The 57,671-nt window shown below is 72.6% G+C and carries 44 protein-coding genes (1 of these 44 running past the window's edge); 20 read left to right on the forward strand and 24 right to left on the reverse strand.

What is annotated here, in order from left to right; all coding sequences use genetic code 11:
- Window positions 1-237: 237 nt before the first annotated feature.
- A complete protein-coding gene (locus ACWCP2_RS26730) occupies window positions 238-645 on the reverse strand; it encodes a cobalamin B12-binding domain-containing protein (protein ID WP_356516175.1) in 408 nt (135 codons plus the stop codon).
- A 224-nt stretch (window positions 646-869) separates the two neighbouring features.
- Here ACWCP2_RS26730 and ACWCP2_RS26735 point away from each other — a divergent pair, with 224 nt between their 5' ends.
- Window positions 870-1,637 carry an esterase/lipase family protein gene (locus ACWCP2_RS26735; protein ID WP_450911129.1) on the forward strand — a complete coding sequence of 256 codons (768 nt, stop codon included), beginning with the start codon at window positions 870-872 and terminating at the stop codon, window positions 1,635-1,637.
- A 115-nt stretch (window positions 1,638-1,752) separates the two neighbouring features.
- Window positions 1,753-3,495 carry a M23 family metallopeptidase gene (locus ACWCP2_RS26740; protein ID WP_450911130.1) on the forward strand — a complete coding sequence of 581 codons (1,743 nt, stop codon included), beginning with the start codon at window positions 1,753-1,755 and terminating at the stop codon, window positions 3,493-3,495.
- Between the two features lie 147 nt (window positions 3,496-3,642).
- Here ACWCP2_RS26740 and pcrA read toward each other — a convergent pair whose 3' ends face one another.
- Window positions 3,643-6,171, reverse strand: a complete 2,529-nt coding sequence (gene pcrA / locus ACWCP2_RS26745; protein WP_450911131.1) for a DNA helicase PcrA — start codon at window positions 6,169-6,171, stop codon at window positions 3,643-3,645.
- A gap of 169 nt (window positions 6,172-6,340) precedes the next feature.
- On the opposite strand from pcrA, the gene ACWCP2_RS26750 reads away from it, so the two are divergent.
- Both ACWCP2_RS26750 and ACWCP2_RS26755 read left to right on the forward strand, forming a co-directional pair.
- Window positions 6,341-7,405, forward strand: a complete 1,065-nt coding sequence (locus ACWCP2_RS26750; protein ID WP_450911132.1) for an NlpC/P60 family protein — start codon at window positions 6,341-6,343, stop codon at window positions 7,403-7,405.
- A 291-nt stretch (window positions 7,406-7,696) separates the two neighbouring features.
- Entirely contained in the window at window positions 7,697-8,764 is a 1,068-nt protein-coding gene (locus ACWCP2_RS26755; protein WP_450911133.1) for an NlpC/P60 family protein, read from the forward strand.
- 55 nt (window positions 8,765-8,819) lie between these two features.
- On the opposite strand, the gene ACWCP2_RS26760 is transcribed toward ACWCP2_RS26755, so the two are convergent.
- Together ACWCP2_RS26760 and ACWCP2_RS26765 are read right to left on the reverse strand one after the other, a co-directional pair.
- On the reverse strand, window positions 8,820-9,515 hold the full coding sequence (locus ACWCP2_RS26760) for a LuxR C-terminal-related transcriptional regulator (RefSeq protein WP_450911134.1): 696 nt from the start codon (window positions 9,513-9,515) through the stop codon (window positions 8,820-8,822).
- Window positions 9,512-10,807 (reverse strand): ATP-binding protein, encoded by a 1,296-nt coding sequence (locus ACWCP2_RS26765; RefSeq protein WP_450911135.1) that lies wholly within the window; start codon window positions 10,805-10,807, stop codon window positions 9,512-9,514. Before ACWCP2_RS26765 ends, ACWCP2_RS26760 begins: the two co-directional genes overlap by 4 nt.
- A gap of 131 nt (window positions 10,808-10,938) precedes the next feature.
- Here ACWCP2_RS26765 and ACWCP2_RS26770 point away from each other — a divergent pair, with 131 nt between their 5' ends.
- Complete coding sequence (locus ACWCP2_RS26770) at window positions 10,939-12,327, forward strand: PspC domain-containing protein (RefSeq protein WP_450911136.1); 1,389 nt, start codon at window positions 10,939-10,941, stop codon at window positions 12,325-12,327.
- Window positions 12,314-12,538, forward strand: coding sequence for a hypothetical protein (locus tag ACWCP2_RS26775; protein ID WP_450911137.1), 225 nt, complete (start codon window positions 12,314-12,316; stop codon window positions 12,536-12,538). Before ACWCP2_RS26770 ends, ACWCP2_RS26775 begins: the two co-directional genes overlap by 14 nt.
- Here the strand turns inward: ACWCP2_RS26775 and ACWCP2_RS26780 are convergent.
- The 4 genes from ACWCP2_RS26780 to guaA form a co-directional block, all read right to left on the reverse strand.
- On the reverse strand, window positions 12,484-13,005 hold the full coding sequence (locus ACWCP2_RS26780) for a DoxX family membrane protein (protein WP_450911138.1): 522 nt from the start codon (window positions 13,003-13,005) through the stop codon (window positions 12,484-12,486). The genes ACWCP2_RS26775 and ACWCP2_RS26780 overlap by 55 nt on opposite strands.
- 18 nt (window positions 13,006-13,023) lie before the next feature.
- A complete protein-coding gene (locus tag ACWCP2_RS26785; RefSeq protein WP_450911139.1) occupies window positions 13,024-14,280 on the reverse strand; it encodes a hypothetical protein in 1,257 nt (418 codons plus the stop codon).
- Between the two features lie 102 nt (window positions 14,281-14,382).
- Window positions 14,383-15,162, reverse strand: coding sequence for a class II aldolase/adducin family protein (locus ACWCP2_RS26790; protein ID WP_450911140.1), 780 nt, complete (start codon window positions 15,160-15,162; stop codon window positions 14,383-14,385).
- 180 nt (window positions 15,163-15,342) lie between these two features.
- The gene (guaA, locus tag ACWCP2_RS26795; protein WP_250744099.1) at window positions 15,343-16,929 is read right to left on the reverse strand and encodes a glutamine-hydrolyzing GMP synthase; all 1,587 of its coding nucleotides are present in this window, start codon (window positions 16,927-16,929) and stop codon (window positions 15,343-15,345) included.
- Window positions 16,930-17,223: 294 nt separating this feature from the next.
- Here guaA and ACWCP2_RS26800 point away from each other — a divergent pair, with 294 nt between their 5' ends.
- Window positions 17,224-17,514 carry a chorismate mutase gene (locus ACWCP2_RS26800; protein WP_450911141.1) on the forward strand — a complete coding sequence of 97 codons (291 nt, stop codon included), beginning with the start codon at window positions 17,224-17,226 and terminating at the stop codon, window positions 17,512-17,514.
- A gap of 275 nt (window positions 17,515-17,789) precedes the next feature.
- On the opposite strand, the gene ACWCP2_RS26805 is transcribed toward ACWCP2_RS26800, so the two are convergent.
- From ACWCP2_RS26805 to ACWCP2_RS26835, 7 genes are all read right to left on the reverse strand, one after another.
- Entirely contained in the window at window positions 17,790-19,448 is a 1,659-nt protein-coding gene (locus ACWCP2_RS26805; protein ID WP_450911142.1) for an LPXTG cell wall anchor domain-containing protein, read from the reverse strand.
- Between the two features lie 197 nt (window positions 19,449-19,645).
- The gene (locus ACWCP2_RS26810) at window positions 19,646-21,445 is read right to left on the reverse strand and encodes a GMC oxidoreductase (RefSeq protein WP_450911143.1); all 1,800 of its coding nucleotides are present in this window, start codon (window positions 21,443-21,445) and stop codon (window positions 19,646-19,648) included.
- A gap of 35 nt (window positions 21,446-21,480) precedes the next feature.
- Window positions 21,481-23,109, reverse strand: a complete 1,629-nt coding sequence (locus tag ACWCP2_RS26815) for a succinic semialdehyde dehydrogenase (RefSeq protein ID WP_450911144.1) — start codon at window positions 23,107-23,109, stop codon at window positions 21,481-21,483.
- A gap of 264 nt (window positions 23,110-23,373) precedes the next feature.
- Window positions 23,374-25,080, reverse strand: a complete 1,707-nt coding sequence (locus tag ACWCP2_RS26820; protein ID WP_450911145.1) for a serine/threonine-protein kinase — start codon at window positions 25,078-25,080, stop codon at window positions 23,374-23,376.
- A gap of 117 nt (window positions 25,081-25,197) precedes the next feature.
- Complete coding sequence (locus tag ACWCP2_RS26825) at window positions 25,198-29,151, reverse strand: protein kinase (RefSeq protein WP_450911146.1); 3,954 nt, start codon at window positions 29,149-29,151, stop codon at window positions 25,198-25,200.
- 117 nt (window positions 29,152-29,268) lie between these two features.
- A complete protein-coding gene (locus tag ACWCP2_RS26830) occupies window positions 29,269-32,181 on the reverse strand; it encodes a protein kinase domain-containing protein (protein ID WP_450911147.1) in 2,913 nt (970 codons plus the stop codon).
- A 150-nt stretch (window positions 32,182-32,331) separates the two neighbouring features.
- Window positions 32,332-33,987: a glycerol-3-phosphate dehydrogenase/oxidase gene (locus ACWCP2_RS26835; protein WP_450911180.1), complete on the reverse strand. Its 1,656-nt coding sequence runs from the start codon at window positions 33,985-33,987 to the stop codon at window positions 32,332-32,334.
- A 420-nt stretch (window positions 33,988-34,407) separates the two neighbouring features.
- Between ACWCP2_RS26835 and ACWCP2_RS26840 the strand changes: the two genes are divergently transcribed.
- The 4 genes from ACWCP2_RS26840 (at window position 34,408) to ACWCP2_RS26855 (ending at window position 39,263) form a co-directional block, all read left to right on the forward strand.
- A complete protein-coding gene (locus ACWCP2_RS26840; protein WP_250744114.1) occupies window positions 34,408-35,637 on the forward strand; it encodes a nucleotide sugar dehydrogenase in 1,230 nt (409 codons plus the stop codon).
- Window positions 35,638-35,774: 137 nt separating this feature from the next.
- Window positions 35,775-36,341, forward strand: a complete 567-nt coding sequence (locus ACWCP2_RS26845) for a hypothetical protein (protein WP_450911148.1) — start codon at window positions 35,775-35,777, stop codon at window positions 36,339-36,341.
- 241 nt (window positions 36,342-36,582) lie between these two features.
- Window positions 36,583-37,578 carry a hypothetical protein gene (locus tag ACWCP2_RS26850; protein ID WP_450911149.1) on the forward strand — a complete coding sequence of 332 codons (996 nt, stop codon included), beginning with the start codon at window positions 36,583-36,585 and terminating at the stop codon, window positions 37,576-37,578.
- Window positions 37,579-37,586: 8 nt separating this feature from the next.
- Window positions 37,587-39,263: a M16 family metallopeptidase gene (locus ACWCP2_RS26855; protein WP_450911150.1), complete on the forward strand. Its 1,677-nt coding sequence runs from the start codon at window positions 37,587-37,589 to the stop codon at window positions 39,261-39,263.
- Between the two features lie 122 nt (window positions 39,264-39,385).
- Here ACWCP2_RS26855 and ACWCP2_RS26860 read toward each other — a convergent pair whose 3' ends face one another.
- From ACWCP2_RS26860 to ACWCP2_RS26875, 4 genes are all read right to left on the reverse strand, one after another.
- Window positions 39,386-40,510, reverse strand: coding sequence for a GuaB3 family IMP dehydrogenase-related protein (locus tag ACWCP2_RS26860; RefSeq protein ID WP_450911151.1), 1,125 nt, complete (start codon window positions 40,508-40,510; stop codon window positions 39,386-39,388).
- Between the two features lie 156 nt (window positions 40,511-40,666).
- Complete coding sequence (gene guaB / locus ACWCP2_RS26865) at window positions 40,667-42,172, reverse strand: IMP dehydrogenase (protein ID WP_450911152.1); 1,506 nt, start codon at window positions 42,170-42,172, stop codon at window positions 40,667-40,669.
- A 157-nt stretch (window positions 42,173-42,329) separates the two neighbouring features.
- The gene (locus tag ACWCP2_RS26870) at window positions 42,330-42,959 is read right to left on the reverse strand and encodes a sigma-70 family RNA polymerase sigma factor (RefSeq protein ID WP_266880655.1); all 630 of its coding nucleotides are present in this window, start codon (window positions 42,957-42,959) and stop codon (window positions 42,330-42,332) included.
- A 380-nt stretch (window positions 42,960-43,339) separates the two neighbouring features.
- Window positions 43,340-43,951, reverse strand: a complete 612-nt coding sequence (locus ACWCP2_RS26875; RefSeq protein WP_003948568.1) for a response regulator transcription factor — start codon at window positions 43,949-43,951, stop codon at window positions 43,340-43,342.
- Window positions 43,952-44,331: 380 nt separating this feature from the next.
- Between ACWCP2_RS26875 and ACWCP2_RS26880 the strand changes: the two genes are divergently transcribed.
- On the forward strand, window positions 44,332-44,667 hold the full coding sequence (locus ACWCP2_RS26880; protein ID WP_250744119.1) for a WhiB family transcriptional regulator: 336 nt from the start codon (window positions 44,332-44,334) through the stop codon (window positions 44,665-44,667).
- 145 nt (window positions 44,668-44,812) lie between these two features.
- Here the strand turns inward: ACWCP2_RS26880 and ACWCP2_RS26885 are convergent, their stop codons facing one another.
- Window positions 44,813-45,721 carry a LysR family transcriptional regulator gene (locus ACWCP2_RS26885; protein ID WP_450911153.1) on the reverse strand — a complete coding sequence of 303 codons (909 nt, stop codon included), beginning with the start codon at window positions 45,719-45,721 and terminating at the stop codon, window positions 44,813-44,815.
- A gap of 79 nt (window positions 45,722-45,800) precedes the next feature.
- Here ACWCP2_RS26885 and ACWCP2_RS26890 point away from each other — a divergent pair, with 79 nt between their 5' ends.
- The 3 genes from ACWCP2_RS26890 to ACWCP2_RS26900 all read left to right on the forward strand — a co-directional run bounded on the left by ACWCP2_RS26890 (window position 45,801) and on the right by ACWCP2_RS26900 (window position 48,062).
- The gene (locus ACWCP2_RS26890; RefSeq protein WP_450911154.1) at window positions 45,801-46,478 is read left to right on the forward strand and encodes an MOSC domain-containing protein; all 678 of its coding nucleotides are present in this window, start codon (window positions 45,801-45,803) and stop codon (window positions 46,476-46,478) included.
- A gap of 9 nt (window positions 46,479-46,487) precedes the next feature.
- On the forward strand, window positions 46,488-47,261 hold the full coding sequence (locus ACWCP2_RS26895; RefSeq protein ID WP_450911155.1) for an SDR family NAD(P)-dependent oxidoreductase: 774 nt from the start codon (window positions 46,488-46,490) through the stop codon (window positions 47,259-47,261).
- 102 nt (window positions 47,262-47,363) lie between these two features.
- On the forward strand, window positions 47,364-48,062 hold the full coding sequence (locus ACWCP2_RS26900) for an ester cyclase (RefSeq protein WP_450911156.1): 699 nt from the start codon (window positions 47,364-47,366) through the stop codon (window positions 48,060-48,062).
- An 88-nt stretch (window positions 48,063-48,150) separates the two neighbouring features.
- On the opposite strand, the gene groL is transcribed toward ACWCP2_RS26900, so the two are convergent.
- Both groL and groES read right to left on the reverse strand, forming a co-directional pair.
- On the reverse strand, window positions 48,151-49,773 hold the full coding sequence (gene groL, locus ACWCP2_RS26905) for a chaperonin GroEL (protein ID WP_450911157.1): 1,623 nt from the start codon (window positions 49,771-49,773) through the stop codon (window positions 48,151-48,153).
- 136 nt (window positions 49,774-49,909) lie between these two features.
- A complete protein-coding gene (gene groES, locus ACWCP2_RS26910) occupies window positions 49,910-50,218 on the reverse strand; it encodes a co-chaperone GroES (protein ID WP_008739621.1) in 309 nt (102 codons plus the stop codon).
- Window positions 50,219-50,830: 612 nt separating this feature from the next.
- Here groES and ACWCP2_RS26915 point away from each other — a divergent pair.
- Genes ACWCP2_RS26915 through ACWCP2_RS26930 form a run of 4 tightly spaced genes read left to right on the forward strand, consistent with a single transcriptional unit; the run spans window position 50,831 to window position 55,618 of the window.
- Window positions 50,831-51,526 (forward strand): response regulator transcription factor, encoded by a 696-nt coding sequence (locus tag ACWCP2_RS26915; RefSeq protein WP_450911158.1) that lies wholly within the window; start codon window positions 50,831-50,833, stop codon window positions 51,524-51,526.
- Entirely contained in the window at window positions 51,519-52,901 is a 1,383-nt protein-coding gene (locus ACWCP2_RS26920; protein ID WP_450911159.1) for a sensor histidine kinase, read from the forward strand. Before ACWCP2_RS26915 ends, ACWCP2_RS26920 begins: the two co-directional genes overlap by 8 nt.
- Before the next feature lie 57 nt (window positions 52,902-52,958).
- Window positions 52,959-54,215 (forward strand): LCP family protein, encoded by a 1,257-nt coding sequence (locus ACWCP2_RS26925; protein WP_450911160.1) that lies wholly within the window; start codon window positions 52,959-52,961, stop codon window positions 54,213-54,215.
- Window positions 54,203-55,618: an FtsW/RodA/SpoVE family cell cycle protein gene (locus tag ACWCP2_RS26930; RefSeq protein WP_450911161.1), complete on the forward strand. Its 1,416-nt coding sequence runs from the start codon at window positions 54,203-54,205 to the stop codon at window positions 55,616-55,618. Before ACWCP2_RS26925 ends, ACWCP2_RS26930 begins: the two co-directional genes overlap by 13 nt.
- On the opposite strand, the gene ACWCP2_RS26935 is transcribed toward ACWCP2_RS26930, so the two are convergent.
- Both ACWCP2_RS26935 and ACWCP2_RS26940 read right to left on the reverse strand, forming a co-directional pair.
- Window positions 55,615-56,517 (reverse strand): polysaccharide deacetylase family protein, encoded by a 903-nt coding sequence (locus ACWCP2_RS26935; protein ID WP_450911162.1) that lies wholly within the window; start codon window positions 56,515-56,517, stop codon window positions 55,615-55,617. The two genes, ACWCP2_RS26930 and ACWCP2_RS26935, sit on opposite strands and share 4 nt — an antisense overlap.
- Window positions 56,514-57,479, reverse strand: a complete 966-nt coding sequence (locus ACWCP2_RS26940; RefSeq protein ID WP_450911163.1) for a polysaccharide deacetylase family protein — start codon at window positions 57,477-57,479, stop codon at window positions 56,514-56,516. Before ACWCP2_RS26940 ends, ACWCP2_RS26935 begins: the two co-directional genes overlap by 4 nt.
- Before the next feature lie 100 nt (window positions 57,480-57,579).
- Here ACWCP2_RS26940 and ACWCP2_RS26945 point away from each other — a divergent pair, with 100 nt between their 5' ends.
- Window positions 57,580-57,671, forward strand: partial view of a class I SAM-dependent methyltransferase gene (locus ACWCP2_RS26945; RefSeq protein WP_450911164.1) — the 5' portion only. The gene runs 1,087 nt beyond the window's last position; 92 of the gene's 1,179 nt are visible here — the first part of the coding sequence; its start codon is at window positions 57,580-57,582; its stop codon lies beyond the right edge, outside the window.

The raw sequence follows: 57,671 nt of genomic DNA on the forward strand, positions 1-57,671 counted from the left end.
GCCTCAAACGCCGGCGGGGCTGAAATGGCGCCGGAGGCTGCGGTGTGCGGGCCGGGGACGGGGGCGGGGTGGGGTGTTGGCCGGGACGTAAAGCGTGATTTGTGGCGCGTCGGAAAGCCACAACTGTCGAACGTTGGGGGCAGGGCGCCTAAATCATGCAGTCCAGGCCGACACCCCACCCCGCCCCCGGCACCGGCCCCCACCCGCAGCCAGCACAGCCCAGCGCAGCGCCCCGCGCTACGCCGGCTGGCGGACGTGCGCGCGGACCCAGTCCACGATGGCCGTGGTCGTCGCCCCGGGCGTGAAGATCTCGGCCACGCCCTTCTCCTTCAGCGGAGCGATGTCCGCCTCCGGAATGATGCCGCCACCGAACACCTTGATGTCAGCCGCATCGCGCTCCGCGAGGAGTTCCAGCACGCGCGCGAACAGCGTGTTGTGCGCCCCCGACAGGATCGAGAGACCGATCGCGTCGGCGTCCTCCTGGATCGCCGTGTCGACGATCTGCTCGGGAGTCTGGTGGAGGCCGGTGTAGATGACCTCCATGCCCGCGTCCCGAAGGGCCCGCGCGATCACCTTGGCGCCTCGGTCGTGGCCGTCGAGGCCCGGCTTGGCCACCACCACACGGATCGGACCGGTCACACCCATCGCACTGCCTCCCGAGTGAACGAACGTTAAGTACAGCATTGCGCACACCCCCGTTTCGCGGTCAACCACGAGGGGGAAATCACACGTGGGATGGCGTACCACCGCTCCGCGCCGACAGCCGCACGGCACGGGGCGGTCGGGCGCCCCGGTCCCGAGCAGCCGATCAGCCGATCAGCCGAGTAGTCGAGCAGCCGAGTAGCACCAGGACCTACGGGGGGCCGTCCATGGGGCTGACCATGTCCGGTGCCGCACTGCGGGCCGCACTGCTGGAAGCGATCGTGCTCGGCGGACACATCCTGCTGTATCCCACCGGAGTCCTGCCGGAACGACCCGCCGCCCCCGCCCACGAGCGCCCGCGCCCGCCGGTGGTGCTGCTCCACGGGTTCACCGACAACCGCTCCGTCTTCGTCCTGCTGCGCCGCGCCCTCGAGGCCGGCGGCCGGCGGCAGGTGGAGGCGTACAACTACTCCCCCTTCACCTGCGACCTGCGCGTCACGGCCCGGCACCTCGCCCGACGCGTGGAGGAGCTGTGCGAGCGCACCGGTCAGGACCGGGTGGACCTGGTGGGGCACAGTCTCGGCGGACTGGTCGGGCGGTACTACGTCCAGCGCCTCGGCGGCGACGCGCGCGTCCGCACGCTCGTCACGCTCGGCACCCCGCACTCCGGCACCCGCGTGGCGCCCTTCATGGACGCGCACCCCCTGGTCCGGCAGATGCGCCCGGATTCCGAGGTGCTCGCCGAACTGCGCGCACCCGCGCCCGGCTGCCGGACCCGGTGCGTGGCGTTCTGGAGCGAGTTCGACGAGCTGATGGACCCGACCGGGACGGCCCGTATCGAACACCCGGACCTGCTCGTGGAAAACGTGCAGGTCACCGGCATCGGGCATCTCGCCCTGCCCGCGCACCCGGCCGTCATCGCGGCGGTCCGGCGCGCACTCGACGGGCCCAGGCCGGCCGCCCTCCCGCATCCCGGCGCCAGTTCCGTCGCCTGACCGGCCGGCCGGCCCCGTTCCCGCCTCGACCGCGGGAGCGACATGCGACCTCCAGTCGAACGTTTTTCGAACTCAAGGCCAAGGGTGGGTCTTCAGCCGACCGAAAGGCGGCCGAATGCCCGGTTCCGCCGAGCACAAATCCCTCCGAAGATTGTCGTTGCGTGTAACCGCCGGGTACAGTCACGCCACTGCTCTCCTCCGAGGACCCCACATTCCTCGGCCACCCAGGCCCCCCGCTGCCGAGGCGAAAGAGAAGTTGGTGAACGACCGCCCCTCGTCGGGCCAGTACCCCGATTTTGGGTACGACGGCCTTTCCACCACCACTTTCGCTGGCGATTCAGCGTTTGCGTCCTATGAAACACAGGGTCAGGGCTACAACTACGGCGCCACCTACGGTTCCTACGACACCAGCTCGTACGACACCACGGCATGGACCGCCCCCCAGAACGGCTACGCGCAGCAGTCCGCCGACGGCTACGGCGGGTACGCCGGCCACGACGGCTACCTCTCGACCGTCCCCACGCAGGGCGGCGTCTCCCTGGACTACCAGTCCACGGCCTTCGGCTACGACCCGTCCGCCGAGCAGACCGGCCACTGGTCGGTCCCCGGCTACGGGACCGAGACCGGCACCTACGACGCCACCGCCTGGAACACGGCCCCCGAGCAGCCCTACGGCTACACCGGCTACGAACAGCCGCAGCAGCAGCCGCACGTCCCGGACCCCGCACAGGATCAGGCCTACGCCCACCCCCAGGCCCCTGAGCAGCAGTACGCCTACGACTACGGGTACGAGGCCTACGCCACTCCCGGATCCGCTCCCTCACACGAGGCCGAGACGGCCTACACCGAGACCGCCGTCTTCGAGTTCCTCCCCGCGGATGCCCCCATCGAGCCCGATGATGCGGACATGAACGCGATGGACGCGATGGACGCGATGGACGCGGACGCGGACCTGCACGCGAACGCCCAGGTGCACGATCTCCCCACCCAGACCATGCCCGCCACCCCGGCCGCGCCCGCCGAGCCGCGCCCCTCGCGCCGCGCCGGTTCCAAGCCCGCCTCGAAGCCGGTCTCCAAGGGCAGCACCAAGACCGCTACCGCCAAGGCCGGTGCCAGCAACCGCCGTCGTACCCCGGCCAAGCGTTCCGCGCTGCTGACCGTGGCCGTTCCCTCGGCCTGCGTGATGGGTGTCGCGGGTGTGGCCGCCGCCTCCGTGGGCGGCCTCACCGGTACGGAGAAGCCGTCCGAGGAGACCACCACCCTGGCCGCGCCCGACCCGGCCTCCATCAAGCCGGTCGCGGCGAACAGCAAGCTCGACACGCAGCTCACCGCTCTCAGCGCCGACGCCGGCGACTTCGCGGACCGTGCGAGCCGCACCCAGGAACGCATCGACCTGCGCCTGCGCCAGGACGAGGAGAAGAAGCGCAAGGCGGAGGAGGCGGCGGCCAGGGAAGCGGCCCGCCCCAAGTTCGTGCTCCCCGTCGCCCGGCACGGCCTCAGCGCGGGCTTCGGCCAGGCGGGCGTCAACTGGATGTCCGTGCACACCGGCATCGACTTCCCGGTGTCCTACGGGACTTCGGTCATGGCGGCCACCGACGGCACCGTGCGCAGCCAGTGGAATTCGGCTTACGGCAACATGGTGATACTCACCGCCCCCGACGGCACCGAGACCTGGTACTGCCACCTCAGCAGCGCCAAGATCCGCTCCGGCAAGGTCAAGGCCGGCGACGTGATCGCGTACTCGGGCAACTCCGGCAACTCCACCGGCCCGCACCTCCACTTCGAGGTGAGGCCGGGCGGCGGTTCCCCGGTCGACCCGCAGGCATGGCTGCGCGCCAAGGGCCTGAACCCGAACTAGGACGGCCACTCCGTCCCGGGACGGCCACTCCGTCCCCGGACGCCTACTCCGTCCCAGGACGCCTACTCCGTCCCAGGACGCCCACGACGTGGAAAGGGCCCGCCCCCCGAGGGGCGGGCCCTTTCCAGGTTCCGAACAGCCGGAGCGCTAGAGCTTCTGCACCGGCGCGTACCGCAGCAGCAGCCGCTTCGGCTTCTCGTCACCGAAGTCGATGGTGGCCTGCGCGTCCGCGCCCGCTCCCCTGACCTCCATGACGGTGCCGAGACCGAACTGGTCGTGCGTGACCCGGTCCCCGACCACCAGCGCGATGACCGGCTTGTCGGTGGCCCGGCGCGTCGCGAACCCCGACGGGCCCGACTTCGTACGCGACGAGGACAGGAAGGCCTCCGGCGAGGTGCCGAACGAGGCCTTCGATCCGCCGCCGCCCGAGCCCGAGGACCCGTACCCCGAGCTGCGCATCGGACCCGCCGGCTTCTGCGCCGCGCCCGTCCGCTTCCACTGCAGGTACTCGGCCGGGATCTCCTCCAGGAACCGCGAGGGCGGGTTGTAGGAGGGGGTGCCCCAGGCGCTGCGCATGCTCGACCGCGTCAGGTACAGCCGCTCGCGCGCCCGGGTGATGCCGACGTAGGCGAGGCGGCGCTCCTCCTCCAGTTCCTTGGTCTGGCCCAGCGCGCGCATGTGCGGGAAGACCCCGTCCTCCATGCCGGTCAGGAAGACCACCGGGAACTCGAGGCCCTTGGCGGTGTGCAGGGTCATGAGGGTGATGACCCCGTTGCCGTCGGTGTCCTCGTCCGGGATCTGGTCGGAGTCGGCGACCAGCGCGACCTGTTCCAGGAACTCGGCCAGCGTGCCGGGGCCCACCGGCGGGGCGCCGTTCTCGGCGGCCTCGGCCGCCGCCGCTTCCCGTGCCTGCTCGAATTCGAGGGCCACGGCGGCGAGTTCCTGGAGGTTCTCGATGCGCGTCTCGTCCTGCGGGTCGGTCGAGGCCTGGAGTTCGGCGAGGTAACCCGTACGCTCCAGGACCGCTTCCAGGACCACCGCGGGGCCGGCGCCCGAGTCGACGATCGTACGGAGCTCCTCCATCAGCACGTTGAAGCGCTTGACGGCATTGGTCGAGCGGGCGGCCATGCCGAAGGCCTCGTCGACCCGGCGCAGTGCCTGCGGGAAGGTGATCTTCTCGCGCATCGCGAGCGCGTCGATCATCGCCTCGGCGCGCTCGCCGATCCCGCGCTTGGGCACGTTCAGGATCCGGCGGAGCGGGACGTTGTCCTCGGGATTCGACAGGACGCGCAGGTACGCGAGGACGTCGCGGACCTCCTTGCGCTCGTAGAACCGGACGCCGCCGACGACCTTGTAGGGCAGTCCGACGCGGATGAAGATCTCCTCGAACACGCGGGACTGCGCGTTGGTCCGGTAGAAGATCGCGACGTCGCCGGCCTTCGCGTCGCCCGCGTCCGTCAGCCGGTCGATCTCGTCGGCGATGAACTGCGCCTCGTCGTGCTCGGTGTCCGCGACGTAGCCGGTGATGACGGCGCCGCTGCCGGCCTCGGTCCACAGGTTCTTCGCGCGGCGGTTCTCGTTGCGCTCGATGACCGCGTTGGCGGCGGACAGGATCGTCTGGGTGGAGCGGTAGTTCTGCTCCAGCAGGATCGTGGTCGCGTCCGCGTAGTCCTCTTCGAACTGCAGGATGTTGCGGATGGTCGCACCGCGGAAGGCGTAGATCGACTGGTCGGCGTCACCCACCACGCACAGCTCGGCGGGCGGCAGGTCCGGGTAGCCGGTGCCGACCAGCTCGCGCACGAGGGTGTACTGGGCGTGGTTGGTGTCCTGGTACTCGTCGACCAGCACGTGCCGGAAGCGGCGCCGGTAGTGCTCGGCGACGTCCGGGAAGGCCTGGAGCAGGTGGACGGTGGTCATGATGATGTCGTCGAAGTCGAGCGCGTTGGCCTCGCCGAGGCGCCCCTGGTACATCGCGTACGCCTGGGCGAGGGTCTTCTCGAAGCCGTCCGCGGCCTGCCCGGCGAAGGCGTCCGCGTCGATCAGCTCGTTCTTGAGGTTCGAGATCTTGGCGCTGAAGGCCTTCGGGGGGAACTTCTTCGGGTCCAGGTCCAGGTCGCGGCAGACGAGCGCCATCAGGCGCTTCGAGTCGGCCGCGTCGTAGATCGAGAAGGAGGACGTGAAACCCAGCCGCTTGGACTCGCGGCGCAGGATGCGGACGCACGCGCTGTGGAAGGTGGAGACCCACATGGCGTTCGCGCGCGGGCCGACCAGGCCCTCGACGCGCTCCTTCATCTCACCGGCGGCCTTGTTGGTGAAGGTGATCGCCAGGATCTGGCCGGGGTGGACCCCGCGCGCGCCCAGCAGGTGGCCGATGCGGTGCGTCAGCACGCGCGTCTTGCCGGAGCCGGCGCCGGCCACGATGAGCAGCGGGGAGCCCGCGTGCACCACGGCGGCGCGCTGCTCCGCGTTCAGCCCCTCCAGGAGGGCCGCCGGGTCGATGACGGGCCTGGGGGCGCCGTCCCGGTAGTACGCGTCTCCGTGGAGGGGCGCGTCGAACCGGCCCCCGAAGAGATCGTCCGCGCCCGTCTCCGGGGCGGCGTGGTCTTCGGGCGGCGGGGGGACCTCTTCGGAGGGGGAGAGGTCGGCCAGGAAGCTGTCGTCAAAGAGGCTGCTCATCGCCTTCCGAGTTTAGGGGGCGGGACCGACAGCCGGTCCCGCCCCCGGAAAATCCGGTCCCTTACCCGGAAAATTGGGCGGCATATGCCCTGCGGACCGCTCCTGCCCCCTTCCGGGGAGGCGCCCGCGCCGCTAGCGTGCTCCGCCAACCGGAAGGAGGTGCCGGCCCGTGTACACGTACGGATTCCCCTCGTCCCATCCCTCCCCCCACCACCGCAAGCCGCGCACCCGAAGACATCCGAACGCCCCCACCGCGGTCGTCACGACCGCGGCCCTTTCCTCCTTGGGGCTGCTCCTCCCCCACCAGGCCGCGGCGGCGCCGGCGCCCCGCCCCTCGGTGGAGGAGGTACGGACCCGCGTGGACGAGCTGCACCGGCAGGCGGGCACGGCCACCCAGGCCTACGACGCGGCGGCCGGACGGACCGAGGAGCAGCGGGCCCTGCTGTCGGCGCTCATGGACCAGGTGGCCGCCACCACGCAGAAGCTGAACGAGGCCCGGCGGCTGCTCGGCAGCTACGCCGCCGACCGGTACCGCGGGGCCGGCGGGATCGGCGGGACCGCGGCCCTGCTGCTCAGCGAAGATCCGCAGGCCTTCTTCGCCCAGACGCACCTGGTGAACCGGCTCGGCGGCCGCGAGGACGCGCTGCTCACCCGGTACACCCGGGCCAGGGCGGAGACGGCCGGCAAGCGCCGGGAGGCGGCCGTCGTGGTCGCGGAGCTGGAGCGGGCGCAGGAGCAGTTGCGCGGGCGCAAGCAGGAGGTGCAGGCCCGGCTCTCGGAGGCGAACGCGCTGCTCGCACGGCTCACCGCGCCGGAGCGGGCCCGGGCCCTGGCCCCCGGGGCCCCGGGTGGCTCCGGACCGCGACCCGCCGACGGCCCCGCGTCGGCGGCCGGCGCCAGGGCGGTGGCCTTCGCCCGGGCCCAGCTGGGAAAGCCGTACGTCTGGGGCGCGACCGGCCCGCGCTCGTACGACTGCTCGGGCCTGACCCAGGCCGCCTGGCGGGCGGCGGGGATCACGCTGCCGCGCACCACCTGGGACCAGGTGAAGGCGGCTCCGCGGATCGCGACGAAGGATCTGCGCCCGGGGGACCTGGTGTTCTTCTACGCGGACATCAGCCACGTCGGGATCTACATCGGCGGCGGCCGCATGATCCACGCCCCGCGGCCGGGGTCGTCGGTCCGCGAGGACTCGGTCTACTACCAGCCGATCTACGGGAGCGTCCGGCCGGGGTGAGCACGGTGGCGCGCCGGGGCGTTGGCGCGCCGGGTCCATCGGGAGTTCGCACGTCGGCGTGTCCGTCACTCGGCGCCGTCATGTGGCGGGCGAAGAAGGAGGGTTACGACGGCGACGTGGTCGTCTTCGCCCGCCTGACGGAGATCCGCGGAGAGAGCCAGCCCTCATACGGACACCGGCCGGCCAGGTCCGGTCGCGTGCGGCCACTTCCGATCATGTCGTCATCTGCCCGTTACCTTCGGGTCTAGCGTCCTCCCCCAAGCACCGACGGAGGAAGGACGTGAGGCCCTCGTGGCCAGTCATCGAAAGCCCAGGCAGCGCCCGCTCAACGGCGGCACGGCACGGAGCACCGTACGCACCACCGCCGCCACCCTCGCCCTCGCGGGCGCTGCCACCGCCACCGCGTTCGAAGGCGTCTCCCACGCCGATCCGCAGCCGACGCCCTCGCAGGTCAAGGCGGAGATGGACCGGCTCTACGAGGAGGCCGAGGCCGCGACGGACCAGTACAACGGGGCGAAGGAGAAGGCCGACGAGGCGCAGCGCGCGCTCGACGGACTGCGGGAGCGCACCGCCCGCACGACCGACCGGCTCAACACGGCCCGCGACGCCCTCGGTTCACTGGCCGCGACCCAGTACCGCAGCGGCACGCTGGGCGCCGCCGTACAGCTCGCGCTGTCCGACGATCCGCAGGAGTACCTGGACCGGGCCGCGCTCATCACCCGCGCCGGGAACCGCAACGCGGCCGAGGTCGCGGCCGTGCGGCGGGGGCTCGACGAGGTCGGGAAGCTCAAGGAACAGGCCGCCGGACGCCTCGCCGAGCTGCGGGCCCGGCAAGGCGAACTCGCGGGCCACAAGGCCGAGATCGAGGAGAAGCTGACCGCCGCGCAGCGGCTGCTGGCCAAGCTGACGGCCGAGGAGCGCGCGGCCTACGAGGCCCGCTCGGCCGGCCCCGCCCCGGGCGCCTCCGCCTCGAGCGGCCCCGCCACCCAGGCTCCGCCGCCCTCCGACGGCTCCCGCGCGGCCCGCGCGGTGGCGTTCGCGTACGGGGCGATCGGCAAACCGTACGTGTGGGGGGCGACGGGCCCGGGGTCCTTCGACTGCTCCGGCCTGACGCAGGCCGCCTGGCGCGCGGCCGGGGTGTCGCTGCCGCGCACCACCTACACGCAGATCAACGCGGGCCGCCGGGTCTCGCGCGACGCGCTGGCCCCCGGCGACCTGGTGTTCTTCTACTCCGGCGTCACGCACGTCGGCCTGTACATCGGCAACGGCCAGATGATCCACGCCCCGCGCCCCGGCTCCACGGTCCGCGTCGCGCCGGTGGACTCGATGCCCTGGGCCGGAGCCTCGCGGCCGGCCTGAGCTCCGGCACGGGGCGGGCCGGGGCGAGCGGGGGCGGGCCGGGGCAGGGGCGGGCTCAGATCAGCCGGCGGGCCGTCGCCCAGCGGGTCAGCTCGTGGCGGTTGGAGAGCTGGAGCTTGCGCAGGACCGCCGAGACGTGGGACTCCACCGTCTTGACCGAGATGAACAGCTGCTTGGCGATCTCCTTGTACGCGTACCCGCGCGCGATCAGCCGCAGCACCTCGCGCTCGCGCTGGGTGAGGCGGTCCAGGTCCTCGTCGACCGGCGGGGCGTCCGTCGAGGCGAACGCGTCGAGCACGAAGCCCGCGAGGCGCGGCGAGAACACTGCGTCCCCGTCCTGCACGCGGAAGACCGAGTCCACCAGGTCGGTGCCGGTGATGGTCTTGGTGACGTAGCCGCGGGCGCCGCCGCGGATGACCCCGATGACGTCCTCGGCGGCGTCCGACACCGACAGCGCCAGGAACCGCACCGGGTCCTCGACGGCGCCCATCAGCGGGGCGCAGCGGCGCAGCACCTCGACGCCGCCGCCACCGGGCAGGTGCACGTCGAGGAGCACCACCTCGGGGCGGGTGGCGGTGATGACGGTGACGGCCTGGTCCACGTCGGCGGCCTCGCCGACGACCTCGACCCCGGTCCGCCCGGTCTCGCCGATCTCGGCCTGGACCCCGGTGCGGAACATCCGGTGGTCGTCGACGAGCACCACCCGGACCCTCCTGGTCACGCCGCCGGTGCTCGCGCTGTCCTCGGTCATGCTGCCTTCGCCGCCCTCTCCATCTCCAGCTCGACTTCCGTGCCGCCGTCGGGCGCGGACCGCAGTCGTGCGGTCCCGCCGTTGCGCTGCATCCGGCCGATGATCGATTCTCGTACGCCCATGCGGTCGTCCGGTACCGCGTCCATGTCGAAGCCGGGTCCGCGGTCGCGCACGGACACGAACACCGTCTGGCCCTCCACCTCGGCGTACACCTGGACGGGGCCGCCGTCGCCACCGTACTTGGCGGCATTGACCATCGCCTCGCGCGCGGCCTGCATCTGTGCGGCCAGCTTCTCGTCGAGGGGGCAGTCGCCGACGACGACCACCTCGATCTGCACCCCGTGGTGGTCCTCCACCTCGGCGGCGGTCTTCTTCACGGCCTCGGCCAGGGTCGTCGGCTCCTCGCCCTCGTCCTTGCCGGTGCCCTCGGGCTTGTACAGCCAGTTGCGCAGCTCCCGCTCCTGGGCCCGGGCGAGGCGGCGCACCTCGCCGACGTCCTCGGCGTTGCGCTGGATCAGGGTGAGGGTGTGCAGCACCGAGTCGTGGACGTGGGCGGCGACCTCGGCGCGCTCCTGGGCGCGGATGCGCATCAGGCGCTCCTCGGAGAGGTCCTGGGTCATCCGGATCAGCCAGGGGCCCGCCAGGAGGGCGACGCCGACGAGGACGGCCAGGGTGGCGGTCAGGACGTTGCCCAGCTGGGCGGCGGAGCCGCGGACCACGATGAAGACGGTCAGGCCCACGCCGACCAGGGCGACGCCGGCGAGCGCGCGGGCGGTCTGCAGCAGCCGGCCGTGCCGGCCGGCGGCCGCGTTCCAGTGGGCGCGGCGGGCGTTGTCGGCCTGGCGCCAGACGAGGACCACACCGGCTCCGACGAGCAGGGTCGGCCACACGTACCGTCCGGAGCTGCCGCCGACCTGGACCTTGGAGATGAAGATGCCCGCGCCGACGCACAGCGCGATGAGCGCGGTGATCTGGCCGCGCTCGGGCTTGCGCAGCCGCCGGGTGCCGTCGGGGAGGGTGTCGAAGTAGGAGCGGTGGCCGCTGCGGCCGCCGACGCCGAGCGGTACGAACACCCAGAACGCGGCGTAGAGCAGTACGCCGAGTCCGTCGCCCCACATGAACAGGCCGAGGAAGGCGAGCCGGACCCAGACGACGGGCAGGCCCAGGTGCCCGGCGAGGCCGCGCGCGACGCCGCCGAGCATCCGGCCGTCGGCGCTGCGGTAGAGCTTGCGCTGCGGCGTCTCGTCGGATTCCGGTGCGTACGGCGGGCGGGGGGCGGCTGCTACGGGCATGTCACCGATGGTCACACGCGCGCGGTGCCCGTGACATCAGGGCAGCCCCCCAGTTCTCTCGGGGGGATATCAGGGTTGCGCCAGGGTAGATCCGGATGCCCGCGGCGACGGCGGACCGTCACCATGTACGCATGACCGAAGTACACGATTCCCCGCCGCCGGACGCAGGAGCCGGCGCGAGCGCGGCCGGCCAGGGCGCCGGCTCCGCTGCGCCGCTCTCCGAGCGCCCTCCCCTGCGCCGCGGCAAGCGCGACAAGGTGCTCGCGGGTGTGTGCGGCGGCCTGGGCCGGTACTTCGATCTCGACCCGGTGATCTTCCGGATCGTGCTCGGCGTCCTCGCCGTCACCGGCGGGGTCGGTCTGATCTTCTACGGCTTCGCGTGGCTGCTGCTGCCCCAGGAGGGCGAGGAGGACAGCGAGGCGAAGAAACTGCTGACCGGCCGGGTCGAGGGCTCGACGCTGGCGGCGGTGTTCGCCGCGCTGGTGGGCTGCGCCCTGTTCCTGTCGATGCTGGACAACGGCGGGCTGGCCGTGTTCTCCGTCCTGGCCGTCCTCGCCCTGGGCGGCGCCGCGTACTGGTCGCAGCGCCGGCGGAGCGGGCCGGGCGCGGCTCCCGAGGAGAAGGCCGCGCCGGGCGCCGAGTTCGTGTACCCGGCGGCGACCCGCACGGGGCACCGCACCGCGCACAGTCCGGCGCCGCCCGAGACCCAGGCGCCGCCCGCGCCCGGCGGCCCGTCCTGGTGGCGGGATCCGCTGGTCAAGGACGGCACCACGGGGCCGGTCGGCTCGACCGGGTACCTGTGGGGTCCCGAGGACTCGGCCGGTGCCGTCCCCGGCGCGGGCCCGGCGCAGGCTCCGCCGTCCAGCGAGCGCCTCCCGTGGGAGGCCCGCGGCGGCATCGGCGGCCGGGTGTTCGTGCTGGCCGCGCTGGCGGGGAGCACCGCCACCGCCGCGGTCTGGGAGGGCAGCACCCTGAGCCACGCCCTGCAGGTCGGGCTGGCCGCCGGACTCGCCGTCTTCGGCCTGGGGCTCGCGGTGAGTTCGGTCAGGGGACGCACGGGCTTCGGCACCATCCTCCTCTCGGTGATCACGGCCGTCCTGCTGGCCGGGGCGGTCGCGCTGCCCAAGGACATCAGTACCGACTGGCGCGTCGTGGACTGGCATCCGACCGCGGTGGGCGAGGTCGCCCCGGTGTACGAGGCGGGTACCGGGCTCGCCACCCTGGACCTCAGCCACGTGGACGTGCCCGAGGGCACCACCGTGCCCGTCCGCGCCTCCCTCGACGCGGGCCGGCTGCGGGTGATCCTCCCGAGGGAGGTCACCGCGAAGGCGGAGGCGACGATCAGGCTGGGCGACATCCAGATGCCGGGCGACACCAGCGAGGACATACGCGTGCGCGACCGCACCGAGACCCGGACGCAGACCCTGCCCCCCGAATCGGGCACCAAGGCCGGCGGCACGATCGAGCTGCACCTGAGTGCGGGTGTGGGACAGGTGGAGGTGACCCGTGCGGCGTCATGAGTTCCAGCCGGGACGGCTGATCGCGGGACTGGTCCTGATGGCGGCCGGGGTGCTCTATCTCCTCGGCGCGGCCGGCGAGGCCGATCCGCCCTGGTTCTTCGTCCTCATGATGACGGCGGGCGGTCTCGCCTTCGCCGCCGTCGTGGGGCTGGTGACCTACGCGGTGCGCCGCGACCGGCGCGAGCGGATCAGCGAGTCCAGCGAGAGGTAGGGCGCCCCGGCGAGGATCAGCGGGGTCCAGGCCATCAGGTAGATCAGGTCGTTGCCGTAGTAGTACGGGGTCACCGCCCAGGAGACGGTGAGCCACAGGCTGAGCGAGATCAGGGCTCCGCCGACGGCGGCGATCCGGGTCAGCAGCCCGGCCAGGACCCCCAGGCCGACCAGGAGCTCCCCGATGGCCAGGGCCACGGCGAAGCCGACGGGCGCCTTCAGGGCCAGGTCCACCATGGCCGGGATCGCCGAGGTGTCGCGCACCCCGTGCATCAGCTCGCCGATGGAGCCGCTGCCGGTGGCGGAGAGGAAGGCGGAGTCGGTCAGCTTGTCCAGGCCCGCGTAGACGAAGGTCACGCCGAGGAAGATCCGCAGGGGCAGGAGCGCGTGGCGGGCGGCGAGCGCGCGCAGGCCGCTCGGTCCGGTGGGTGCGTCAGGGGCGCCGGAGGGGACGTCAGTTCGGGTCACGCGCTATGTGTACCCGCTTCACTCCGCCACGTCGATGGTGCACCGGTTGGATTCCACCCCCGCGGCGGTGACGACCTGGATCTCGATCCGCCCCGGCTCCACCTCCGCCGGGACCGGCACGGTCAGTACGGCGTCGGACGGGTTGGTGAAACCGCCCGCCACCGGGACCAGCGGTACGTGCACATGGACCGCACCCACCCGGACCACCAGCCGGGCCAGCATCTCCGGTGTCTGCGCCCCCGGCGGGACGAAGCCCACTCCGCGGATCTCGATGTCGTCCCCGGGGCGGATCGCCGCGTCCAGGTCCCCCGGCTCGCGTCTGCGCACCACCGACAGGACCAGCGGGCGGCTGCCCTCCGCGTACTTCGCCGCCAGGTACACGGCCGCCGACAGGGCCACCAGCAGCGCCAGCGCCCACGGCAGCGCCGGCAGCCGGTCCGGGAACCGGGCCAGCGAGACCGCGGCGAAGGCCAGCACCACCGTGGAGACCAGCACGTACTGGGCGTCCGGGAAGGAACCCCGGCCCGCGTCGTCCGTCAGCAGGTCCGCCCCGGTGGGGCGGTCCGCCGGCAGCTTCTGCAGCCGCTGCCCCATGATCCGTACGGAGACCACCCGGCGCACCAGCACCGCGACCCCCGAGGTCAGCCCGAGCACCGACAGCAGCGGCAGCGCCCGGTCGAACGCGAGCCCCTCGTACAGGGCCTGGCGCTCAGGTCCCGGCGAGGAGGCCGCGAGCCGCAGCGCGGGCAGCAGCGTCGCGAAGGCGGTGAGCACCAGCCAGGCGCTCGGCACCGCCTTCGAGGTGGACAGCCGGTTGTCCTCGCCGACGAGCGGCGCCAGCAGGCCGCCGCGGCGGGGCTGCGCGCGGGCCGCGGCCGTCAGCAGCGCGGCCAGCACGAGCGCGGCCAGCAGCCCGGCGGTGCGCGTCGTGGACCAGCCGGTGCCGAGCGCGGTGCCGACCTGGACCAGGAGCAGCACCCCGGCGGCGATCCACACGGCGAGGACGGCCCTGCGGGAGAACAGGTGGAGCCAGGAGCTGCCCGCCTCCCGGCCCCGGTCGGCGACGTTGCGGGCCGACAGGGTCAGCTCGTCGGAGACCCACTGGCGGGAGGCCCCGAGGGAGTGGGCCACGGCGGCGGGCACCCCCTGCCCGGAGGCGAACTCGTCGCGCTTCTCCATGAACGCGGCGACCGCGCGGCGGTGCCCCTCCCGGGTGCAGTCTTCGCAGGCACAGGCCGCGGTATGGGTGTTTCTGGACATCTCTTGGACAGCCACGAACGTGCCGCCTCTCTGAACTCCGGTGCGATGCCAGCGAATTGTGCACCACTGGGGCAGTGTTCCGGATTGCGCACGATGTCAGAGCAGGTGATTAACCGTTCATGATGTTGACGCACCCGCTCCGGGGGCCTCCAGCAGCGGCTGGCAGTTCACCCAGGCCGCCAGATCGGACCCGAACCGTTCCCGGGTCGCGAGTGCGCTGTGGTGGCTGATGAGCACGGCCTTTCCGGCCGCCCGCGCGATCAGCTGGACCTGCGCGGCCCGCTCCGCCGCGATGAACCACCACGCGGCGGCCTCCACCGAGTCGCCGACCGTCAGCAGCCCGAGGTTGCGCAGGACCAGCGCCTTGTAGGGGCCGAGGGCGCCCGCGATCCGCTCGGCGTCCCCGCCGCCGGCGTACTCGTCCAGCAGCGCGTGGTCCTCGTAGAAGGCGCAGGCCTCCTGGGTGACGGGGGCGAGCAGTTCGCCGAGCGCGGCGAGCGCCCTGCCGTACGGGGCCTGCGTGCGGACGACGGCCACCACGGCGGGCCGGGCCCGGTGGACGGCCGCGTGCACGGCGAAGGCCAGCTGGTTGACCCTGCGCTCCCCCTGGCGGACCCGTCCCTCCCCGTCGACGAGCAGCAGGTCCTCGGGGCCGAGCGCGCCGAAGGCCCGGCCGAAGGGGTTCACCCAGTAGCAGTCCTCGAACTCCGGGTCGCGGGCACTGACGTGCCCGCCCACCCCGTCCTCGTACCCGAGCCGCCCCAGCAGCCGCAGCACCCCGGCGAGCCGCTCCTTGCGGTGTGCGCGCTCCTCGCCGGCGGTGGCGAACACCGGCGGCATCTCGAAGCCCAGCCGCTCGACGGGCACGGGTCCGGGTGCGGGCAGTGGCTCGGTCATGGCCCCTCCTTCAAGGTCGCGGCGCAAAGTACCGGCGACCGCCCGAAGAGGCCATAGAGGAGACCGTGGAAGAGGCCTTGCACACGGCCGGACACGCGGCGAGGCCGCCGCTCCCTGCGCGGGAGCGGCGGCCTCGTCACGTCTTTGCCGGAACTGCGTCCGGCGGGGCGAACGGGAGGACTACTCCCACTCGATGGTGCCCGGGGGCTTGCTCGTGCAGTCCAGGACCACGCGGTTCACGTCCGGCACCTCGTTGGTGATGCGGGTGGAGATCCGCGCGAGCACCTCGTACGGCATGCGCGTCCAGTCCGCGGTCATCGCGTCCTCGGAGGAGACGGGGCGCAGCACGATCGGGTGGCCGTAGGTACGGCCGTCGCCCTGGACGCCGACGCTGCGGACGTCCGCGAGCAGCACGACCGGGCACTGCCAGATCTCGCGGTCCAGGCCGGCCGCCGTGAGCTCGTGGCGGGCGATGGCGTCGGCCTCGCGGAGCAGGTCCAGACGCTCCTTGGTGACCTCGCCGACGATGCGGATGCCCAGGCCGGGGCCGGGGAACGGCTGGCGCTGGACGATCTCGGCGGGCAGGCCGAGCTCCTGGCCGACCATCCGGACCTCGTCCTTGAACAGCTGGCGCAGCGGCTCGACGAGCTCGAACTCGATGTCCTCGGGGAGACCGCCCACGTTGTGGTGGGACTTGATGTTGGCGGTGCCGGTGCCGCCGCCGGACTCGACGACGTCCGGGTACAGGGTGCCCTGGACCAGGAAGGCCACCGCCGGGCCGTCCTCCTGGAGGATCTCCAGCTGGGCCTGCTCGAAGACGCGGATGAACTCACGGCCGATGATCTTGCGCTTGGTCTCCGGGTCGGAGACGCCGGCCAGCGCGTTCAGGAACCGCTCCTGGGCGTCGACGACCTTCAGCTGCACGCCGGTCGCGGCGACGAAGTCCTTCTCGACCTGCTCGGTCTCGCCCTTGCGCATCAGACCGTGGTCCACGTACACGCAGGTGAGCTGCGAGCCGATGGCCTTCTGCACGAGGGCCGCGGCGACCGCGGAGTCCACGCCGCCGGAGAGGCCGCAGATGGCGCGCTTGTCGCCGACCTGCTCGCGGATGAGGGCGACCTGCTCCTCGACGATGTTGCCGGGGGTCCAGGTGGGCTGGAGGCCCGCACCGCGGTAGAGGAAGTGCTCCAGGATCTGCTGGCCGTGCGTGGAGTGCATCACCTCGGGGTGGTACTGCACGCCGTAGAGCTTCTTCTCGTCGTTCTCGAAGGCCGCGACCGGGACGACGTCGGTCGACGCGGTGACGGTGAAGCCCTCGGGAGCCGCGGAGCAGGCGTCGCCGTGGGACATCCACACCGACTGGTTCTCGGGGGTGCCCTCGAAGAGGGTGGATCCGGCCTTGGAGACGGCCAGCGGAGTACGGCCGTACTCGCGCGAGCCGGTGTTGTCGACGGTGCCGCCGAGGGTGACCGCCATGAGCTGGAAGCCGTAGCACATGCCGAAGACGGGGACGCCGGCCTCGAAGATCGCGCCGTCGAGCTGGGGGGCGCCCTCCTCGTACACGGAGGACGGGCCACCGGACAGGATGATCGCCTTCGGGTTCTTGGCGAGCATCTCGGCCACGGGCATCGTGCTGGGCACGACCTCGGAGTAGACCCGTGCCTCGCGGACGCGGCGGGCGATCAGCTGCGCGTACTGGGCGCCGAAGTCGACGACGAGAACCGTGTCCGGGGCGCTGTCGTGGGTGGCGAAGGTGGCTTCTGGCACGGGGCAGGCCTTCCGGCGGAAGAGGGGGTTGTTTTGTCGATTCTAACGGGGGACGGATACCCCTCTTCGTCTCAGTGTCCGAACCGGCTTGGCACGGAGCGGGACAGAGGGTAATAATCCCTCCATGCGCAAGCAGCTGAGCTTCCTCTTTACCTATGGCACCGGCCGGTCCGGTCGCCATGGGTCATCGTGATGCTCGCTTGAGCCACTGACTTCCCAGAGCGCCCCGGTCCGACAGGACCGGGGCGCTCCGCGTTTCCGCTCCCGTCGGCCCTCACCCCCAGGAGACCGACCATGACCACAATGACCACCGCCACCGCCCCCGCCACCGCCGCCACGACCCCCGAGCAGCTGATCGCCGGCTCCCGCGAGCGGATCGACGCCATCGACGACCGGATCATCGGCCTGATCCAGGAACGGATGGCCGTCTCGACCGTCATCCAGGAGGCCCGGATCGGCTCGGGCGGGCGCCGGGTGCACCTGTCGCGCGAGATGGAGGTCCTGACCCACTGGAGCGACGCCCTCGGCAAGCCCGGCACCGCGCTCGCGATGACCCTGCTGGAGCTGTGCCGCGGCCGGGTCTGAGGACCGCCGCGGTGGCCGTGACGCCTGTTCGTCACCCGTCCGGACCGTGACCGCCCCCGGGGACCTTCGTTGATGCGGATGACCGTGCCAGCCAGGTGCGGGACCGCAGCACCACGCGTGGCTCCGCTGGAGCGATGAGACGCACCCCCCTTGCGGGGCGTGCGTCGTGGGACCTCGCTCCTTCATGTGACCGGACGGCAGGGGACAGCAGCCCGGTCACCACACGGAGAACGGCCGGCCCGGGGGACGCCCCGGACCGGCCGTTCTTCTGTTTCCTACGCGCGGCCCGTGGACCGGCGGCGGAACGTCAGGAACACCGCGCCGCCCGCGGCCACGAGCACCGCGCCGGCGATCAGGATCGGCCCGGCGGTGGCGCCGGTCTCGGCGAGGCCGCCGTTCGGCGTCTTGCCGTTGCCGGTGGCGCCCGGGCTCGGAGTGGCGCTCGCGCTCGGCGTGGCCGTCGGGCTCGTGGACGACGTCGGCTTCGGGCCGGGAGTGGTCGGGGGCGGCGTCGGCGTGGGCACGACCTGCTTGCCGTTGATCACGAAGGCGGCCTTGTCGTTGGCGTGCTTCGGGTCCCAGCTGACCGGCGAGGCACCCTCGGGGGACCAGGTGCCGACCGTGACGGACCCGGTGGCCTCCGCGATGACCTTCTCGATCTTCAGCTCGAACGGGAAGGCGAACTTCTCCTTCTCCCCGATGACGTGCGTGGTCCCGCAGAAGTAGCGCGGGGCGCCCAGCCGCTGCTCGCGGTAGCCCCCCGAGGCCGTGACGGCCCTGCAGGACTTCGGCGCCTCGGTGACCTTCGCGCCCGCCGGGATCACGATGTCCGCCATGGCGACCTGCTCGCCCGAGCGGAGGTAGGCGACCCACGCGGGCCCGTCGTTGCGGAAGCCGAGCTCGGCCTTGACCGTCTCGCCCGCCTTGCCCTTCACGGAGACGGGGGTCGCCACGAGGTCGGCGGTGTTCTTCACCTGGAAGCCGAACTCGTGCTGGTTGTTCCACGGGTCCAGGTCCGCCGCGCGCGGCAGGGCCTTGGCCGCGCGCGTCCTGAGGCCCAGCTTCTTGCCCGTGCGGGGCGTGCTGAGCTTCTGCGCGGACTTCGGCTCGGAGCCGGCCTCGTGCACCCCGTAGATCAGTTCGTCGATGAAGGCGTGCGGAGCGGCCTCGAGGGTCAGCGCTCCGGCGATCTCCCAGACCTCGCCCGGCTTGATCTCGTTGTCGAAGGTGCAGACCGTCCTGCCCCAGCCCACGTTCCAGGGCTGGCTCTCGCTGTCGTCCTGGCTGTAGGCGCAGTTGTCGTACTGCTCGACCAGGTCCATGCCGTGCGTGGTGAGCATCTCCAGCGCCACGCCCTTGACGGACTCGGTGCCCGCGTTGGCGAACACGATCGGGAGGGGCTGGGTCTCGCCCGGAACGAGCTTCGACTTCAGCTTGGCCTCTTCCAGCACCAGGTCCGGGCCGCCGACCCTGACCTTCGTGGTGGTGGGCTTGAAGGTGGCGCCCTGCGCCGCACCGGTCATCGTCAGGTCGACGACCGTGCCGTTCTTGCTGCCCTTGGCGGCGGTGAGGTCCAGGGACACGACCTCGCTGCCGAACGTCCAGACCGACCAGTCCTCGCAGGTGACCTTCGTCGCCGTGAGGGTGCAGTCGTCGGCCCGCTCCGGGGTGAGCTTCACGTCGGCGACGCCCTTGAGGGGGGTCAGGTCGATCGTGTAGGTGCTGTGCTCGCCGAAGTCCTTGCCGGTCTCGTTGTCGACGCCGAAGCCGACCGTGGTCGTCTGCGGCTTGCCCGCGTCCCCGGGGTGCGGGTGCAGGCCGATCTCCGCCGGGCTGGTGAGCGTGAATGCCGGATCCGCCGCGTTCGCGGGGGTGGCGGCCAGACCGACGGCCACCAGGCCGGCTGCCGCCAGCAGGGAGATGCGCTTTCTCATGCCGACCTTGACCCGCGAGGGCCCTCGCTGGTTGCGCCGCTCACCCTGTGACGCACACCACACCCCTGTCATCGCATTCGGCTACAACCATCCGGGCCGCACGGCTGTCATTCATGTAGTTCGGCGGGTACCGCGCTCGGAGGGGGAGTGCGGTGCCCGCCGAAGTCATGTCGGCGGCGCCGAGGTGCCGGCGGCGGCTACGCGCCGGGCGGAGCCGTGCGCGGCGGGACCGGCGGGACCGCCAGGAACGGCAGGCGCAGCGCCCCGAAGGCCTCCTTCGGCACCGCCGGGTGGGCCGGTTCCACGGCCGCCAGGCGGGTGTAGGCCGCCCCCTGTTCCGGGCGCGGGTCGCGCTCGCCGTTGTTCGGCCAGTAGGACATCGCCCGTTCCGCCTGCGCGGTGATCGTCAGCGACGGGTTGACCCCGAGGTTCGCGGAGACCGCCGAGCCGTCCACCACCGAGATGCCCGGGTGCCCGTAGAGCCGGTGGTACGGGTCCACCACGCCCTCCTGCGGGGAGGCGCCGATCGGGCAGCCGCCGAGGAAGTGCGCCGTCAGCGGGGTGCCCATCAGCTCGCCGACGTTGCTGCCGGCGAATCCGTTGATCTCCTCCGCCAGCAGCGTCGCCGCCTGCGTGGCCTCGGCGATCTGCACCGGGTTGGGCGCGCCGTGGCCCTGGCGGGCGGTGAGCAGGCCCTTCCCTATGCCGCCGGGCTTGCGGTAGGTGGTCAGGGAGTTGTCGAGGGACTGCATGACCAGGCCGATGATGGTCCGCTCCGACCAGCGCCGGTTGGAGAGCGAGCGCAGCAGCTGCACCGGGTGCCGGGCGGTGCGCCCGAACCAGGCGCGGACCCGGTGGGGGGAGTAGGGCACCTGGAGGATCGTCATGAACCCCATCGCGTTGGAGCCCTTGCCGTAGCGCACCGGCTCGATGTGCGTGTCGGCGTTGGGGTGCACCGAGGAGGTGATGGCCACGCCCCGCGTGAAGTCCGCCCGCTTTCCCTTGCCGTGCCGCTTGCCGTAGCGCCGGTCATCGGTCTGAGCCCCTACGAGGCCTTCGGAGTTGGTCCGGGTCAGATCGCCGAGGCGGTCCGAGAGGCGGGGCAGCTCGCCGAGGTCCTTCATCGTGTGCAGGAGCGTCTGGGTGCCGTACGTGCCCGCCGCGACGACCACGTAGCGGGCGCGCAGCACCTTGGGTTCGGCGCGGCGGCGGCCCTCGGTGGGGACGGTGCGGACGCGGTAGCCGCCGTCGGGGTGGTCGGAGAGGGCGGTGACCGTGGTCATGGGGTGGATGACGGCGCCGGCCCGCTCCGCGAGGTGCAGGTAGTTCTCGTTGAGGGTGTTCTTCGCCCCGTGCCGGCAGCCGGTCATGCACTCGCCGCACTCGGTGCAGGCCTTGCGGGCGGGGCCGGCGCCGCCGAAGTACGGGTCGGCGACCTCGTCACCGGGGCCGACCCTGCCCTGGCCCTCGCCCCCTTGGCCGTCCTGTCCGTCCTGTCCGTCCCCGAAGAAGACGCCGACCGGGGCCATGTGGAAGGAGTCCGCGACGCCCATCCTGGCGGCGGCCGCCTTGAGGTGGACGTCCGAGGGGGTCTCCGTCGGGTTGAGCCGGACCCCCAGCATCCGCTTGGCCTGGTCGTAGTAGGGGGCGAGCTCGTCGTGCCAGTCCGTGATGGACGCCCACTGCCGGTCCTCGAAGAAGGCGGTCGGGGGCACGTAGAGGGTGTTGGCGTAGTTGAGGGAGCCGCCGCCGACGCCCGCGCCGGCGAGCACCATCACGTTGCCGAGGAGGTGGATGCGCTGGATCCCGTACAGGCCGAGGGCCGGGGCCCACAGGTAGTTGCGCAGGTCCCAGCTGTTCTTCGGCAGGCTCTCGCGGGTGAAGCGGCGCCCTGCCTCCAGGACGCCGACCCGGTACCCCTTCTCGGAGAGCCGCAGCGCCGAGACCGACCCTCCGAAACCCGATCCGATGACGATGACGTCGTAGTCGTACGACACTGCGGTGCCTCCCAAACGGAACGGAACGGAGCTGCTCAGCGGAGTCGGAACGCCTTCATGACCTGGAGGCTGCGGGTCATGAACGCCGCGTACTTCTCGTCGTCCATGCCGAACGAGGGCGCCATCGGCAGCAGCCGCTGGTGGGCGACGGTCTGGGCCTCGGTGTACTTGAGGATGCCCTCGGAGCCGTGGCGGCGCCCGAGGCCGGATTCCTTCATGCCGCCCATGGGGGCCTGGGCGCTGCCGTAGGCCGGGGCGTAGCCCTCGTTGATGTTGACGGTGCCGGTGCGCAGGCGGGCCGAGACGGCGTGGCCGCGGCGGGCGTCCTTCGTCCACACGCTGGAGTTCAGGCCGTAGGCGGTGCCGTTGGCCTCCTCGATGACCTCGTCCTCGTCGGTGAAGCGGTAGATGGAGACGACCGGACCGAAGGTCTCCTCCCCGCACACCGCCATCGCGGTCTCGACGCCGTCGAGGATGGTCGGCTCGTAGAAGAGGGGGCCGATGTCGGGGCGGGCGACGCCGCCGGTGACGAGGGTGGCGCCCTTGGCGACGGCGTCGTCCACGTGCCGCTGCACGGCCGCCAGCTGGCGTTCGCCGGCCAGGGAGCCCATGTCCGCGCCGTAGGCGAGGGAGGAACCCAGGCGCATGGCCTTGGTGCGGGCGGCGAACCGGGCGACGAACTCGTCGGCGATCGAGGCGTGCACGTACAGCCGCTCGATGGAGATGCAGAGCTGGCCCGCGGAGGAGAAGCAGGCGCGGACGGCTCCGGCGGCGGCCTTCTCCACGTCGGCGTCGCGCAGGACGAGCATGGCGTTCTTGCCGCCGAGTTCGAGGGAGACCCCGACCAGGCGGGCGGCCGCGCCCTGGGCGACCTCACGGCCGGTACGCGTGGAGCCGGTGAACGAAACGTAGTCGGCGTGGCGGACCACCTCGGGGCCGACGACCGGGCCGTCACCGAGGACGATCTGGAACACCTCGGCCGGCAGGCCCGCCTCGATCATCAGGTCGCGGGCCCACAGGGCGGTGAGCGCGGTCTCGGTGTCGGGCTTCATCACGACGGCGTTGCCCGCGACGAAGGCGGGCAGGGCGTCGCCGATGGACAGCTCGAAGGGGTAGTTCCAGGGGGCGATCTGGCCGATGACCCCGCGCGGCTGCCGCAGCTCGGTGACCTTGGTGAGGGTGGGCATGGCGCCCGTGTGCCCCTTGGGGCGCAGGTACGAGGGGGCCTTGCGGCCGTAGTGCCGGGCCGCGATCGAGACGGCCTGGACCTCCTCGTGGGCGTGCAGACGGGCCTTGCCGGTCTCCAGCTGGATCAGGTCGAGCACCTCGGCCTGACGGGACAGGACCAGGTCGTGGAAGCGCAGCAGTACGGCGGCCCGCGCGCGGACCGGCACGGCGGCCCAGGCGGGCTGCGCGGCGCGGGCCGCTGCGAAGGCCGCCTCCACGTCCTGCGGGGTGGCCTCGGGGAGCTCGGCGAGCCGGTCCCCGGTGAAGGGGCTGTGGTTGGCGGTGCGCCCGGAGCCGGCCACGCCGCGGGTCAGCCGGGCGACCAGTTCGGGGGTCACCACGTCGGCGGCGCTCCGGGCGCCGGCCGGGGCGGGGGCGACCGGGTTGGTGGGCTGCGGGGCGCTGCGGAGGGGGGCCGGGGCCTGCGTGTCCGTCATGGGCGTGAGCGTATTGCGCCCGGGGGTGCTTTGGGTACCCGCCGGTAACCGGATTTTGCCATTTCTGCCAGTGATCACTGGCGGGATGGCGGAAATCCGGCGCCGACGGCGGCCCGGGGGCCCTCCGGAGGTCCCGCGGCGGCGCGGCCCCGGGCGGCAGTCAGCAGGCCGGGGCCCGGGCAGCTCTCAGGAGGCCGGGGCCTGGCCGGCGCTCAGGAGGCCGGGGCCCGGGCGGCGCTCAGCAGGCCGGGGCCCGGGCGGCGCTCAGGAGGCCGGGGCCTGGGCCTGGGCCGGGGCCGGCTGCCAGCCGCTGAGCACGGTGTCGAACTGTTCCCGGGTCTTGTCCCAGTCCGCGACCGGCCCCGACATGTACACCGCGTACTCGGTGCCGTCCGGCGCGTAGTACATCTGCTCGATGGCCTTGCGCGGTCCGGTGAAGGCCCCGGTCTTCTCCGTCCAGACGAACTCCCACAGGGCGGCCTTGACCTGTCCCCGGAAGGTGTTCGGGTGCAGGGTCAGGCGCACGTAGTCGGAGCGCTTCGCGACCTGCTTCTCCAGGTCCAGCAGGTGCGCGTACGGGTCCCTGAACTGGGGGGCGCGGTCCATCGCGATCCGGATGAAGTGCTTGCCGTCGTCCTGCGTGTAGTCGATCTGCGAGCCGTCCTCGCGGCGCTTCCAGCCGTCCGGGACGAAGAGGGAGAAGCCCTCCTTGTCGACCGCCTTCACCCAGCCCGCCGGCGGGGTCTTCTCCGGCTGCGCCTTGGCGTCCTCCCCGGTGCCGGCGGCGGCCCCGCCCGAGGCGTCCTGGGTACCGGCCGTGCGGCCCGGGATCCCGCCGTCCGCGCCCGCGTCGCTGGTGTACTTCAGGATCCCGAACACCCCGCCGCCGCCGAGCAGCGCCGCCACCACGGCGACGACCGCCGCACGCCTGAACCGGCCGGCGGCTCCGGCGTCCGGGCGCCCCGGTCCGGCCTCGGACCGTGCGGCGAGCACCGGCTCGGGGCCCGGCTCCGCGCCCCGGCCCCGCCCCGGCTCCCCTTCGCCGGGCAGCGCGGCGGTGTCCGCCGGCTCGTTCCGGGCGGCGCCCAGCTCCTCGGAGCCCATCGCGCGCGTGGGTACGTACGCCTGCGCCGACTTCGGCTCGCGGCCCTCCATCGCCTGCAGCAGCATCTGCTCGGCCTCGTCGGCCGACGGCCGGTGCGCCGGGTCCTTGCGCAGCAGCGCCGTGATCACCGGGGCCAGGGCGCCCGCGTGGGCCGGGGCGGGCGGCTCCTCGTTCACCACGGCCTGGAGGCTTTCGATGGGTGAGGTACGACGGAAGGGCGAGAGGGCCTCGACGGCCGTGTACAGGGTCGCGCCGAGCGACCACAGGTCGGAGGCCGGATCGGGGGAACCGCCGGTGACCCGTTCGGGGGCCAGGTAGTCGATGGAACCGATGAGTTCACCGGTGCGCGTGATGGAGGAGTCGCCCTCGATCGCGGCGATGCCGAAGTCCGCGAGCATCACCCGCCCGTCCTTGGCGAGCATCACGTTGCCCGGCTTCACGTCCCGGTGCAGCACCCCGACCGCGTGCGCGGCGCGCAGCGCACCGAGCACGTGCAGCCCGATCCGGGCCGCCTCACGGGGTTCGATGCGGCCGGCCGTCTTCGCCGCGTCCGCGAGGGAGGGGCCGTCGATGTACTCCATGACGATCCAGGGCCGGTCGTCGTGTTCCAGTACGTCGTGGACCGTGACGACCGCCGGATGCTGGATCCGGGCCGCGGCCCGGGCCTCCTTCTGCGTCCGGGCGTGCAGGACGTCCCGGTCCGCCTGGGCCACGTACAGCCCCGCCGTCAGTTCCTTGACGGCGACCGTCCTGTGCAGCAGCTCGTCGTGGGCGCGCCACACCTTGCCCATGCCGCCCCTGCCGATGGGCTCCACGAGCCGGTACCGGCCCGCGAGCACCGCACCCGCACCTGTCTGCTGTTCCACGAATCCCCGCCGCCGCTCTGTGCACTTCCGGTCAGACTACGGAGATCGCGGGCGGCGGCGGAACCACTCGGAGGCGGTTCGGCCGCACTGTGACGCAATCGCCGTACTGATACCGCGTCAGCCGCCGCTCCTGTAGCTGGCCGTTGCCTGCTCGAAGGTCTCGGTGACCTTGCCCTCCTGGTCCTGCGGGCCGGTCACCATCACGACGTGGTAGGTACCTCCGAGTGCGACGACGAAGTTGCGGGCCACGACGGAACGGCCGTTGCCGTCGATCCAGGTGTACCGGCCGGTGACGCGGAGCTGGTTGCCGACCTTGGTGGACTTGATGTCGCTCACGCTGGACCAGGTGGAGGAGCGGTACGGAGCCAGCTCGGGCTCCTTGTCCTTCTGGTACGTGGCGGGGTCCGGGTTGCCCTGGACCTTGTCCCGGCCGGGGACGACGGTCAGCACGAAGTCCCCCTCCGTGTAGCGGACCTGACCGGACTCGTTCATTCCGCGGCGCTCCCAGCCGTTCGGAACGTCGATGGAGAAGTGCTCGGCGTCCTGCTGGGTGGTGTACCCGGACGGAGCGGTCACGCCCGGCTGCGGGGCCGGCTTGGACTCGGGCGGGTTCGCGGAAGGGCTCGGCGCCTGCGCGGACCCGCTCGGCTTCGGGCTCGGCTTCGGGGTCGGGTTCGCCGGGTTCTGCGACGGGGCCGTGGCGGGCGGCTTCATCCCGGCCGCCTTCTGCCCGCCCTGCGGATCGGCGGAGCCGGGCATGAGGAACAGGGCGTAGGCCACGGCGCCCGAGAGCAGGACGAGGATCCCCAGTAACAGGGAACGCCCCAGCGAGCGCGGCTTGCGGGGCTTGCGCGGGTGTTCGGCGCCGCGGTGGCGGCCGTGCAGGTCGGCTCGCCGCCGGGTGACGGGGAGCCGGGCCGGGTCCTCCACCACCGGCGGCAGCATGGCGAAGCCGCCGTCGGGCTCCGGCGCGGAGCGCACGAGGGAACGCAGCCAGCCGCGGAGCTCCTCGAAGTCGGGGCGCTCGGTGGGGTCCTGGCGCAGCAGGGACTCCACGATGGGGCGCAGCGGGCCGCACTCCTCGGCGAAGGCGGGGGGCTCCGCGCAGACCATCTCCACGAGCTCGGCGACGCTGTCCTCGGGGTACGGGGCATGACCCTGCACGGCCCGGTACAGCAGCGCGCCGAGCCCCCAGAGGTCGGTGGCCGGCCCGACCGGCGCGGCCAACTGCCACGGCCCGTGCACGGCCTGCGCCTGCTCGGGAGCCCACCGCTCGGTGACGGCCCCGACGACGGCCATCCGCGTCTGCCGCGCCCGCTCGGCATCGAGCCCGCTCCGCGGCCCACTCCCCCACCCCCCGGCCGCGGGAGGCGTCCCATATCCGGCACGACCCGGACCTGCCCCCTGCGGGCCGGCCGACGGGTCCGTCTGGCCGGCTCCTCGGATCCCGGCAGCCGCCGGGTAACCGGAGCCGCCCGCGCTGGTGCGCGCCTCGTACCCGGCAGGGCTCGCCCCCTCGCCCTGCAGGCCCGCCTGCCCGGGGCCATGGGGCCCGGGAGCCGTCGCGTACCCGGCACCGCCGTGCGGGCCGCCGTGCGGGCCCGTCTGCCGAACCACCTGGCCGGAGCCACGCGCCCCGGGAGCCGCCGGGTATCCGGAGCCACCGTGCGGGCCGGACTGCGGACCGCCTTGGCCGTAGCCGGCCGACCCGGGAGCCGCCGGATGCGCGGCCGCCCCGGGCTGCGGACCGGGCTGCCCGTAGCCGCCCGCGTTGGTGCTCGCCTCGTACCCGGCAGGGCTCGACCCCTCGCCCTGCGAGCCCGCCTGCCCGGGGCCATGGGGCCCGGGAGCCGTCGCGTACCCGGCACCGCCTTGCGGGCCGGAGTGCGGACCGCCCTGGCCGTAGCCGGCCGACCCGGGAGCCCCCGGATGCCCCGCGCCGGGCTGCGAACCGGGCTGCCCGTAGCCGCCGGCGCTGGTGCGCGCCTCGTACCCGGCAGGGCTCGGCCCCTCGCCCTGCGAGCCCGCCTGCCCGGGGCCCTGGGGCCCGGGAGCCGCCGGGTGACCGGCACCGCCCTGCGGGCCGGACTGGCCGTAGCCGGCCGTCGCGGGAGGTGCCGCGTAACCGGCAGGGTTCTGCCGGCCGGGCTGCGGGCCGCCTTGCTCGGGGACCGCCGGATCCGCGCGGCCCGGACCGAGCTGGAACTGACCGCCGTACGCGGCGCCGTCCTGCGCGACCGGCCTGCCGGAGCCCGCCCGGTCCTGGTCCGGGTGGCCCGATCCTGGCGCGGGCTGCCCGGGGGCCTGGCCGTCGGGGGCGACCCGGGGCGCGTCGCCGTCCGGGGTGTCCGCCTGGTGGTAGCCCTGGGGCAGGGCGAGCTGCGCCGGCAGCGCCGCCCGGGCGGGCGGCTCCGCTTCGGCCGGCGGCAGGGCCTGGCGGCGCGGGGTGGCACCGTGCCAGCTCGCTCCGCTGTCCGGGCCGCCGTACGGGTACGAGTACCCCTGCGGCAGCTTCGACCCCTCAGGCCTCGGCTCCGCCCCGGGCTCCGGCGCGGGCTCGGCTCCGGACCCGGCCTTGCGCTGCTCGGTGATCCGCGCGGCGGCCTGGGCCCCGGCGCGGTACGCGGCGATGGCCCCGGCGCGCGCGGCGGCCTTCAGATCGGGCCGGTCCCCGGCGGCACCCGGGGTACCGGAGCCACCGGGCGTTCCGGGCGTGCCGGGCTTTCCGGAGGTGCCGGGCGTTCCGGGGGAGCCGGTAGGCGCGAGGGCGCCGGAGGCACCGGCCACGCCGGGGGTGCCGTGGGCACCGGGCCCGACAGGCGCCCCGGGGCCGCCCGACACCTCGTAGGCACCGGACTCGGCAGGAGCCCCGGACCCGCCGGACACCCCATAGGCGCCGGGCACGGCAAGGGCGCCTGAGGTGCCGGGCGTGCCAGGGGTGCCGGACGGCCCGTAGGTCCCCTGGCTGCCGGAGGCGCCATGCGTACTCGGGGGACCGGGGTGGCCGGGGGTGGCTGCAGTACCGGAGCCGTCGGGGCCGCTCGCGGGGCCGGGGCTTATGTGGTCCCGGTAGCGCGGCCCGGTGTCGTAGCCCGGAGCCACGAGCGGCGCGTACTCCGCCGCGTTCCCGCCCCGCTGGACGGCCGTGCCCGCACCGGTCCCGCCGTCATCCCGCCCGGAACGCTCCCCGGGCCCGCCCCCGTACGTGTCCTCGTACCGCCCGCCCGGCTGCCCGCCGACCAGCCCGGTACCGGGCCCTTCTCCGTACCCGGCATCCGCCGACGGCCCGTTCCAGGAGCCTCCCGGGGAAGCTCCGTCGTATCCCGCGCCCGCCTCCGGCCCCGCCAGGGCGGCGCGGCCGTGGTGGCCGTCCCCGTGTCCCGCGCCGCTGTCTACGCGGCCCGCCGCGAACCCGCCACCACCCCCGGGTTCACCGCCCGGCCAGGGCCAGGGTCCCGCCGAGGGGTCGTCCGTACCGTCCTGCGGCGGGACCGGGTCGTACCCGCACAGGGCGTCCTCCGCCGCCCCCGCCGCCAGGCCCGTCAGGACGACCCGCCCGTCCTCGCAGATCAGCACGGTCCGCATGGTGATGTTCCGGTGCGTCCACCCGTGCGCGTGCAGCACCCGCAGAGCGGTCAGCACGTCCGCCGCCACCTCCGCCGCCCGGTACGGGCTCAGCGGTTCGTCGGCGATCAGCGCCGCCAGCGGTCTGGCCGGGACGAGTTCGCTGACGATCCACAGCGACCCGCCCTCCGCGAACACGTCGAAGACCTGGTCCAGCCGCGGATGGTCCGGCACGGACGCCGCCGCCTGCGCCGCCTCGATCGCCCTGCGCACGGCGGGCAGTTCGCCGTGCTGGACCCGCCGCCCCCCGGTCACGGGCGGCGGCCCGCCCCGCGTGCCGTCCAGCAGCTCCGCGTCGACGACCTCCGGCAACGGCACCTGCCGTACGAGGACTTCCTGACCGCTGCGCGTGTCGAAGGCCCGGGTCTCGATCAGTTCGTAGGCATCGGACGGCGGCAACGGCAGACGGTAGCGCTCGGCCAGGATCCGGCCTGCGTAGTCCTCCACATCGCCTCCCCCGAGAGCTGCGGACCCGTCCCCCAGGCCTCCCCGCCACGATACGACGCCCAGGGCGCCCGCGTCCCGGCCCTGGCGAGGCTGACCCGAGCCCGCTCGCCGCGCGCGTCAGCCGAGCGGCTGGAAGGTGCCGAACGCCGTGGTGCGCATCTGCGTGCACTCCGCCGCGTCCCACTGGTCCGCGAGGCAGGTGATCATGATGGCGTAGCCGTGCTTCGCGTCCATCCGGAACCCGCGGTCCAGCACCCGGACCCGCGATCCCTTCTGGTCCCGCTCGAACTCCCAGTCCGCGACGGTCGGGTACCCGCGGTACTCGACCGTCTCGAGGCGCAGCAGCTTGTAGTTGCTGCTGCTGCCCGCCACGGCGGGAGCCAGTTCCAGCCAGGCCGCGCGGGCGTCGTCCCGCGGCGAGCTGTTGAAGTCGATCTGGATGCGCGGGAACCCGCCGTCACGGCTGTATATGACGCCGTTGTTCTTCCCTATCACGCCGGTCTGCTTGAAGCCCTCGGGCATGCCCATCGCGAAGTGGAACCCGGGGTCGTTGACCTGGGCGTACCCGGGCGGCAGCCCGGGCAGGGCGCCCCCGGGCGTCGCACCCTGTCCCTGGCCGGGGTTGGTGCCCGAGCCGTTCGGCTGGCCCGACTGGCCCGGGTCCGGCGAAGGGACCCCGGTGCCGGGCGACTCGCCGTTCTTCGGCGTAGGAGAGCCGGCGGGCGGGGGCGAAGCGGGAGCGGGGGTCGACGCACCGGGCGCGGGGCTCGACGCGGCGGCATGGCTGCCGCCCTTGCCGTCCTTCGGGGAGCCGCCCTTGTCGTCGTCACCGCTGACGGCGTACGCGATGACCGAGCCGATCACGGCGAGCGCCACGATCACGCCGGCTATCGCGAGCGCGATGGTGCGGCGCGGCATGACGTCCGTGAGCGGGGCCGCGACGGGCGCCGGACGCGGCGACGGGGCCTCGGCGGCGGTCGCGGCCGTGGCGGCCGCCGCGGCGGCGCTGGCGGCCGCGGCCTTGCGGGCCGACTTCAACGCCGCGCGGGCACGCTCCCGCTGCTCGCGCTCACGGCGCTCGCGTTCCTTCTTCTCCGCCTTCTCCGCGGCCTTGGCCGCCTTGTCGGCCGCCGCCCGCTCGGCGGCGTCGCGGGCCTCGGCCAGCGATATCTGGCGGGTTTCCTCGGCGCCCGGGCCGGCCACGGGGGCCGGCGGCTCGGGAGCGTCGATCACGGCGGTGAGCAGCGCCCGCGCGCGGTCGTCGTCGAGCCGGTGGGCGGGGTCCTTGACGAGGAGGCCGTAGATGACCTCGGTCAGCGGGCCCGCGTTCTTCGGCGGTTCCACCGGCTCGGTCATGACGGCGGTGAGCGTCGCGAGGGCCGACCCCTTGTCGTACGGGGGAACCCCCTCTACGGCCGCGTACAGCAGGCCGCCGAGCGACCACATGTCCGCCGGCGGGCCGGGGCGCTGGCCGCGGGCCCGCTCGGGCGAGATGTACGAGGGCGCGCCGACGAGCATGCCGGTGGAGGTGACGGAGGGGTCGCCCTCGACCTGGGCGATGCCGAAGTCGGTGAGGACCACGCGGCCGTTGCCGTGGTCGGCGAGGAGCACGTTGGAGGGCTTCACGTCCCGGTGCAGGATGCCCTGGCGGTGGGCGGCACGCAGGACGTCGAGCACGGCGAGGCCGACTTCCGCGGCGCGGCGGGGGGTCAGCGGGCCGCTCTCGCGGATGAACTCCGCGAGCGAGGGGCCCTCGATGAGCTCCATGACGATCCACGGCCGGCCGTCCTCGTCGACGACGTCGTAGACGGTGACGGCGCCGCCGCTGCGGATCCGGGCGATGGCCTTGGCCTCGCGGAGGGTACGGGTGATGAGGCGGCGCTTCTCGTCCTCGTCGACGCCGCTGCCGAAGCGGAGCTCCTTGACGGCGACGGTCCGGCCGAGGGTCTCGTCCTCGGCGCGCCAGACCGTGCCCATGCCGCCCTTGCCGAGGACGTCGCCGAGCCGGTACCGGCCCGCGAGCAGCCGGCCCTCGTCGTGCGGGCCCTCTTCCGCCTTGGCCGCGGCGGCCTTGACGGCGGCGGCCACCTCGTCGGCCTTGCTCAGCGCGGTGGGCTTCGGCGCGGCCCCGCCCGCGTGCTTCGCGTCCTCGGCCCCGCCGTCGGCGCGCACGACAGCAGCCTTGCGCAGCTCCGCCTTCACCCCGGCAGGCTCAGCCTCCTCGGCCTTCACGCCCTCGGCCCCTGCCGCAGACTCAGCCTTCCCGCGGACGGGCTTCGCGTCCTCGGGCTCGCCGCCCGCACTCACAGGCTTCACACCCCCGGACACGGCCGCCCCCCGGACGGACCCCGCCTCCCCGCCCGCAGCCGGCTTGCCATCCTCAGGCCCGCCCTTCACCCCTGCGGGCTTGCCACCCTCGGGCGCGGCCTCGCTCCCGACGGGCTTCGCGTCCTCGGCCGCAGCCGGCTTCGCGTCCTCAGGCCCGGCCTTCACCCCGGCAGGCTTCGCACCCACGGGCTTCGCGTCCTCAGCCTCGGCCTTGCCCCCTGCGGGGTTGGCATCCTCGGGCGCGGCCTTGCCGCCCACGGGCTTCGCATCCTCGGGCTCGGCCCCCGCACCCACGGGCTTCGCGTCCTCGGGCGCAGCCGGCTTCGCGTCCTCGGGCCCGGCCCCACGAGCGGCCTTCGCCGCGGCGGGCTTCCGCAGCGCGGGCTTGCGCGACTCCGCCTTCCGCGGCTCCGCCGTGCGCGGCTCCGGCTCCGGCTCCGCCCCGGAAGCGCCGGGCTTCGCGTCCTGCGGCCCCGCCTCCCCGGCGGCTTCGGCCCCGGCCGGGGGCACAGCGGACTCGCCGGCCGGCGCGGCCTTCGCAGCCCCCGGTACGGCGGGCTTCGCCTCGGCAGCCCGCTTCGCGGCTCCCGCCGCGGGCGGCTCGGCCGGAGCCTTCGGGTCCGTCGGGGGTGCGGCCGGAGGCACCGGCGATCCCGTCCCGACAGACGGCTCCGGCGACTCGGTGTGCTCCGGCTTCGACATGCGTCCCCTCTGCGTTCGTGCCGCCTGCTCCGGTTGCCCCTGGCAGCGGCCGGGGTGCCCGGTAACCCGCCCCGGCAGAACCCTCATTGTCCCTTACTCCGCAACGGACGGGAGCCCCGGGTCCGCGGTTCCGCCCGCGAAGTGACGGAGTTACAACGGGACGATGTCAGGCGCCCCGAGCCTCGCCGCGTCCGCCGTCTGGTCGTCCGGCTGACGCTGCGATTCCCGTTCAGCCTGCACTCTTTTCTCGTAGTGCTCCACTTCCTTCTCGATCTGCTGCTCGTCCCAGCCCAGGACCGGAGCCATCAACTCCGCGCATTCGCGCGCCGATCGCGTCCCCCGGTCGAAGGTCTCGATCGAGATCCGCGTACGCCGGGTCAGCACGTCGTCCAAGTGCCGGGCCCCCTCGTGCGAGGCCGCGTAGACCACCTCCGCGCGGAGGTAGTCGTCGGCGCCCGTCAGCGGCTCCCCGAGCGAGGGGTCCGCCGCGATCAGCGCCAGCAGTTCCTCCGTCAGCGACCCGTACCGGTTCAGAAGGTGCTCCACCCGCGCCACATGAAGGCCCGTCCGCGCGGCGATCCGCGCCCGGCCGTTCCACAGGGCCCGGTACCCCTCGGCCCCGACCAGCGGCACGTCCTCCGTCACGCACGGGGCGACCCGCTGGTCGAGGCCGTGCACCGCCTCGTCCACCGCGTCCTTGGCCATCACCCGGTACGTCGTGTACTTGCCGCCGGCCACGACCACCAGCCCCGGCACCGGATGCGCCACCGTGTGCTCGCGCGAGAGCTTGCTCGTCGCGTCGGACTCTCCGGCCAGCAGCGGCCGCAGGCCGGCGTAGACCCCCTGGACGTCGTCCCGGGTGAGCGGGACCGCCAGCACCGAGTTCACGTGCTCCAGCAGGTAGTCGATGTCCGCGCTCGACGCCGCCGGGTGCGCCTTGTCCAGGTCCCAGTCGGTGTCCGTGGTGCCCACGATCCAGTGCCGGCCCCACGGGATGACGAAGAGCACCGACTTCTCGGTCCGCAGGATCAGCCCGGTCGAGGAGTGGATCCGGTCCTTGGGGACGACGAGGTGAATGCCCTTCGAGGCCCGCACGTGGAACTGCCCGCGCTCCCCGATCAGCGCCTGGGTGTCATCCGTCCACACCCCCGTGGCGTTCACGATCTGCTTCGCCCGGATCTCGTACTCCCCGCCGCCCTCCACGTCCCGCACCCGCGCGCCGACGACCCGCTCGCCCTCCCGCAGGAAGCCGACGACCCTCGCCCGGTTGGCGCACTGCGCCCCGTACGCTGCGGCCGTCCGGACCAGGGTCGCCACGTACCGCGCGTCGTCCATCTGGGCGTCGTAGTACTGCAGGGCGCCCACCAGCGCGTCCTTGCGCAGCGCCGGCGCGATCCGCAGGGCGCGCTTGCGCGAGAGGTGGCGGTGCGTCGGCAGCCCGCGCCCGTGGCCGCTGGAGAGCGACATGGCGTCGTAGAGCGCGACGCCGGAGCCGGCATAGAACCGCTCCCATCCCTTGTGCTGCAAGGGGTAGAGGAACGGCACCGGCTTCACCAGGTGCGGGGCGAGCCGCTCCAGCAGCAGCCCGCGCTCCTTGAGCGCCTCGCGCACGAGGGCGAAGTCGAGCATCTCCAGGTATCTGAGCCCGCCGTGGATGAGCTTGCTGGAACGGCTGGAGGTGCCCGAGGCCCAGTCCCTCGCCTCCACCAGCCCGGTCGCCAGGCCCCTGGTCACGGCGTCGAGGGCGGTCCCGGCGCCCACCACGCCGGCCCCGACCACCAGCACGTCCAGCTCCCGCTCGGCCATCGCGGCGAGCGCCTCGGCGCGCTGCACGGGCCCGAGCGGAGCCCGCCCGGCGGCCGCACCCGAACCTCCCCCCGAACCTGCCCCTGCCCCTGCCCCTGCCCCGCTCCCTACGCCTGCGCCTGCCCCAGTCCCAGTCATCACGGCTGCCTGCCTCCCGTTGACGCGGGTCGCCCCGTCCGTCCTGTGCGGCCACCCCACCTGTCGTGGGTGATCCCGCTCACATCGCCCGTTCATGATTCTCACCGGCCGCACCCACATCAGCCACCGCCTGTGGATAACACGGAAGTGACCAAAACCCCTGAATACGACATATCTGTCATATATACGCCTAGTCTGACATTGCGCCAGCTCTCCTCCTCCACAGGACTTGCGCGCTCCGCCCCCTCATGCATGTCAGGGAAGGGAAGGGACGGCACCCCCATGCCCGCAGATCTCGCCGTCATCGGACTCGGCCATCTCGGCCTCCCGCTCGCCCAGGCAGCCGTGGCCGCCGGGATCGAGACGGTCGGCTACGACAGCGGTCCGGCGACCGACTCCACCCTCACCGCCGCCGAGATCCGCCGCATGTCGGCGGCCGGCTTCCGGGTCACCACCAATCCCGTCGAACTCGGCCGGGTCCGCACCGCCGTCATCTGCGCCCCTACCCAGCTCGGCGCGGACCGTGCACTCGATCTGTCAGCGGTCGGCGAGGCGGGCCGCACCCTCGCCGCCCGGCTGCGTCCGCACACCACCGTCATCCTCGAATCGGCGGCCCACCCCGGCGTCACCGAGGACTACCTGCGCCCGATCCTCGAATCGGGCTCCCGCCTGCGCGCCGGCCGCGACTTCCACCTGGCCTACTCCCCCAGCCGGCTCGACCCCGGCAACCGCACGCACGGCATCTCCAACACCCCCAAGGTCATCGGCGGCCTCACCCCCGCCTGCACCGAGTCCGCGCACGCCTTCTACGCCCGGCTCACCGAGAAGGTGGTCCGCGCCCGCGGCCTGCGCGAGGCCGAGACGGTCCAGCTCCTCGAGACCAACTACCGGCACGTCAACATCGCCCTCATGAACGAGATGGCCGTGCTCTGCCACGACCTGGGCGTGGACCTGTGGGACGTCATCCGGTGCGCCGAGACCAAGCCGTACGGGTTCCAGGCCTTCCGCCCCGGCCCCGGAGTCGGCGGCCACGGAGTCCCCCTCGACCCCAACTACCTCCCCCACACCACCCGCACCCCGGGCCACCCGCTGCGCATGGTCGGTCTGGCGCAGGAGATCAACGACCGCATGCCGCAGTACGTCATCCAGCGCAGCGCCACCCTGCTCAACGAGCACGGCAAGTCCGCGCGCGGCGCCCGCGTCCTCCTCCTGGGCGTCACCTACAAGCCGGACCTCGCCGACCAGGAGGGCTCCCCGGCGCGCGAGATCGCCAGCCGCCTCCTCGACCTCGGCGCCCTGATCAGCTACCACGACCCGTACATCGCCGGATGGCGCGTCAGGGACCAGCCCGTCCCGCGTGCGGAATCGCTGTACGAGGCCGCCGCCAACGCCGATCTGACGATCCTGCTCCAGCACCACCGCACCTACGATCTGCAAGGCCTCGCGGTGAAGGCCCAGTTGCTCCTGGACACCCGCGGCGCCAGCCCGGCGGGCGCCGCGCACCGCCTCTAGGGGCGGGGAGCACCCCGGAGAAACCCCTCCACGGATGTCGCAGCCTGCTGCTAGCCTGCGGCGACTTATCTCGCGCATACACCCCCACGTCAGCCGTGCGGGCCCCGTGTGCCCACATCCCTGGGGGGGATTTCTCCATGAGCCAGCAGTTCCAGCCGCCCGCGCCGGACTCCACCACGCCCGCCGCGCCCGCCGCGACGCCCGCGCCCGAAGCCGCCGCCCCGGCCCCCTACCCGGCCCCCTACCCGGGCCCGTCCGGCGCCGACTTCCTCCAGGCCCAGGCCCCGGCCCCGGCGCGCCCCGCCAACCTGGGCCTCGGCATCCTCGCCGCGCTCGTCGCCGCCCTGGCCGCCGCCGCCGCGTACGGCGGCATCATGAACGGCATCGAGCGCCAGATCGGCTACGCCGCGGTCGGCGTCGGCGCCCTCATCGGCTTCGCCGCGGCCAAGATCGGCGGCCGCAACCCGGTCCTGCCGGTCGTCGCCGCCGCCCTCTCGGTCGCCTCGGTCTTCCTCGGCCAGTTGTTCTACTACGCCCTCGCCCTGAGTGGAGTCACCGGCATCGGTCTGGGCGACGTGCTGAACACGATGGGCGTGTCCGGCCTGCTCGACATCTGGAAGGAGGACGCCGGCATCATGACCCCCGTCTTCCTGGCCCTCGGCGCCTTCACGGGCTTCAGCGCCGCCAAGAAGGCCACCGCCTGAGACAGGCCCTCGGCCCGCCGCTCCCCCGCGCCGTACCCGGACCGCCGGGTGCGACGCGGGCCCGGCAGCCCCGGACCGCGCGCAGGACCGTACGGGAGCACGGGAGCACGAAAGCACGGGAGCAATTCCTTCCACTTTCCCCCGAATCGCCTCTGACCAGCCATGATGCAAGGCGATACGACCCCAACTCGTAGCCTGAATTCCCTGTTGCAACGGCGCGAAACGATCATATGATCCGCCCGTGCCTGCCAAATCCGCGTCCGCCACATCCGCGTCTGCCCGGTCCGCGCCGCCCGACCGGCCGCTCCTCGACCCCGTCCTCGTCTTCCCGGCCCTCGCGCCGCTCCGCGCGGCCACCCTGGCCGGGAACTGGGACGCCCTCGCCTCCGCCTTCGCGGCCGTCTCCGACGAGGACGACCGCACCCTGGCCTCCCAGGTCGTCGCCGAGACCCCGGGCAGCGAGGAGTTCCTGCGGCTCACCGCCGAGCGGCTGCCGCGCGACCCGCTGGCCGCGACCCTGTACGCCGACCAGCTGCTGACCACGGGATGGCGGATCCGTACGGGCGACCACGCGGCGTTCGTGACCGCCGGCCGGTTCAAGGAGTTCCACGCCCACCTGCGGCGCGCGGAGGCCCTGCTCATCGACGTCTGCGCCGCGCACCCCGCGTACGCCCTCGCCTGGTACCTGCGGCTGAAGACCGCGCGCGGACTCGAACTCGGCCCGAGCGAGACCCGCCGCCGCTACGACCGGCTCGTCGAGCACCACCCCCACCACTTCGGCGGACAGCAGCAGCTGCTCCAGCAGCTGCTGCCCAAGTGGAGCGGTACCTGGGAGGAGGCCGAGACGTTCGCCGACGCCTGCGCCGCGAAGGCCCGGCCCGGTTCGCCCGCGGCCACCCTCGTCGGGATCGTCCAGCTGGAGCACTGGCTGCACCTGATCCACACGGAGCACGACGACGCCGAGGAGCACGTCGAGGACCCGGCCCGCCACGCCGCCCTGACCCGCGCGGCGGCCGCCTCCGTCCTGCACCCGGACTTCGACTCCGCGCGCCACCACGCCGTGGCCGCCCACGGAGTCTTCGCCGCCCTGCACAGCCTGGCGGGCCGCTGGGACGAGGCCGCCCCGCACTTCCGGGCCCTCGGCGACCGGATGAGCGCCTTCCCCTGGGAGTACCTGGACGACGACCCCGTCGCCGAGTTCGAGCGGCACCGCAGGCTCGCCCTGGCGAAGGGCTGAGGAGCGACATGATCACCGAAACCTCCGTGGACGGCGTCCCGACGCTCCTCGCCCACCGCCCCGGCCCGGTCACCGCGGGCCTGTTCTTCCGCGTCGGCCGCGCCGACGAGACCCTGGCCACCAGCGGCATCACCCACCTCGTCGAGCACCTCGCCCTGTACCGCCACGGGCTGAGCGACCTGCACTACAACGGCGCCACCGCCGCGGCCCACACCCACTTCCACGTCACCGGCACCCCCACGGACGTGGTCGAGTACCTGAACGGCGTCTGCGCCGCCCTGCGGGACCTGCCCATGGACCGGCTGGACACCGAGAAGGAGATCCTGCGCACCGAGGCCCTCGGCCACGGCCGCGGAACGGGTCACCACTCGGCCATCTGGCGCTACGGCGCGCAGTCGTACGGGCTGACGAGCTACCCGGAGGCCGGGCTGCCGGCGCTGACCGAGCAGGCCGTGCGCGGCTGGGCCGAGGAGTGGTTCACCCGCGAGAACGCCGTCCTGTGGATCACCAGCGACACGGTCCCCGAAGGCCTGTCCCTCGACCTCCTCCCGGGCACCCGCCGCCCGGCCCCCGCCGCCACCTCGGCGCTGCCGCGGACGCCCGCGTACTTCTCCGGGGAGGACGGCACGGTCGTCCTGAGCGCCGTCGTACCGCGCTCCACCGAGGCCTCGCTCTTCGCCGACGTCCTCGGCAAGGAGCTCTTCCGCGCCCTGCGCCAGAAGGGCGGCTACTCCTACACGGCGGCCGCCGACTACACCCTGCGCGACGGTGCCTCCGCGACCCTGACGGCCTTCGCCGACTCCCTGCCGCAGAAGCAGGACGCGGTGGTCGGCGGCATGGTCGACGTCTTCGCGGCCCTGCGGGCCGGCCGGATCGCGCAGAGCGACCTGGACGCCGTACGGGCCACCCGGCTGGCCCAGTTCGACGTACCGCACACGGATGCGGCGCTGCTGCCCTCGTCCGCCCTGGAACTCCTCATGGGCCGGTCCGTCCCCACGGAGAAGGAGCTCCGGGCCGAGATCGAGGCGGTCACCACCGAGGATCTGCGCCGGGTGGCCGAGGAGATGTGGGCGGGCGCCCTGATGCAGGCGCCCGGCAGGTCCGTGGAGTGGGCGGGCCTCACCCTCGCTCCGCAGGACTCCGCCGACCTCGTCGAGGGCCGCCGGTTCGCCCTGCGCGGCGAGGAGCTCGTGTCCCTGATCGTGGGCGAGGAGGGCATCGGCCTCGTCTCCACGGACAGCCGGATCACCATCCGCTACGAGAACTGCGCCCTGATGCGGATCTACCCGGACGGCGGGCGCAGCCTCGTCGGGACCGACGGGTTCACCCTCTCCGTGGAACCCACCCTGTTCAAGATCACCGAGGCGGACCTGGCCCCGCTGGACGCCGGGGTCCCCGCGGCGGCCGTGGTCCGCATGCCGGCCCGCGCCCCCGGACAGATCCCGAGGCCGGCCGACCGGGTCAGGCTCTCCGCGCTGGCCCCGTACATCGGCATCTGGGTGATGCTCACCCTGCTCACCACCCTGCTGACCTTCGGGGCCCTCCAGGCGGAACTCCAGGCCCACGGACCCGGCGGGGCCGACTGGACGCTCGTCGGCCTCTTCGGCGCGACCGCCGCCCTGTGCGGGATCCCGACGGTCCGCACCCTGCTCAACATGCGCGCCTTCAAACGCCAGGAGGGCTGACCCCGCACCCTCACCCGCACCCGGGCACGCACCGGACATGCACCGGGCACGCACCGGACATGCCGGAGGGCCGGCGCCCCTTCCCGGGGCGCCGGCCCTCCGGCATGCGTGGGCGAGAACCGTCAGCGGCTGTGCTGCGAGTCCGCGATGGTGACCTCGACCCGCTGGAACTCCTTGAGCTCGCTGTAGCCGGTGGTGGCCATCGAGCGGCGCAGCGCGCCGAAGATGTTCATCGAGCCGTCCGGGGAGTGCGACGGGCCGGTGAGGATCTCCTCGGTGGTACCGACCGTGCCGAGGTTCACCTTCTTGCCGCGCGGCACGTCCTCGTGGACGGCCTCCATGCCCCAGTGGTTGCCCTTGCCGGGGGCGTCCGTGGCACGGGCCAGCGGGGAGCCCATCATCACGGCGTCGGCGCCGCAGGCGACGGCCTTGGGGATGTCGCCGGACCAGCCCACGCCGCCGTCGGCGATGACGTGCACGTAGCGGCCGCCGGACTCGTCCATGTAGTCGCGGCGTGCCGCGGCCACGTCGGCGACGGCGGTGGCCATCGGGACCTGGATGCCGAGCACGTTGCGCGTGGTGTGCGCGGCGCCGCCGCCGAAGCCGACCAGGACACCGGCCGCGCCGGTGCGCATCAGGTGCAGGGCCGCGGTGTAGGTGGCGCAGCCGCCCACGATGACCGGGACGTCGAGCTCGTAGATGAACTGCTTGAGGTTCAGCGGCTCGGCGGCGCCGGAGACGTGCTCCGCCGACACGGTGGTGCCGCGGATCACGAAGATGTCCACGCCCGCGTCGACGACGGCCTTGGAGAACTCGGCCGTGCGCTGCGGGGAGAGCGCGGCGGCGGTGACGACGCCGGAGTCGCGCACCTCCTTGATGCGCTGACGGATCAGGTCCGCCTGGATCGGAGCGGAGTAGATCTCCTGGAGACGGCGGGTGGCGGACGCCTCGTCCAGCTCCGCGATCTCGTCGAGCAGCGGCTGCGGGTCCTCGTACCGGGTCCACAGGCCTTCGAGGTTCAGCACGCCGAGGCCGCCGAGCTCGCCGATGCGGATGGCGGTCTGCGGGGACACGACCGAGTCCATGGGGGCGGCCAGGAACGGGAGCTCGAAGCGGTAGGCGTCGATCTGCCAGGCGATCGAGACCTCCTTCGGGTCCCGGGTACGGCGGCTGGGGACGATGGCGATGTCATCGAACGCGTACGCCCGGCGGCCGCGCTTGCCGCGCCCGATCTCGATCTCAGTCACGTGTGGTGGCCTTTCCTGTGGGTCTGCCCGTCCAGTATCCCCGAACCCCGGCGCGCCGCGTTCCGGTGACCGCTGTACGGACGCACGCACCGGGCACGCCGGAAGGGCGGACCCGTACGGGCCCGCCCCTCCTGTACTGCTGGTATGCCGCTCCGGTCAGCCCTTGCGGCTGTAGTTCGGAGCCTCGACCGTCATCTGGATGTCGTGCGGGTGGCTCTCCTTGAGCCCCGCCGAGGTGATCCGGACGAACCGGCCCCGGTCCTGGAGCTCCGGCACCGTACGGCCGCCGACGTAGAACATCGACTGGCGCAGACCGCCGACGAGCTGGTGCACGACCGCGGAGAGCGGGCCGCGGTAGGGGACCTGGCCCTCGATGCCCTCGGGGATGAGCTTGTCGTCGCCGCCCACGCCCTCCTGGAAGTAGCGGTCCTTGGAGAAGGACTTGCGGTCGCCGCGGGACTGCATCGCGCCGAGCGAGCCCATGCCGCGGTACGACTTGAACTGCTTGCCGTTGATGAAGAGCAGCTCGCCCGGGGACTCCTCGCAGCCGGCGAGCAGCGAGCCGAGCATCACCGTGTCGGCGCCGGCGACGAGCGCCTTGGCGATGTCGCCCGAGTACTGCAGGCCGCCGTCGCCGATGACCGGGACGCCCGCGGCCTTGGCCGCGAGGGCCGCCTCGTAGATCGCGGTGACCTGCGGGACGCCGATGCCGGCGACGACGCGGGTGGTGCAGATGGAGCCGGGGCCGACGCCGACCTTGATGCCGTCGCAGCCGGCGTCGATGAGGGCCTGGGCGCCGTCGCGGGTGGCGATGTTGCCGCCGATGACGTCGACCGCCGAGTTCGACTTGATCTTGGAGACCATGTCGCCGACGAGGCGGGAGTGACCGTGGGCGGTGTCGACGACGATGAAGTCGGCGCCCGCCTCGATCAGGGCCTGGGCCCGCTCGTACGCGTCGCCCGCGACACCGACGGCGGCGCCGACGAGCAGCCGGCCGTCCTTGTCCTTGGCGGCGTTCGGGTACTTCTCGGCCTTGACGAAGTCCTTGACCGTGATGAGGCCCTTGAGGAGGCCGGCCTCGTCGACGAGCGGCAGCTTCTCGATCTTGTGGCGGCGCAGTAGCTCCATGGCGTCCACACCGGAGATGCCCACCTTGCCCGTGACCAGCGGCATCGGGGTCATGACCTCGCGCACCTGGCGGCTGCGGTCCGATTCGAAGGCCATGTCGCGGTTGGTGACGATGCCGAGCAGCTTACCCGCCGGGTCGGTGACCGGGACGCCGGAGATGCGGAACTTCGCGCACAGCTCGTCGGCCTCGCGCAGGGTCGCGTCGGGGTGCACGGTGATCGGGTCGGTGACCATGCCGGACTCGGAGCGCTTGACCAGGTCGACCTGGTTGGCCTGGTCGGCGATGGAGAGGTTGCGGTGCAGGACGCCGACGCCGCCCTGGCGGGCCATCGCGATGGCCATGCGCGCCTCGGTGACCTTGTCCATCGCGGCGGAGAGCAGCGGGACGTTCACGCGGACGTTGCGGGAGATGAGCGAGGACGTGTCGATGGCGTCCGGGGACATGTCCGAGGACCCGGGGAGGAGGAGCACATCGTCATATGTGAGGCCGAGCGTGGCGAATTTGTCGGGCACTCCGTCGGCGTTCACAGTCATGACACCTTCCAAGATGGTCTTGCTCAGCGCGGATGTCCATGCTAACGGGATCGCGGCGCCTCTCATTCCACGACGAAGATCGATGCCAAGATTCGTATCTTCCTACGGGAAGAACCCCGTACGGCCCACGCGAGATCCGCGCGGCCACCTGCGCGGCCTACTGCTCGGCGAGCGCGCGGAGCCGGCTCAGCGCCCGGTGCTGGGCGACGCGCACCGCCCCGGGGGACATGCCGAGCATCTGCCCGGTCTCTTCGGCGGTCAGCCCGACGGCCACGCGCAGGACGAGGAGCTCGCGCTGGTTCTCCGGAAGGTTCGCGAGCAGCTTCTTGGCCCAGGCGGCGTCACTGCTCAGCAGCGCGCGCTCCTCCGGGCCCAGGGAGTCGTCGGGCCGCTCCGGCATCTCGTCCGAGGGGACGGCCGTACTGCCCGGATGGCGCATCGCGGCCCGCTGGAGATCGGCGACCTTGTGCGCGGCGATGGCGAAGACGAAGGCCTCGAAGGGGCGTCCGGTGTCGCGGTAGCGCGGCAGGGCCATCAGGACGGCGACGCAGACCTCCTGCGCCAGGTCCTCCACGAAGTGACGAGCGTCACCGGGAAGCCGGGACAGGCGGGAGCGGCAGTAGCGGATGGCGAGGGGGTGGACGAAGGCGAGCAGATCGTGGGTGGCCTGCTCGTCGCCCTCGACCGCACGGCGTACGAGCGCGCTGACGGTACCGTCGCCGCTGTTCCGGGAGGCGCCGCCGCCCCCTGTGGTCGCGGGTGACCCCGGGGCCTCGTCGTCGCGCATCAATCCATGGTGCCTTGGCGCAGGAGCATTCGCGGCACTGCGGCCCGTGTTGTGCGTCGAAGCGTTATGCGTCGACGGGTTGTGCGGGGTGGGTGCACCGGAACTCATGGTCTGGCCCCTCCCCTCCCGCTCGGCCGAATCGTCCCCGCGGCGACATCTCCAGGATGCGCCACACCCTCAAGCATGCGGCATCGCGCCCGAAGCGACACGTCCCCCGGATTGTGCACCGTCAATCCCCGGTGCGCATCAGGGTGCGACGGATCGGACGGCGGGAGATTCCGGAGGGCGGCCGGGGCCGCTGGTCCGGGGGCCGGGGACCGGGCGCGCCGGGACGGCCCGCCCGAGGCTCCGCCGGCCGGTGAGGGCCGGCGGACCCGCGGTCAGCGGACCAGGCCCCAGCGGAACCCGAGCGCCACGGCGTGCGCCCGGTCGGACGCGCCCAGCTTCTTGAACAGCCGGCGGGCGTGCGTCTTGACCGTGTCCTCGGAGAGGAAGAGCTCGCGCCCGATCTCCGCGTTGGACCGGCCATGGCTCATGCCCTCCAGTACCTGGATCTCGCGTGCGGTGAGCGTGGGCGCGGCGCCCATCTCGGCCGAGCGGAGCCGGCGCGGGGCCAGCCTCCAGGTCGGGTCGGCGAGGGCCTGGGTGACCGTGGCCCGCAGTTCGGCGCGCGAGGCGTCCTTGTGCAGATAGCCCCGGGCTCCGGCGGCGACCGCGAGGGCCACGCCGTCCAGGTCCTCGGCGACCGTCAGCATGATGATGCGGGCGCCGGGGTCGGCCGAGAGCAGCCGGCGCACCGTCTCCACACCGCCGAGCCCGGGCATCCGTACATCCATCAGAATCAGGTCGGAACGGTCGGCACCCCAGCGGCGGAGGACTTCCTCGCCGTTGGCAGCCGTCGTCACACGCTCGACGCCGGGCACGGTGGCAACCGCGCGACGGAGCGCCTCTCGGGCAAGCGGGGAGTCGTCGCAGACGAGGACGGATGTCATGACCGCCCTCCGCAGCTGCTGATGCGCGTCACCTTGAGCCTCCAGGCTGGTACGTATCGTCACCTGTGCGGTCGATGCCCCCGGACACATGTCCGAGAACTTCTTGGTTCAACCGCCTTCGCACTCTCAACGATGGTCACTCGAAAGAGTTACGGGTCGGACGGACACCTTCGGCACTCTACGTGAGGAAGCGAACACAAGGCAGGAGCCACTCGCCGCGTGTCCTCCAGATGACGGTATGCCCTATTTGGCGGCTTTCCTTCCGTTTGGCACATGTCTGAGGCTAGATTCGCCCATGAGTCATATTTACATCTACTACGACAGTAGGTGTGGAGACATGGACCGTATCCGCCTCAGTACCGGCACCAAGAGGACTACCAATGGCAGATTTCTCCCGCCTCCCCGGACCGAACGCCGACCTCTGGGACTGGCAGCTGCTCGCCGCCTGCCGCGGGGTCGACAGCTCCCTCTTCTTCCACCCGGAAGGCGAGCGGGGCGCGGCCAGGAGCGCGCGCGAGACCTCGGCTAAAGAGGTCTGCATGCGATGCCCGGTGCGTTCTGAATGCGCCGCGCACGCACTCGCCGTCCGCGAGCCCTACGGGGTGTGGGGCGGCCTCACCGAGGACGAACGCGAAGAACTGATGGGCCGCGCCCGCCATCGCCTGATCCCGGCGACGACCGCGATCGGACCGAGCACGCCGATCGCTCCGCACTGAGCGGGCTCCACACGAAACGACCGAAGGAACGTTTCTCCGACCTGCACCGGCACGCTCGCGCGTGCCCCGTACCGGACCGGGCCGCCACCCGACCGGCCGTACCGCCGTACGGTCCTTCGCGTGGCGCCCCGTCCGGCGCCGGGCGTCACCGCCGGGCGGCCCGCTCGAGCTGGGTCAGGGTCGCGGCCACGGCCGGGACCCGGGCCAGGTCGGGCAGGGTCAGCGCGACGACCTCCCGCTCGACGGCCGGCTCCACCACGAGGGTGCTCACGCCCTTGGCCCGTACGGACTCCACCGCGAGCTCGGGCAGCACCGCGACCCCGAGCCCGGCCCCGACCAGGCCGACCACGGCCGGGTAGTCGTCGGTGGCGAAGTCGATGCGCGGGGTGAATCCGGCGGCCTCGCACACCTCCACCAGATGGCGGCGGCAGCGCGGACAGCCCGCGATCCAGGGCTCGTCGGCCAGTTCCGCCATGCCCACCCGCTCCGCGCCCGCCAGCCGGTGCCCTTCGGGAACCAGCCCGACGAGCCGGTCGGTCAGCAGCGGCCGGACCACCAGGTCCTCCCACTCGGCCGCCGAGCCCCGTCCGTCGCCGTCGCCGCCGTAGCGGAAGGCCAGCGCGAGATCGCAGTCCCCCTCGCGCAGCATCTCCACCGAGCGCGGCGGCTCCGCCTCCACCAGCGAGATCCGGGTCCCCGGATGCTCGGCGCGCATCGCCGCGAGCGCGGTCGGCACCAGCGTGGAACTGCCGCTGGGGAAGGAGACCAGCCGCACCCGCCCGGCGCGCAGCCCGGCGATGGCCGCGACCTCCTCCTCCGCGGCCGTCAGCCCGGCGAGGATCCCGGCGGCATGCCGGACCAGCGCCTCACCGGCCTGGGTGAGGCGCATTTCGCGCCCGGTGCGGATCAGCAGGGGGGTGCCGGCGGACTGCTCCAGCGCCTTCATCTGCTGGGAGACGGCCGGCTGGGTGCAGCCGAGCTCGCGGGCGGCGGCGGAGAAGGACCCGGTTCCGGCGACAGCGCGCAGAACTCGGAGATGACGTGCCTCGATCACCCTTCGAGCATAAGGGGTGCTTTGATGTCGGCGCGAATAATCTCCGGCCGCTTTGAGGCCATTCGGCTAGCGTGGCCCCATGCATCTGATCTCCGTGAACCTCGGCCGCGCGACGGCCGTCGACTACACCGACGCGCCCGACGGGCGGACCGGTCACGGCAAGATCCCCGCGCCGGGCCCCGTACGGGTCTTCGCGCCGGGCCCCAAGGGCATCGGCGGGAGCGGCGTCGAAGGGGACGACGTCTGCCATCTGCGCCATCACGGCGGTGACCACCAGGCCGTGTACGCGTATGCCCGCGAGGACCTGGAGTGGTGGGAGCGGGAGCTCGGCCGCGAACTGCCCGGCGGGACCTTCGGCGAGAACTTCACCACCTCCGGCCTCGACGTGAACGGCGCGCTGCTCGGCGAGCGCTGGCGGGTCGGCCCCGACCTGCTCCTGGAGGTGGCCTCGGCCCGCATCCCGTGCCGGACCTTCCAGGGGATCCTCGGCGAGCGGGCCTGGGTCAAGCGGTTCACCCAGGAGGCCCGGCCGGGCGCCTACCTGCGGGTCGTGCGGGAAGGATCGGTCTCCCCCGGGGACACCATCGAGGTCGTGCACCGCCCGGACCACGAGGTGACGGTGGGGTTCTGGTTCCGCGCCTTCACCACCGAGCGCGCACTGCTGCCGCGCACGCTGGCGGCGGGCGACGCTCTGGAGCCGGAGGCCCGGGACAAGGCGCTGGCCCACGTGGAGAAGTACGGGAAGCCGGGCGACTAGGTTGCGCCTATGACGACTGCGTTGATTACGGGATCCACGGCGGGCATCGGCGCCGCCTTCGCCCGGCGGCTCGCCGCCCAGGGGCACAACCTCGTCCTGGTGGCGCGGGACACCAAGCGCCTGGGCGAGCAGGCCACCGAGCTGCACGACCGGCACGGCATCGAGGCCGAGGTGCTGGCCGCCGACCTGTCCACCGAGGAGGGCATCACGGCGGTGGAGGAGCGCCTCGCCGACCGCAAGCACCCGGTGGACCTGCTGGTGAACAACGCGGGCTTCGGCAACAAGGGCCGCTACCTCGAAGTCTCCATGGCCGACGAGCTGACCATGCTGAAGGTGCACATCGAGGCCGTGCTGCGGCTGACCTCGGCGGCCGTGGGGCCGATGCGCTCGCGCGGGCGCGGCGGCGTGATCAACGTGGCCTCGGTGGCCGCCTTCCTGCCGCGCGGCACGTACGGGGCGAGCAAGGCCTGGGTCGTGCAGTTCACCCAGGGCGCGGCCAAGGACCTGACCGGCTCGGGCGTACGGCTGATGGCGCTGTGCCCGGGCTTCGTGCGCACCGAGTTCCACGAGCGGGCCGGCATGGGCACGGACAACATTCCCGGCTGGATGTGGCTCGACGCCGACAAGCTGGTGGCCGCGGCGCTGGCCGACCTGGCGCGGGGCAGGACGGTGTCGATTCCGGACCCGCGGTACAAGGCGCTGATGGGCGTGGTGAAGCTGACCCCGCGGGGGCTGCTGGGCGGGGTGTCCTCGCGTACCGGGCGCAAGTACGGGCCCCAGTGACCGGTCGGGGGCCGGGCCCCTTGGTGACCTGCGAGTAAACGCGGCATATGGGTGAAATCTCCCTAGACTGGATGTGTCCCATCCAGCGCGGGAGGCGACGCGATGACATTCGTACAAGTGATTGATTACGAGACCAAGCGCTTCGACGAGATGAACAGTCTCATCGACCGCTATGCCGAGCAGACCGCCGGCAGGCGCACGGTCACCCACACGCTCATCGGCCGGGACCGCGACTCCGGGACCCACTACGTGGACCTCGTCGAATTCCCCTCGTACGAAGAGGCCATGAGGAACTCTCAGCTCCCGGAGACCGACCGGATGTTCCAGGAGATGGTGGCGCTCTGCGACGGCATGCCGAAGTTCATGAACCTCGACGTGGTCCGCGACGAGTACCTCAACAAGCTCGTCGTGAACCGCTTCATGGAGGAGGTCGTGGGCAAGGGCAACTTCGACGCCGTCGAGGAGTGCATCGCCGCCGACTACGTCACCCACGACATCATGGAGAGCGCCGGCGAGGGCGGCGGCCGCGAAGGCATCCGCAAGACCGTCGGCATGTGGCGCGACGCCTTCGACATGACCATGGAAATGACGCGGCAGATCGCCGAAGGCGACTGCGTCACCACCCTGTGGGACTGGAAGGGCACGCACAAGGGCGAGTTCATGGGGGTCGCGCCGACCGGCAAGGAATGCACGATGTCGGGCTGCACGACCTGCCGGATCGAGAACGGCCAGATCGCCGAGGACTGGTGGTACTACGACGCCCCGGGCCTGATGCGTCAGATGGGCATGATGCCCGGATAGCGCACGGCGGCCCGACGACGGACGGGAAAGCCCCGGTCACCACCGCTTGGCAGCGGTGACCGGGGCTTTGCCGTGCTGACTGACGAGGTCAGTGGCTGTGGCCGTGGCCGTGACCGGCGTCGGCCTCTTCCTCGGCCGGCTTCTCGACGACCAGGGTCTCGGTCGTGAGCAGCAGCGACGCGATGGAAGCGGCGTTCTCCAGGGCGGAGCGGGTGACCTTGACCGGGTCGATGACGCCGGCCTTGACCAGGTCGCCGTACTCGCCGGTGGCGGCGTTGAAGCCCTGGCCCTTCTCGAGCTCGGCGACCTTCGCGGTGATCACGTAGCCCTCGAGGCCGGCGTTCTCCGCGATCCAGCGCAGCGGCTCGACGGCGGCGCGGCGCACGACCGAGACACCGGTGGCCTCGTCGCCCGACAGGCCGAGGTTGCCTTCCAGCACCTTCACGGCGTGGACGAGGGCGGAGCCACCGCCGGAGACGATGCCCTCCTCGACCGCGGCGCGGGTCGCCGAGATGGCGTCCTCGAGACGGTGCTTCTTCTCCTTGAGCTCCACCTCGGTGGCGGCGCCGACCTTGATGACGCAGACGCCGCCGGCGAGCTTCGCCAGGCGCTCCTGCAGCTTCTCGCGGTCCCAGTCCGAGTCGGTGGACTCGATCTCGGCCTTGATCTGGTTGACGCGGCCGAGGACCTCGTCGGAGGAGCCGCCACCGTCGACGATGGTGGTGCTGTCCTTGGAGATCGTGACGCGGCGGGCGGAGCCCAGTACGTCCAGACCGGCCTGGTCGAGCTTGAGGCCGACCTCTTCGGCGATGACGGTGGCACCGGTGAGGGTGGCCATGTCCTGGAGCATCGCCTTGCGGCGGTCACCGAAGCCGGGCGCCTTCACGGCGACGGCGTTGAAGGTGCCACGGATCTTGTTGACGACGAGGGTGGAGAGCGCCTCGCCCTCGACGTCCTCGGCGATGATCAGCAGCGGCTTGGAGGCGCCGGCCTGGATGACCTTCTCCAGCAGCGGCAGGAGGTCCTGGATGGAGGAGATCTTGCCCTGGTTGATCAGGATGTACGGGTCATCGAGGATGGCCTCCATACGCTCCTGGTCGGAGACCATGTACGGGGACAGGTAGCCCTTGTCGAAGGCCATGCCCTCGGTGAACTCCAGCTCCAGGCCGAAGGCGTTGGACTCCTCGACGGTGATGACACCGTCCTTGCCGACCTTGTCCATCGCCTCGGCGATGAGGTCGCCGACCTGCTGGTCCTGCGCGGAGAGCGCGGCCACGGCGGCGATGTCGGACTTGTCCTCGATCGGGCGGGCGGTCGCGAGGAGCTCCTCGGACACGGCCTTGACCGCGGCGTCGATGCCCTTCTTCAGGGCGGCCGGGGAAGCACCCGCGGCGACGTTGCGCAGACCCTCGCGGACCAGCGCCTGCGCCAGGACGGTGGCGGTGGTGGTGCCGTCACCCGCGACGTCGTTGGTCTTGGTCGCGACCTCCTTGACGAGCTGCGCGCCAAGGTTCTCGTACGGGTCGTCGAGCTCGACCTCACGCGCGATGGTGACACCGTCGTTCGTGATGGTGGGAGCGCCGAACTTCTTGTCGATGACGACGTTGCGGCCCTTGGGGCCGATCGTCACCTTGACGGTGTCGGCAAGCTTGTTGACGCCACGCTCAAGGGCGCGACGGGCGTCCTCGTCAAACTTGAGAATCTTCGGCATGGGAGCGGTTCAGCCCTCTCGTTGCTATCCCCGGCCGCTCACCGCGACCGCCTGTCTAGAACGAACTACGCCCCTCGCCGCCCGGCATCAGCAGGGGTGACCAGGGGCGCAGCTCAAAGCAAAACTGGAGAAGTGATTACTTCTCGACGATCGCGAGCACGTCGCGGGCCGAGAGGACGAGGTACTCCTCGCCGTTGTACTTCACTTCGGTGCCGCCGTACTTGGAGTACAGGACGACGTCGCCGACGGTGACGTCCAGCGGGAGACGCTGGCCGTCCTCGAAGCGACCCGGGCCCACCGCGAGGACGACGCCCTCCTGGGGCTTCTCCTTCGCGGTGTCCGGGATGACCAGGCCAGAGGCCGTGGTCTGCTCGGCGTCGAGCGGCTGGACCACAATGCGGTCCTCGAGCGGCTTGATGGCAACCTTGGAGCTGGTGGTCGTCACGATCCGACCTCCCCCTTCGGAGATCCGGGGTTAACTGTCTGAGGTGGCGACCAGGTCGATCCGTCGTCGCGGGTGCCGGATCTGCCTGTCGCTGTGTTGGCACTCACCAGGGGCGAGTGCCAGACGCGAGACTATTCCGGGGATTAGCACTCGGTCAAGCGGAGTGCCAGAACGCGCCGCTGGTTTCGCAGCCGGAGCCGCCTGCGGGGGCCCCCGAATCCCTGCGCCTCAAGCGCCGGCGGGGCTTCCGGCCCCGGCCGGGGCCTGGCCTTTTCAGCCGTCCGGCGCGTGAGGCGTGGGGTCTGGGGCGGAGCCCCAGGGGGGGTCCGGGCGCAGCCCGGCACCCCCCCCAGCCCCGCCGGCGTATGAGGCGCGGGTCCGGGCAGCGCCCGGGGAACGGTGGAAGGGCGGGTAGGGGAACTCCGCCCCGCAGGGCCGCCCAGCCGCACGCGGTCGGCGGGCCCCGCGCCGGGACTGCGGTGGCGAACACCCCGACCGGTCACCGCCGGACGGAGTCCGGCGCAGCGACGCGAAGCCGGTGAGGCCCCAGGGGCCGCACCGCGCGAGCGGCGCGTCAAAAAGGAGATCCGCCCGGTATGTGAGGCTTGGGGCATGCGGATTCTGGTCGTCGAAGACGAAGTCAGCCTCGCCGATTCACTGCGGCGCGGCCTCTCCGCCGACGGCCACTGGGTCGACCTCGCCCACGACGGCCACCGCGGCCTGGACCTGGCCCTCACCGGAGGCCCGTACGACGTGGTCCTCCTCGACCTGATGCTCCCCGGCCTCTCGGGCTACGAGATCTGCACCCGGATGCGCTCCCACGGCGTCACCACCCCCGTGCTGATGCTGACCGCCAAGGACGGCGAGTACGACGAGGCCGAGGGGCTGGACTCGGGTGCGGACGACTACCTGACGAAGCCGTTCTCCTTCGTCGTCCTCGCCGCCCGCCTCCGCGCGCTCACCCGCCGCGCCACCGCCACCGCCGCCACCGCCCGGACGGGCGGCGTGCTGCAGGCCGGCGATCTCGTGCTCGACGCCCAGGGCCGCCGCTGCCGCCGGGGCACGCACGAGATCGAGCTGACCTCCCGTGAGCTCGGCGTCCTGGGCTGCCTGATGGAGCAGCCGGGCCGGGCCGTCGCCAAGCAGGACATCCTCGACGAGGTCTGGGACACCCCGCACGGCATCGACCCGAACATCGTCGAGGTCTACGTCTCCTCGCTCCGCCGGAAGATCGACGCCCCCTTCGGGCGCCGCTCGATCCTCACCGTGCACGGCACCGGGTACCGGATGGCCCCCGACGGTGGCTGAGCCCGCACCCCGTCGGATCCGCCGCCTCGGCAGTCTCCGGGCCCGCGCCGCCGCGGCCGCCGCCCTCGCGATGGCCGCCGTGCTGGCCGCCGGCGGGCTGTGGCTGTACACCCTGCTGCGCGCCAACCTCATCGAGAACACCACCGGCCGCACCGAGCTCGCCGCCCGCAAGGTGGCCGCCCAGTACGACACCGGGAGCCTCCCGGCCGGGGCGCGGCTGCCCGCGCCCGAGGGCGGGGTCGACCTGGTCCTCGTACGGAACGCGGCCGGGACCGTCGTGGCCACGACCGGGGACCTGAAGGACACCCCGGAGCTCACGGAGCTGAGCCCCGCGGCCGGCCGGGACATGCGCTCGGCCGTGCTGCCGCCCGCACGCCCCGGCGCGCAGCGGCGCGTGGTGGTCGCCGTGGACGCCCCCGGCCCGCCGGGGGCGCACGACCCGCACACCGTCTACGCCGCGACCGTGCTCGGCGACGTCGACGACGCCAACCGGGCCGTCGCGCTCGGCCTGCTCGCCGGCGCGCCCCCGCTGATCGCCTTCTCGGCGGCCCTCGCCTGGTGGGTGACGGGCCACGCGCTGCGCCCGGTCACCGCGATCCGCACCGGGCTGGCGGCGGTCACCGGGAGCGAGCTGGACCGGCGGGTCCCGGACCCGGGCGGCGCCGACGAGATCGCGCAGCTGGCCCGGACCGTCAACGACACCCTGGACCGGCTGGAGCGCAGCGACGCCCGGCAGCGGCAGTTCACCGCCGACGCCTCGCACGAGCTGCGCAACCCCCTCGCGGCCGTCCGGTCCCGGCTGGAGGTGGCGCTGCGGGACCCCGACCGGGAGTCGGTGGCGGCCGCGCTGGCCGACACCGAGCGGCTGCAGGGCATCGCGGCCGATCTGCTCCTGCTGGCCCGCCTCGACGGCGGGCCCGCGCCGCGCACCGAGCCGGTGGACCTCGCGCTGCTGGCCGCCGAGGACGCGGCGCGGCGCCCCGGGCCCCGGGTTCCGCTCCGGCTGGACGCGCGGGCTCCCGTACCGGCCTCGGGGGATCCGGCGCGGCTGGAGCGGGCGCTGGCGAACCTGGTGGACAACGCCCTGCGGTACGCCCGTACCGGGGTCGTGGTGCGGGCCTTCGCCGAGGACGGCTGGGCGCTGCTGGAGGTCACGGACGACGGGCCGGGCATCCCGGAGGCGGACCGGGACCGGGTCTTCGAGCGGTTCGTACGGCTGGACGCGGACCGGGGCCGGGCCAGCGGCGGCACCGGTCTGGGGCTGGCCATCGCGCGGGAGATCGCCCGGGCGCACGGCGGCGGGGTGCGCGCGCTCCCGGCGCCCGCCGGGGGCGCCCGGCTGGTGCTGCGCGTGCCGGGGCGCCCGCGTTCCTGAAGGCGGTTTCAGGACCCTCAGACTTCTTTCAGCACCGCTCCCCCAGCATCGACAGGCATGAGCGCCCACCGCAGGAAGCCGCGGAAACGACAGCCGCCGATGCCCGTGTCCCGCCGCCGCAGGCTCACCCGCACCCTGCTGGCGTCCGGCTGCGCCCTGCTGGTGCTCGCCGGGGCGGGCGCCTGGTACCTGTACGACGACCTCGCCTCCAGCATCGGCAGCTCCAAGGCCCTGGACGGGGCCGAGAAGTCGGAGCACGGCGATGTGAACATCCTGCTGATGGGTCTGGACAGCCGCCGGGACCAGGACGGCCGGGACCTCCCCCCGGAGGTGCTCGACAAGCTGCACGCGGGCGCGAGCTCCGAGGTCGGCGGCTACAACACCAACACCCTGATCCTGCTGCACGTCCCCGGCGACGGGGGCAGGGCGAAGGCCTTCTCTGTGCCGCGCGACGACTTCGTCGAGCTGCGCGGGGTGCCCGGTTTCACCGGCAAGGCCAAGATCAAGGAGGCGTACGGGCGGGCGAAGGCCGCGACCGAGGACCGGCTCACCGCCCAGGGGGTCAAGGACCGGGGACGGCTGGAGCGCGAGGGGCGCGAGGCGGGCCGCACGGCGGAGATCGACACGGTGCGCACCTTCCTGGGCGTGCCGGTCGACCACTTCGCCGAGCTGAACCTGGCCGGTTTCTACCACCTGGCCGACGCCCTGGGCGGTGTACCGGTGTGCCTGAGGAAGCCGGCGAAGGACGGCTACTCGGGGGCCGACTTCCCGGCGGGGCGCCAGACGTTGGACGGGCAGCAGTCGCTGGCCTTCGTACGGCAGCGGCACGGGCTGGACGGGGGCGACCTGGACCGGACGAGGCGGCAGCAGGCGTTCCTGGCGGGGGCCACCCACAAGCTGAACCAGGCCGGGACCTTCACCGATCCGGTGAAGCTGCTGAAGCTGATCGACTCGGCGAAGCAGGACGTGGTGACCGACCGGGGATGGGACCTGCTGTCGTTCGTGAAGCAGGCGAAGAACCTGTCCGGGGGCAACGTGGAGTTTGTGACCCTTCCCATCGAAGGCTTCGGCCGGAACCATGGCGCCGAGATAAACGTCGTAGACGATATGAAGATAAAGCGGTTCATAGCCGAGCGGATCGGGCCCGGGGCCACTGCGAGCCCGAGCGCGCCTGGCACCGCTCCCTCCTCACCGGGCACGCCCGCCGCACCGCGGAGCTCCGCGGGCTCCGCACCGGCCCCCGCCCCCTCACCGTCCCGGAGCGGCAGCGGAACCCCCGCCATCGACGGCGGCGGCGTCCCGTGCGTGGACTGAAGCCCCTGACCACGGCGGGTGCGCGCCGCCGTACGGAAGCACTGCTGCTGCTCCTGGTCCTCGCGGTGACCATTTCCGGCCACATCGCCGCCGGCCTCGCGATGAACGACGAGCTGCCGGCCGGCCTCACCGGCTTCGTGATCAGCCTGACGCTGCTCGCCCTGGTGGGGCACCTGGCCATCCGCCGGTTCGCGGCGTACGCGGATCCGCTGATCTTCCCGCTGGCCCTGCTGCTGACCGGGCTGGGGCTGGTGCTGCTGCACCGCCTCGACCAGGGATACCTGGAGCGGTACAACTCCCCGGCGACGGCTCCCGGCCAGCTGATGTGGACGGTGGTCGGCGTCGCGGCCTGCATCGCGGTGCTGGCGTTCCTGCGCGACCACCGGCTGCTGCAGCGGTTCATCTACATCACGATGGCCGTGGCGCTGGTGGCGCTGATCGCGCCGGCGTTCTTCGGCGCGGACACCTACGGGGCGAAGCGCTGGATCAAGTTCGGCGGGCTCTCGGTGCAGCCCGGCGAGTTCGTGAAGATCATGATCGCGGTGTTCTTCGCGGGCTATCTGGTGATCCACCGCGACGCCCTCGCCCTGTCGGGCCGCAAGTTCCTCGGCATGCGGCTGCCGCCGATGCGCCAGCTCGGCCCCCTCATCACGGTGTGGATCATCTCGCTGCTCGTGCTGGTCTTCGAGCGCGACCTCGGCACCTCGCTGCTCTTCTTCGGCGTCTTCGTGGTCATGCTCTACGTGGCCACGGAACGCACGAGCTGGATCGTCTGCGGGCTGGTCCTCGCCTCGGCGGGCGCCTTCGTCGTGGGCACCACGGAGCCGCACGTGAAGGCACGCGTGGCCTCCTGGCTGAACCCGCTGTCGTACTACTGGAAGGACCGGCCGCCGGGCGTGGTCTCGGACCAGTCGGCGCAGGCGCTGTTCAGCTTCGGCACGGGCGGCATCTCCGGCACGGGCCTCGGCCTGGGCCATCCCGAGCTGATCAAATTCGCGGGCCGCAGCGACTTCATCCTGACGACGGTGGGCGAGGAGCTCGGCCTGGCCGGGGTCATGGCCGTCCTGATCCTCTACGCGCTCCTCGTGCAGCGCGGGCTGCGGATGGCGCTCGGCGCCCGCGACCCCTTCGGCAAGCTGCTGGCGGTGGGTCTGTCGTCCGCGCTGGCCCTGCAGGTCTTCATCGTGGCGGGCGGCGTCACGGGGCTGATCCCGCTGACGGGCAAGGCCCTGCCGTTCCTGGCCGCGGGCGGTTCGTCCCTGCTGGCCAACTGGATCATGATCGCGCTGCTGCTGCGCATCTCCGACAGCACCGAGCGGCAACGCGAGGCGGACGCCCGGGGCCCGGCGGAAACGACGATCACCCCGGCGATGGCGGCAGCGGGCCCGGGAGCCGGTCCTTAAGGGGCCGGCGGGGGCGTCGGGAGGTCGAGGTAGTCCTCCAGCCGCCCTATCCGGTAGCCCTGCTCCTGTATCCGCTGGAGCATCCGGGTCGCCATCTGGATCTCCGTCGCGCCCTTGAGCTCGGAGGGGCCGCGGAAGTGGGCCAGGATGATGTCACCCGGTTTGAGGGCGGAGCCCTCGGCGTACTGGAAGTTGTTGATCTGCATCGACACCCGCCACAGCAGGAGCTGCGCTATCCCGCACTCGTGCGCGGCCCGCAGGGTGTCGTCGTTGTAGTTGCCGTACGGCGGGCGGAAGCGGGTCGGCTTCGTGCCGAATCGCTTCTCCAGGCGTTCCTGCTGCCCGCATATCTCCTTCTTCTGCGCCTCGAAGGACAGGGTGCGCAGATTCGGGTGCGTCAGCGTGTGGTTGTTCACCGTGCTGCCGGAGCCGTTGTCGCGGAGCTTCTCGAAGTGGCCGTAGTCCGACGAGGCGATGTCGTCCGTCAGGAACATGCTGATCGGCAGCTTCAGATCGGCGGCCATCTTCAGGAACTCGGGGTTCTTCTCCGCGCCGTCGTCGAAGGTCAGGAAGACGACCTTGTCGTCCGCCGGGACGGGTATCCGGTCGATGACCTGGACCCGGCCCGCCTTGGCCGGCGGGATCCGGGGCGGGACGGCGGGCTTGGGCGCGTACTGGAGGGGGCCGCTGAGGCCCCACTTCTTGTACGCCTCGTCCGCCGGTCCCCGGCCCGGGGCGGAGGGGGAGGCCGCCCCCGAGGGCGACGGGGTCACCCCGGCCTCCGTGGTCCTGGGCCCCATCCGTTCGATGGGGTCCGCGCCGTCCCCGCACCCCGTCAGGGACAGCGCGAGCGCGCCGGCCGTCAGCGTTCCGGCCACGAACCGGCGCGCGTGCTTCACAAGTAGTCCTCCAGGCGAGCCACGGCGTACCCCTTGTCCGTGACGGTCTTCATGACATGACGGATCATGTCAGTCATGCTGCCCTTCCAGTCCTCCTTGCCCCGGAAGTGGGTCAGGATGATGTCACCGGGGTGCAGGTCCTTGTCCCACTCCCGCCAGTCCATCCGGTTCGGGAAGGCCTCCTCGTTCCACAGCGGAACGGCCTTGATCCCGCAGGACTTCGCCGCGCGCAGCGTGTCCTCGTTGTAGTTCCCGTACGGCGGGCGGAAGAGCGTGGGGCGCTTGCCGAAGGTCTTCTCGATGGTGTCCTGCTGCCCGCAGATCTCCTCGCGCTGCTTGTCGTAGGAGAGCGCCGGCATGTAGCGGTGGTTGAGCGTGTGGTTGTTGAGGGTGACGCCCGCCGCCTGCATCTCCTTGAAGTACGGGTAGTTGTCCCGCACCAGGTAGTCGCTGAGGAAGGCGGTGTAGGGGAGCTTCAGCTCCTGCATCATCTTCAGGAACTCGGGGTCCTTCTCGGCGCCGTCGTCGATCGTCAGGAAGACGACCTTCTCCTCCGTGGGGACGGTGGTGAAGACGGGGGGCAGCTCGTCCTGGCCCTCGACCTCGAAGCCGTCACGGGTGGTGATCTCCGGCTTCTGCTTCGGCGCCTGCGGGGCGACGAGCGGCGGCTTCTTCAGCCCCCACTTCTTCGCCGCGACGATCCGCGCCTGCTGGAGGGCCTTCAGCTGCTCGGCGTAGCCGCCGAGCGCGCCGGCCGCGCCGGCCTGTTCCCCGGCGGCGCCGGCGGCGGCCTTCGCCTTCGCGGCCTTGTCCGGCGCGTCGGAGCCGCCGGCCGAGCAACCCGTGCCGAGTGCGGCGAGGAGCAGTGCGGCCATCGCGGCCGTACCCAGCCGGCCGCGCGCGACTGCCGCGATCCGGTGACCGTGTAGCGTCTTATGTTCCTTTTGTCGGACTAGCTGCATAGCTGGGGATCCTTACACCCTTCACGCACGCGCCCGGGACGACACCGCGAGGGGAATCCGACCTTCCTCCGAGTGGCCCACGGTGGCCGACAATGGACCCGTGACCCCCGAAGACTTCGCCGCGCTCCTCGCCCCCGAGGGCCACGCCCTCCTCGATTCGCTCCGCGACTACGACCCCGCCCAGGAGCTCGC

It is taken from the genome of Streptomyces sp. NPDC002104 (genome assembly GCF_053593795.1).

Coding starts and splice junctions, on each gene's coding strand:
- ACWCP2_RS26730 (WP_356516175.1), bottom strand. CDS start 645: ATGGGTGTGACCGGTCCGATCCGTGTGGTGGTGGCCAAGCCGGGCCTC.
- ACWCP2_RS26735 (WP_450911129.1), top strand. CDS start 870: ATGGGGCTGACCATGTCCGGTGCCGCACTGCGGGCCGCACTGCTGGAA.
- ACWCP2_RS26740 (WP_450911130.1), top strand. CDS start 1,753: ATGCCCGGTTCCGCCGAGCACAAATCCCTCCGAAGATTGTCGTTGCGT.
- pcrA (WP_450911131.1), bottom strand. CDS start 6,171: ATGAGCAGCCTCTTTGACGACAGCTTCCTGGCCGACCTCTCCCCCTCC.
- ACWCP2_RS26760 (WP_450911134.1), bottom strand. CDS start 9,515: ATGACCGAGGACAGCGCGAGCACCGGCGGCGTGACCAGGAGGGTCCGG.
- ACWCP2_RS26765 (WP_450911135.1), bottom strand. CDS start 10,807: ATGCCCGTAGCAGCCGCCCCCCGCCCGCCGTACGCACCGGAATCCGAC.
- ACWCP2_RS26770 (WP_450911136.1), top strand. CDS start 10,939: ATGACCGAAGTACACGATTCCCCGCCGCCGGACGCAGGAGCCGGCGCG.
- ACWCP2_RS26790 (WP_450911140.1), bottom strand. CDS start 15,162: ATGACCGAGCCACTGCCCGCACCCGGACCCGTGCCCGTCGAGCGGCTG.
- ACWCP2_RS26800 (WP_450911141.1), top strand. CDS start 17,224: ATGACCACAATGACCACCGCCACCGCCCCCGCCACCGCCGCCACGACC.
- ACWCP2_RS26805 (WP_450911142.1), bottom strand. CDS start 19,448: ATGAGAAAGCGCATCTCCCTGCTGGCGGCAGCCGGCCTGGTGGCCGTC.
- ACWCP2_RS26815 (WP_450911144.1), bottom strand. CDS start 23,109: ATGACGGACACGCAGGCCCCGGCCCCCCTCCGCAGCGCCCCGCAGCCC.
- ACWCP2_RS26830 (WP_450911147.1), bottom strand. CDS start 32,181: ATGTCGAAGCCGGAGCACACCGAGTCGCCGGAGCCGTCTGTCGGGACG.
- ACWCP2_RS26835 (WP_450911180.1), bottom strand. CDS start 33,987: ATGGCCGAGCGGGAGCTGGACGTGCTGGTGGTCGGGGCCGGCGTGGTG.
- ACWCP2_RS26840 (WP_250744114.1), top strand. CDS start 34,408: ATGCCCGCAGATCTCGCCGTCATCGGACTCGGCCATCTCGGCCTCCCG.
- ACWCP2_RS26845 (WP_450911148.1), top strand. CDS start 35,775: ATGAGCCAGCAGTTCCAGCCGCCCGCGCCGGACTCCACCACGCCCGCC.
- ACWCP2_RS26855 (WP_450911150.1), top strand. CDS start 37,587: ATGATCACCGAAACCTCCGTGGACGGCGTCCCGACGCTCCTCGCCCAC.
- guaB (WP_450911152.1), bottom strand. CDS start 42,172: ATGACTGTGAACGCCGACGGAGTGCCCGACAAATTCGCCACGCTCGGC.
- ACWCP2_RS26870 (WP_266880655.1), bottom strand. CDS start 42,959: ATGCGCGACGACGAGGCCCCGGGGTCACCCGCGACCACAGGGGGCGGC.
- ACWCP2_RS26875 (WP_003948568.1), bottom strand. CDS start 43,951: ATGACATCCGTCCTCGTCTGCGACGACTCCCCGCTTGCCCGAGAGGCG.
- ACWCP2_RS26880 (WP_250744119.1), top strand. CDS start 44,332: ATGGCAGATTTCTCCCGCCTCCCCGGACCGAACGCCGACCTCTGGGAC.
- ACWCP2_RS26890 (WP_450911154.1), top strand. CDS start 45,801: ATGCATCTGATCTCCGTGAACCTCGGCCGCGCGACGGCCGTCGACTAC.
- ACWCP2_RS26895 (WP_450911155.1), top strand. CDS start 46,488: ATGACGACTGCGTTGATTACGGGATCCACGGCGGGCATCGGCGCCGCC.
- ACWCP2_RS26900 (WP_450911156.1), top strand. CDS start 47,364: ATGACATTCGTACAAGTGATTGATTACGAGACCAAGCGCTTCGACGAG.
- groL (WP_450911157.1), bottom strand. CDS start 49,773: ATGCCGAAGATTCTCAAGTTTGACGAGGACGCCCGTCGCGCCCTTGAG.
- ACWCP2_RS26915 (WP_450911158.1), top strand. CDS start 50,831: ATGCGGATTCTGGTCGTCGAAGACGAAGTCAGCCTCGCCGATTCACTG.
- ACWCP2_RS26925 (WP_450911160.1), top strand. CDS start 52,959: ATGAGCGCCCACCGCAGGAAGCCGCGGAAACGACAGCCGCCGATGCCC.
- ACWCP2_RS26940 (WP_450911163.1), bottom strand. CDS start 57,479: ATGCAGCTAGTCCGACAAAAGGAACATAAGACGCTACACGGTCACCGG.